This is a genomic window from Stanieria cyanosphaera PCC 7437 (assembly GCF_000317575.1).
Taxonomy (GTDB): Bacteria; Cyanobacteriota; Cyanobacteriia; order Cyanobacteriales; family Xenococcaceae; genus Stanieria; species Stanieria cyanosphaera.
In genome coordinates this window covers 230,687-288,357 of the sequence record NC_019765.1, presented here as the reverse complement: position 1 = coordinate 288,357, position 57,671 = coordinate 230,687, and the positions used below count along the sequence as shown (strand labels likewise).

At 40.2% G+C, this 57,671-nt stretch carries 51 protein-coding genes and 9 pseudogenes (2 of these 60 running past the window's edge); 27 read left to right on the top strand and 33 right to left on the bottom strand.

Going from position 1 to position 57,671, the window contains the following annotated elements:
- The 12 genes from STA7437_RS23485 to STA7437_RS23430 form a co-directional block, all read right to left on the bottom strand.
- On the bottom strand, positions 1-57 hold the start of the coding sequence (locus tag STA7437_RS23485) for a methyltransferase family protein (RefSeq protein ID WP_015212115.1). Its footprint begins 594 nt before the window's first position; only the first 57 of its 651 coding nucleotides appear in the window; the start codon lies at positions 55-57; the stop codon falls past the left edge of the window.
- Positions 54-293 carry a DUF2933 domain-containing protein gene (locus STA7437_RS23480; RefSeq protein WP_015212114.1) on the bottom strand — a complete coding sequence of 80 codons (240 nt, stop codon included), beginning with the start codon at positions 291-293 and terminating at the stop codon, positions 54-56. The genes STA7437_RS23485 and STA7437_RS23480 overlap by 4 nt, the downstream gene beginning before the upstream one ends.
- Before the next feature lie 16 nt (positions 294-309).
- A complete protein-coding gene (locus STA7437_RS23475; RefSeq protein WP_015212113.1) occupies positions 310-1,776 on the bottom strand; it encodes a multicopper oxidase family protein in 1,467 nt (488 codons plus the stop codon).
- Between the two features lie 103 nt (positions 1,777-1,879).
- Complete coding sequence (locus tag STA7437_RS23470; RefSeq protein WP_015212112.1) at positions 1,880-2,365, bottom strand: universal stress protein; 486 nt, start codon at positions 2,363-2,365, stop codon at positions 1,880-1,882.
- A gap of 9 nt (positions 2,366-2,374) precedes the next feature.
- Positions 2,375-2,689: a DUF5676 family membrane protein gene (locus STA7437_RS25705; protein ID WP_071882435.1), complete on the bottom strand. Its 315-nt coding sequence runs from the start codon at positions 2,687-2,689 to the stop codon at positions 2,375-2,377.
- 88 nt (positions 2,690-2,777) lie between these two features.
- Positions 2,778-5,159: a heavy metal translocating P-type ATPase gene (locus STA7437_RS23465; protein WP_015212111.1), complete on the bottom strand. Its 2,382-nt coding sequence runs from the start codon at positions 5,157-5,159 to the stop codon at positions 2,778-2,780.
- 126 nt (positions 5,160-5,285) lie between these two features.
- A complete protein-coding gene (locus STA7437_RS23460; RefSeq protein WP_015212110.1) occupies positions 5,286-5,516 on the bottom strand; it encodes a heavy-metal-associated domain-containing protein in 231 nt (76 codons plus the stop codon).
- Positions 5,517-5,599: 83 nt separating this feature from the next.
- Positions 5,600-5,980: a hypothetical protein gene (locus STA7437_RS23455; RefSeq protein ID WP_015212109.1), complete on the bottom strand. Its 381-nt coding sequence runs from the start codon at positions 5,978-5,980 to the stop codon at positions 5,600-5,602.
- 324 nt (positions 5,981-6,304) lie between these two features.
- The gene (locus tag STA7437_RS23450) at positions 6,305-6,898 is read right to left on the bottom strand and encodes a hypothetical protein (RefSeq protein ID WP_015212108.1); all 594 of its coding nucleotides are present in this window, start codon (positions 6,896-6,898) and stop codon (positions 6,305-6,307) included.
- An 871-nt stretch (positions 6,899-7,769) separates the two neighbouring features.
- Positions 7,770-9,437, bottom strand: coding sequence for an iron uptake porin (locus STA7437_RS23440; RefSeq protein WP_015212107.1), 1,668 nt, complete (start codon positions 9,435-9,437; stop codon positions 7,770-7,772).
- Positions 9,438-9,795: 358 nt separating this feature from the next.
- Positions 9,796-10,137: a hypothetical protein gene (locus tag STA7437_RS23435; protein WP_015212106.1), complete on the bottom strand. Its 342-nt coding sequence runs from the start codon at positions 10,135-10,137 to the stop codon at positions 9,796-9,798.
- Positions 10,138-10,172: 35 nt separating this feature from the next.
- Positions 10,173-10,739 (bottom strand): DUF2808 domain-containing protein, encoded by a 567-nt coding sequence (locus STA7437_RS23430; protein WP_015212105.1) that lies wholly within the window; start codon positions 10,737-10,739, stop codon positions 10,173-10,175.
- Between the two features lie 429 nt (positions 10,740-11,168).
- Here STA7437_RS23430 and STA7437_RS23425 point away from each other — a divergent pair, with 429 nt between their 5' ends.
- The 11 genes and pseudogenes from STA7437_RS23425 to STA7437_RS23375 all read left to right on the top strand — a co-directional run bounded on the left by STA7437_RS23425 (position 11,169) and on the right by STA7437_RS23375 (position 22,896).
- Complete coding sequence (locus STA7437_RS23425; protein ID WP_015212104.1) at positions 11,169-11,519, top strand: hypothetical protein; 351 nt, start codon at positions 11,169-11,171, stop codon at positions 11,517-11,519.
- 166 nt (positions 11,520-11,685) lie between these two features.
- Positions 11,686-13,602, top strand: coding sequence for a copper resistance system multicopper oxidase (locus STA7437_RS23420; protein ID WP_015212103.1), 1,917 nt, complete (start codon positions 11,686-11,688; stop codon positions 13,600-13,602).
- Positions 13,603-14,574, top strand: coding sequence for a copper resistance protein B (locus tag STA7437_RS23415; RefSeq protein WP_015212102.1), 972 nt, complete (start codon positions 13,603-13,605; stop codon positions 14,572-14,574). It begins immediately after the preceding gene.
- Between the two features lie 116 nt (positions 14,575-14,690).
- Entirely contained in the window at positions 14,691-15,131 is a 441-nt protein-coding gene (locus tag STA7437_RS23410) for a hypothetical protein (protein WP_015212101.1), read from the top strand.
- Between the two features lie 38 nt (positions 15,132-15,169).
- Positions 15,170-15,457, top strand: a complete 288-nt coding sequence (locus STA7437_RS27235) for a hypothetical protein (protein WP_015212100.1) — start codon at positions 15,170-15,172, stop codon at positions 15,455-15,457.
- 295 nt (positions 15,458-15,752) lie between these two features.
- Entirely contained in the window at positions 15,753-17,198 is a 1,446-nt protein-coding gene (locus tag STA7437_RS23400) for a helix-turn-helix domain-containing protein (protein ID WP_015212099.1), read from the top strand.
- A gap of 692 nt (positions 17,199-17,890) precedes the next feature.
- Positions 17,891-21,475: a plasmid replication protein, CyRepA1 family gene (locus STA7437_RS23395; RefSeq protein ID WP_015212098.1), complete on the top strand. Its 3,585-nt coding sequence runs from the start codon at positions 17,891-17,893 to the stop codon at positions 21,473-21,475.
- 58 nt (positions 21,476-21,533) lie between these two features.
- Positions 21,534-21,851, top strand: a pseudogene (locus STA7437_RS23390) (AAA family ATPase); the annotation flags it as partial.
- Positions 21,852-21,894: 43 nt separating this feature from the next.
- Positions 21,895-22,284: pseudogene (locus tag STA7437_RS25995) on the top strand (IS1 family transposase); the annotation flags it as partial.
- A 42-nt stretch (positions 22,285-22,326) separates the two neighbouring features.
- Positions 22,327-22,585: pseudogene (locus tag STA7437_RS27825) on the top strand (type II toxin-antitoxin system RelE/ParE family toxin).
- A gap of 11 nt (positions 22,586-22,596) precedes the next feature.
- Positions 22,597-22,896 carry a HigA family addiction module antitoxin gene (locus tag STA7437_RS23375; RefSeq protein ID WP_015212096.1) on the top strand — a complete coding sequence of 100 codons (300 nt, stop codon included), beginning with the start codon at positions 22,597-22,599 and terminating at the stop codon, positions 22,894-22,896.
- 405 nt (positions 22,897-23,301) lie between these two features.
- Here STA7437_RS23375 and STA7437_RS23370 read toward each other — a convergent pair whose 3' ends face one another.
- From STA7437_RS23370 to STA7437_RS23360, 4 genes are all read right to left on the bottom strand, one after another.
- A complete protein-coding gene (locus tag STA7437_RS23370) occupies positions 23,302-24,429 on the bottom strand; it encodes an ISAs1 family transposase (protein WP_015212095.1) in 1,128 nt (375 codons plus the stop codon).
- A 41-nt stretch (positions 24,430-24,470) separates the two neighbouring features.
- A complete protein-coding gene (locus STA7437_RS23365) occupies positions 24,471-24,905 on the bottom strand; it encodes a pYEATS domain-containing protein (RefSeq protein ID WP_015212094.1) in 435 nt (144 codons plus the stop codon).
- 138 nt (positions 24,906-25,043) lie between these two features.
- Positions 25,044-25,253, bottom strand: coding sequence for a thermonuclease family protein (locus STA7437_RS26340; RefSeq protein ID WP_245562183.1), 210 nt, complete (start codon positions 25,251-25,253; stop codon positions 25,044-25,046).
- Positions 25,202-25,615 carry a thermonuclease family protein gene (locus tag STA7437_RS23360; protein ID WP_051036143.1) on the bottom strand — a complete coding sequence of 138 codons (414 nt, stop codon included), beginning with the start codon at positions 25,613-25,615 and terminating at the stop codon, positions 25,202-25,204. The genes STA7437_RS26340 and STA7437_RS23360 overlap by 52 nt, the downstream gene beginning before the upstream one ends.
- A gap of 164 nt (positions 25,616-25,779) precedes the next feature.
- Between STA7437_RS23360 and STA7437_RS27225 the strand changes: the two genes are divergently transcribed.
- The 5 genes from STA7437_RS27225 to STA7437_RS27820 all read left to right on the top strand — a co-directional run bounded on the left by STA7437_RS27225 (position 25,780) and on the right by STA7437_RS27820 (position 28,530).
- Complete coding sequence (locus STA7437_RS27225; protein ID WP_245562181.1) at positions 25,780-26,064, top strand: phage tail protein; 285 nt, start codon at positions 25,780-25,782, stop codon at positions 26,062-26,064.
- Between the two features lie 203 nt (positions 26,065-26,267).
- On the top strand, positions 26,268-27,050 hold the full coding sequence (locus tag STA7437_RS23350) for a tyrosine-type recombinase/integrase (protein WP_245562179.1): 783 nt from the start codon (positions 26,268-26,270) through the stop codon (positions 27,048-27,050).
- 93 nt (positions 27,051-27,143) lie between these two features.
- Positions 27,144-27,500, top strand: a complete 357-nt coding sequence (locus STA7437_RS23345; RefSeq protein ID WP_015212091.1) for a DUF6883 domain-containing protein — start codon at positions 27,144-27,146, stop codon at positions 27,498-27,500.
- A 19-nt stretch (positions 27,501-27,519) separates the two neighbouring features.
- A complete protein-coding gene (locus STA7437_RS23340; protein WP_015212090.1) occupies positions 27,520-27,768 on the top strand; it encodes a DUF4926 domain-containing protein in 249 nt (82 codons plus the stop codon).
- A 381-nt stretch (positions 27,769-28,149) separates the two neighbouring features.
- Complete coding sequence (locus STA7437_RS27820) at positions 28,150-28,530, top strand: hypothetical protein (protein ID WP_015212089.1); 381 nt, start codon at positions 28,150-28,152, stop codon at positions 28,528-28,530.
- 7 nt (positions 28,531-28,537) lie between these two features.
- Here the strand turns inward: STA7437_RS27820 and STA7437_RS23335 are convergent.
- The 4 genes and pseudogenes from STA7437_RS23335 to STA7437_RS25200 form a co-directional block, all read right to left on the bottom strand.
- A pseudogene (locus tag STA7437_RS23335) lies at positions 28,538-29,095 on the bottom strand (transposase); the annotation flags it as partial.
- Positions 29,096-29,243: 148 nt separating this feature from the next.
- Positions 29,244-29,672: a hypothetical protein gene (locus STA7437_RS23330; RefSeq protein ID WP_015212088.1), complete on the bottom strand. Its 429-nt coding sequence runs from the start codon at positions 29,670-29,672 to the stop codon at positions 29,244-29,246.
- On the bottom strand, positions 29,609-29,743 hold the full coding sequence (locus STA7437_RS27530) for a hypothetical protein (RefSeq protein ID WP_281169282.1): 135 nt from the start codon (positions 29,741-29,743) through the stop codon (positions 29,609-29,611). The genes STA7437_RS23330 and STA7437_RS27530 overlap by 64 nt, the downstream gene beginning before the upstream one ends.
- Before the next feature lie 28 nt (positions 29,744-29,771).
- Entirely contained in the window at positions 29,772-30,188 is a 417-nt protein-coding gene (locus STA7437_RS25200; RefSeq protein WP_015212087.1) for a hypothetical protein, read from the bottom strand.
- A gap of 414 nt (positions 30,189-30,602) precedes the next feature.
- Here STA7437_RS25200 and STA7437_RS23320 point away from each other — a divergent pair, with 414 nt between their 5' ends.
- The 4 genes from STA7437_RS23320 to STA7437_RS23305 are packed head-to-tail and all read left to right on the top strand — an operon-like array spanning position 30,603 to position 33,318.
- Positions 30,603-31,256: a ParA family protein gene (locus tag STA7437_RS23320; protein WP_015212086.1), complete on the top strand. Its 654-nt coding sequence runs from the start codon at positions 30,603-30,605 to the stop codon at positions 31,254-31,256.
- Between the two features lie 51 nt (positions 31,257-31,307).
- The gene (locus STA7437_RS23315; protein WP_015212085.1) at positions 31,308-32,480 is read left to right on the top strand and encodes a ParB/RepB/Spo0J family partition protein; all 1,173 of its coding nucleotides are present in this window, start codon (positions 31,308-31,310) and stop codon (positions 32,478-32,480) included.
- Between the two features lie 6 nt (positions 32,481-32,486).
- Positions 32,487-32,948, top strand: a complete 462-nt coding sequence (locus STA7437_RS23310) for a DUF6714 family protein (protein ID WP_015212084.1) — start codon at positions 32,487-32,489, stop codon at positions 32,946-32,948.
- Positions 32,949-32,973: 25 nt separating this feature from the next.
- Positions 32,974-33,318 (top strand): DOPA 4,5-dioxygenase family protein, encoded by a 345-nt coding sequence (locus STA7437_RS23305; protein ID WP_015212083.1) that lies wholly within the window; start codon positions 32,974-32,976, stop codon positions 33,316-33,318.
- An 11-nt stretch (positions 33,319-33,329) separates the two neighbouring features.
- On the opposite strand, the pseudogene STA7437_RS25695 reads toward STA7437_RS23305, so the two are convergent.
- Positions 33,330-33,558: pseudogene (locus STA7437_RS25695) on the bottom strand (short-chain dehydrogenase); the annotation flags it as partial.
- Between the two features lie 209 nt (positions 33,559-33,767).
- Here STA7437_RS25695 and STA7437_RS23300 point away from each other — a divergent pair.
- On the top strand, positions 33,768-33,992 hold the full coding sequence (locus STA7437_RS23300; protein WP_051036141.1) for a DUF1816 domain-containing protein: 225 nt from the start codon (positions 33,768-33,770) through the stop codon (positions 33,990-33,992).
- 186 nt (positions 33,993-34,178) lie between these two features.
- Here STA7437_RS23300 and pgr5 read toward each other — a convergent pair whose 3' ends face one another.
- On the bottom strand, positions 34,179-34,376 hold the full coding sequence (gene pgr5, locus STA7437_RS23295; RefSeq protein WP_015212082.1) for a cyclic electron transport protein PGR5: 198 nt from the start codon (positions 34,374-34,376) through the stop codon (positions 34,179-34,181).
- A 57-nt stretch (positions 34,377-34,433) separates the two neighbouring features.
- A complete protein-coding gene (psb34, locus tag STA7437_RS26330; protein ID WP_015212081.1) occupies positions 34,434-34,604 on the bottom strand; it encodes a photosystem II assembly protein Psb34 in 171 nt (56 codons plus the stop codon).
- A 130-nt stretch (positions 34,605-34,734) separates the two neighbouring features.
- Here psb34 and STA7437_RS23285 point away from each other — a divergent pair, with 130 nt between their 5' ends.
- From STA7437_RS23285 to STA7437_RS23270, 3 genes and pseudogenes are all read left to right on the top strand, one after another.
- Positions 34,735-35,079, top strand: coding sequence for a 4a-hydroxytetrahydrobiopterin dehydratase (locus STA7437_RS23285; protein ID WP_015212080.1), 345 nt, complete (start codon positions 34,735-34,737; stop codon positions 35,077-35,079).
- Between the two features lie 309 nt (positions 35,080-35,388).
- Positions 35,389-36,092: pseudogene (locus STA7437_RS25990) on the top strand (transposase).
- Positions 36,093-36,111: 19 nt separating this feature from the next.
- Complete coding sequence (locus STA7437_RS23270; RefSeq protein ID WP_051036140.1) at positions 36,112-36,453, top strand: WD40 repeat domain-containing protein; 342 nt, start codon at positions 36,112-36,114, stop codon at positions 36,451-36,453.
- 50 nt (positions 36,454-36,503) lie between these two features.
- On the opposite strand, the gene STA7437_RS23265 is transcribed toward STA7437_RS23270, so the two are convergent.
- Positions 36,504-36,998 (bottom strand): GNAT family N-acetyltransferase, encoded by a 495-nt coding sequence (locus STA7437_RS23265; protein WP_015212078.1) that lies wholly within the window; start codon positions 36,996-36,998, stop codon positions 36,504-36,506.
- Positions 36,985-37,272, bottom strand: coding sequence for a type II toxin-antitoxin system TacA family antitoxin (locus STA7437_RS23260; protein ID WP_015212077.1), 288 nt, complete (start codon positions 37,270-37,272; stop codon positions 36,985-36,987). The genes STA7437_RS23265 and STA7437_RS23260 overlap by 14 nt, the downstream gene beginning before the upstream one ends.
- Positions 37,273-37,474: 202 nt before the next feature.
- Between STA7437_RS23260 and STA7437_RS23255 the strand changes: the two genes are divergently transcribed.
- Together STA7437_RS23255 and STA7437_RS25985 are read left to right on the top strand one after the other, a co-directional pair.
- On the top strand, positions 37,475-42,688 hold the full coding sequence (locus tag STA7437_RS23255; RefSeq protein ID WP_015212076.1) for an nSTAND1 domain-containing NTPase: 5,214 nt from the start codon (positions 37,475-37,477) through the stop codon (positions 42,686-42,688).
- Positions 42,689-43,027: 339 nt separating this feature from the next.
- Positions 43,028-43,731: pseudogene (locus tag STA7437_RS25985) on the top strand (transposase).
- Positions 43,732-43,767: 36 nt separating this feature from the next.
- On the opposite strand, the gene STA7437_RS23240 reads toward STA7437_RS25985, so the two are convergent.
- The 7 genes and pseudogenes from STA7437_RS23240 to STA7437_RS27815 all read right to left on the bottom strand — a co-directional run bounded on the left by STA7437_RS23240 (position 43,768) and on the right by STA7437_RS27815 (position 55,577).
- Positions 43,768-43,983, bottom strand: a complete 216-nt coding sequence (locus STA7437_RS23240; protein ID WP_051036139.1) for a hypothetical protein — start codon at positions 43,981-43,983, stop codon at positions 43,768-43,770.
- An 86-nt stretch (positions 43,984-44,069) separates the two neighbouring features.
- A complete protein-coding gene (locus tag STA7437_RS23235) occupies positions 44,070-44,552 on the bottom strand; it encodes a hypothetical protein (protein WP_322785868.1) in 483 nt (160 codons plus the stop codon).
- Between the two features lie 68 nt (positions 44,553-44,620).
- The gene (locus STA7437_RS23230) at positions 44,621-46,690 is read right to left on the bottom strand and encodes a WYL domain-containing protein (RefSeq protein ID WP_015212072.1); all 2,070 of its coding nucleotides are present in this window, start codon (positions 46,688-46,690) and stop codon (positions 44,621-44,623) included.
- A gap of 5 nt (positions 46,691-46,695) precedes the next feature.
- Positions 46,696-47,427, bottom strand: a complete 732-nt coding sequence (locus tag STA7437_RS23225) for a pentapeptide repeat-containing protein (RefSeq protein ID WP_015212071.1) — start codon at positions 47,425-47,427, stop codon at positions 46,696-46,698.
- A 15-nt stretch (positions 47,428-47,442) separates the two neighbouring features.
- Positions 47,443-47,910 carry a hypothetical protein gene (locus tag STA7437_RS23220; protein ID WP_041620457.1) on the bottom strand — a complete coding sequence of 156 codons (468 nt, stop codon included), beginning with the start codon at positions 47,908-47,910 and terminating at the stop codon, positions 47,443-47,445.
- A gap of 19 nt (positions 47,911-47,929) precedes the next feature.
- A pseudogene (locus tag STA7437_RS25980) lies at positions 47,930-48,777 on the bottom strand (IS630 family transposase).
- A gap of 269 nt (positions 48,778-49,046) precedes the next feature.
- On the bottom strand, positions 49,047-55,577 hold the full coding sequence (locus STA7437_RS27815; protein ID WP_407696436.1) for a PKD domain-containing protein: 6,531 nt from the start codon (positions 55,575-55,577) through the stop codon (positions 49,047-49,049).
- 609 nt (positions 55,578-56,186) lie between these two features.
- Here STA7437_RS27815 and STA7437_RS27810 point away from each other — a divergent pair.
- Entirely contained in the window at positions 56,187-56,642 is a 456-nt protein-coding gene (locus tag STA7437_RS27810) for a pentapeptide repeat-containing protein (RefSeq protein WP_407696435.1), read from the top strand.
- A gap of 219 nt (positions 56,643-56,861) precedes the next feature.
- Here the strand turns inward: STA7437_RS27810 and STA7437_RS27805 are convergent.
- Positions 56,862-57,671: pseudogene (locus STA7437_RS27805) on the bottom strand (DNA/RNA non-specific endonuclease); its annotated part runs 333 nt beyond the window's last position; the annotation flags it as partial.

Here is a 57,671-nt window from a genome sequence, read left to right as displayed (position 1 = left end):
AACTAAAGAGTTAATAATTACTAAAAACCAAAGTCCGTAGGCAGGGGGATGGTTCATCGTTGACCTCCTTCAGAATCGTTGTTAGGACTGCCGTGACTACCATGACCGCCATGACCGCCGTGCATGAATAAATGCATAAAAGGACAAGCTAGTAGCAGCAACCAAGGCAAGACGGGAATTATATGCGCCCAATGTTCGGTTACGAGAAAAAACGCAGCAATCCCTAGGAAAACTAATAAAGCGATGCCAGAGGGCGATCGCCACCGCCAAGCAGTTCGAGAATGATGAGTCATAAATATTTCCTCTTAATTAAGTAATTTCCATAATGCCCATCATGCCCAAGTCCTCGTGATCGAAAATATGGCAGTGATAGACGGTTTTTCCTGTAAAATCGGCAAAACGGGTGCGGATGCGAACAGTTTCCCCAGGAGAAACGACAACCGTATCCTTCCAAGCCCGATAGGGCGAGGCTCTGCCGTTACGCGAGATTATCTGAAAATTATTGACGTGAATGTGTAAGGGATGATCCATCACTCCTATATTGTTAAATTCCCAATCTTCAACTGAGTTCAAACGTACCTGAGTATCGATGCGATTGGGGCTGAAGGTTTGACCGTTAATGAGAAAAACCATACCCATCCCAGGAGTCATACCGTGATTAATCTCAAAGCGTCTTACTGTATCGGGTTCTGGCAGTGCTTCTACAGGAATGAGCTTCTGGGGTAAGGGAAGTGAAGCAATTGAATCACTATAGGTAAAAGTAGCTAAGGTTTCAGGATTTCTCTGGGTAAAACTGCCACCTCTCATGCCCCTACCCATCATGCCCCTACCCATCATACCCATCCCCCCACGATCGTAAGGCAGATTTAATAAACGGTATAGTCCAGGTTCTCTCTCCCCTCGCACCAAAACCTCAGCTCTTTCTCCAGGAGATAGCAGTAGTTCTCTAACTTCTACTGGTTCTGAGAGAGAACCTCCGTCCGTAGCAATTAAATAAAGAGGATGGTTTTCGAGTTCCAGTCGGTAAAAGCGAGATGTTGACGCATTAACCAAACGCAAGCGTAACAAACCACCAGTAGCAATGGAGAAAGTGGGTTTGATTTGACCGTTGACGGTTACCAAACTTCCTTCTCTTCCAGTCATCCGTGCCATAGGGGAAGGCTGAACAATCTGTCCGTTTCTGTCTAGCTCGAAATCCTTGAGAAATAAAAATTCTTCTTTCGCTGCTTTAATTTCGGTAATTTCATCCAATTCTCCTCTAACGATAAATAATCCTGCCAAACCTCCAAAAATCTGTTCGGCTACCAAACCGTGCAGGTGGGGATGATACCAAAACGTTCCCGCTGGATGATTAGAAGGTATGGTAAATTCGTAGGTTAAAGCTTCCCCAGGAGGAATTTCTAAAAAAACATTATCGCCATTACCAGTGGGGGTGACGTGCAAGCCATGATAGTGCAGGTTGGTAGGTTGAGTCAGGTTATTGGTAAAGCGAAGACGCAGCGTATCTCCTGGTTTAGCTTCCAAGCGAGGTCCTGAAATCTGTCCGTTGTAGGCTAAGAGATCGGCCCGAATGCCTCCTAGATTTACAGGACGGTAACTGGCTTCGAGGTCGAAATCTAAAAGTCCGTCGGTGCTAGAATAAACCTGTGACTTGGCTATTTGCCGATCGCTTGAAATTTGTGTTCTTCCCGACTGTTGTGGGGAGAGTAAGACCGCTCCTGCACTAGCAGCACTGAGAATGAAAAATTGTCGGCGGTTCAATTTAAGTTTATCCATAAAAATTAGCCCTAAAATTTAGCGAGCGCCAGGGGTTACAATGCTGAAGTGGGTAAGTCCTGTTCTAATATTCCCGATTTTAGAAAGACCAATGATTACTAATTTAACCAAAACGGGGAACGACCAGTACTGCACAGGATGCATGGTGGAGTACATATTTGCTGACGCTACCAAGTACGAGTTCTTCCAATTTCGACAAATGCCCCCGTCGCCCGATAACGATTAAATCAGCACCCCAACTTCGGGCAACTTCACAAATAGTCAGACCGGGGCTGCCAGAAACCTGACAACATTCCGTATTGACCCCTGCGACTTCTGCTTCATCTTCATAAGACTGAACCATTTGCAGGCATTTTTGAGTAAACCTTTCCCACAATTGTTGACCGTGTTCTTCTGCTCGATCGAATGTTTCAGAAGAGTAGTAAGTTCTGAGATACCCCGTCACATCAGGGCATCCATTTTCTTCAGGAGACAGTACGTGCAGTATCTTAAGTTGTGCGCCTGTTAATTTAGCCAGTTCGAGAGCTTTGCTAAAAACATGTTTGTTAACTTTTGAAGTGTCTACTGCTGCAATAATTTTGTCAAACATAAAAGCCTCCTAAACCCTTGATGAAATCTGGTTGTAGAGCCGAGCGATGAGAGCAGCATAGAGTCCCGTACCCAGAGACCAAGCCAGCAGTCCCACAATGAAGCTGCCGAAGCTGACAGAACGGGCAATGTTGCTCAGATCGGCATGGAGAATGTAACCGAAAAACCCTATTGTCGCCTGTGGCGCAAGTACAATAAAGACAACGCAAATGGTGTAGGCTACGGCTGACATGACAGCGGTGGCAATAAAGAGCGATCGCATCCGAAGCCTGGTGGTGGAGCGATTGATGTGATGAGTTCCTGGGTGATGTGTATGAGATGTCATATAAACCTCTGTTTTTGAAAGAAAAATGATTTTGTTGAGCGCGATCGCTCTTTAGCTAAAAATTTTTCCCGAACTATAGAATCAAAATTTAACGGGTGGATAACTTCAAGCCTTTGAGCAGTGAAGAGTTGACAATGACAGAAAGCGAACTGAGTGCCATTGCTGCTGCTGCGATAATTGGGTTGAGGAAGCCCAGTGCAGCGATCGGAATCCCAATGGTGTTATAAATAAATGCCCAGAATAAATTCTGCTTAATCTTTTGCATGGTGGCGCGGGAAAGACGAATGGCAGCAACCACATCCCGCACATCATTCTTGACCAGAATAATTCCACCTGTTTCTTTTGCTACATCGGCACCAGAGCCGATCGCGATCCCGATATCAGCGGTTGCTAGTGCCGGGGCATCATTGACCCCATCTCCTACCATGGCGACCACTTCGCGTCGATTTTGCAGATCCCTGACCACCTGCGCTTTATCACCTGGCAGAACTTCAGCAATTACCCGCTCGATGCCGATTTGACGGGCGATCGCCTCGGCGGTTCGCTGGTTATCTCCAGTCAGCAGCACCACTTTGACTTTTTCCCGTCGCAGTGCTGCCACCGCTTCTTGGGCTTCAGGCTTGAGGGTATCTGCCACCGCGATCGCTCCCAAAACTTTCTGATTGCAGCCGATCGACATCGCTGTTTTGCCATCGGATTCTAATCCGCTCAGTAGTTCTTCAATCTCTGAAGTAATCGAGTAGCCTCGTTCTCTAAACAGACGGCGGTTGCCCAACAGAACGCGATCGCCATTAATCGTCCCCTCGATCCCATGACCGGGAATCGCTGCAAAATCGCGAACGGGCGGAAGATCGATGTGTTCGTGTTTCGCTTCCCGCACGATCGCCTCTCCGAGAGGATGTTCCGACCCCGCCTCAACCGCAGCTGCTATCCGTAAAACTTCATCTTCTGGATATCGCTCTAGAGCGATAATATCGGTAACGCTCGGTTCTCCCCGCGTCAGAGTTCCCGTTTTATCAAAGATAACCGTTGTTAGTTTTTCGGCACGTTCGAGAACCTCGCCACCGCGAATCAAGATGCCCGTTTCAGCTCCCTTGCCAACTCCCACCATTAAGGCAGCTGGAGTAGCAATGCCCAACGCACAGGGACAGGAAATAATCAGCACTGCGATAAACGACAGGAGAGCCTGGGGAAAATTGCCAGCGAGCAACCAGCCGATCAAAGCCAATACGGCGATCGCTACTACTGCTGGAACGAAATAGCCCGTCACTCGATCTGCCAGTCGCTGTACCTGAGCCGTGCTGGCTTGAGCTTCTTCAACGATTTTGATAATTTGCGCCAGCGCGGTTTCCGAGCCGACACGAGTTGCTTCAAAGCGGAATAGCCCAGTGCGGTTTAGCGTTCCTCCGATTACTGTCGAACCCGATGTTTTTTCTACCGGAATAGATTCCCCAGTCAACATCGACTCATCAACCGATGACGTACCTTCGATAACAATTCCGTCTGTAGGAATTTTTTCCCCTGGACGCACCACCACTGTTTCTCCCACCATCACATACTCGGCAGGTACTTCCATCTCTTCCCCATCTCGAATTACTCTAGCAGTGGCAGGCTTTAAATCTAGTAACTTACGCACGGCAGCAGATGAATTTTTCTTGATAATTTCCTCCATGTATTTACCGAGAAGCACAAACGCGATGATGACGGCAGATACTTCAAAATACACATCACGCTCTTCCACGCGCACGGGTAAGGCATCGGGGAAAAAAATTACGGCAACACTATAGAAATAAGCAACTGATGTTCCCAGGGCAATCAGGAAATCCATATTGATATAACGGCTTCGCAACGCCTTCCACGCACCCACGTAGAATGACCATCCCCCGATGAACTGTACGGGAGTCGTTAACAGAAATAGCCACACACCCCAGGTAAACCAGGGCAGGAAAGGAATCGGAACCCAGGTAACAAGCGTTACCCCTGCTGCTAATCCAATAAAAGCAGCAGCTCGCAGCACTGCCAGCATGAGTACCCCAGCCATCGCTACCGTAACGCGGGTACGCATGGTTTTTAACTCTCGTTCTGGATCGAGAAAAGTATTCAGACAACTTTGGCTACAAAAGTAATAGGTGCGTCCACCTCGGTCGGTCTTGAGTGCGGTGGCTTTAGGAATTACCATGCCACAAATCGGATCTTTTGCCATCTGGTTGGGAGCCGTTGCGACAGCAGTTCCACCATCATTCTGATGATGGTGAGATATCGAGCCGTGTTCGCGGTGTCTGTGGCGACTGGAATTTGCCGTATTGGATTGATGGTGGGTGCGATCGCCTCTTGATTCAAAGGCGTGCTGGCAGTGTGGACTGCAAAAGTAATAAGTTTTTCCTCCCCGTTCTGACTTGAGTGATGTTGCTTTGGGCACCATCATGCCACAGATCGGGTCTTGCGCCAGAGCGTTTTTCTCGGTCGTCATCTGTTAACTCCCATAAAGAAAAAAATGAATAGCAAACTGTAAATTATTAACTATTTTTTGACTCTAAACTATCTAGATTGTCTACAAAGTAGTTTTGTCGGAGATCATGGGTTACGATAGCTCGCTTTAGGGCAAAGTTGACGTTAATGGTTGTGATTTATATCCCACTTTAGCTAGAGCTTGCTGAATTCTCTCTAAATTCACGCGCTCCGAGTTGTGCTGGATAGTGACTTGTTTGGTTGCCATATCGACCTCGCATTTACTGACCCCAGGCAGACTTTGAACTGCTCGTTCAATAGTCTCGGCACAAAATTCACACATCATATTTTCCAATTGCAGCCGACTTGTTTCACTCATAATTGACTCTCACTAATAGAAATGCCAGGATAGATACTTGAGATTAATGCGGTAAAAATTACTGTTGTTGACTCCTTTATTCCCTACCTGGGGTGGTGGTTGGGATTCCCAGACATCCCAGAATCATCTTCTGTTGTCGAGCTATTCCACTCCATCATTTTGTCCATCTGTCCCATCATCTGCTCCATGTGTTCCATCATTTGTTGATGGTGCTGTTGTAGTTCTTCTGGGGTCATCTGAGCCATCATTTGATTCATTTGACCCATTCTCTCTTGCATTTGACCCATCATTCGTTGTTGCTGTTGTCGCATTTGCTCTGGAGTCATGGGCATTTCTGAGGTCGTATCAGCAGGCGTTGTTGGTATTTTCGGTGTTGTTTGCGCCCAAGATGGATTTGTATTTAGCATTAGCAATGCCATGACAGCTAACGCAGCACTATTAAAGGTTTTACCGATTAGGTTCATTTACATTTCCCTTAAGATTATGATAAACTCTCTAGTCGATTAGAGAGTTTAGTCGCTGAAATAAAAATTAAAAAAACTCCGATTAACTCTCTGGTCGAATATCTACTATTCACATTTCCAGAAAAAAATGACATCAGAATGAAACGCTCTAGAGAGCTTAACAAATCGTCAAAGGTTATTGCTTGCTTAAGGATTCAATCCTGCTTCGATCTCGACGATTAACTCGATCGCCTCTCCAACCACTCCAAAAGGGAAAACCTTTTTCATCCTTCAGTTTCAAGGTTGTATTCCCTTTCTTCCAAATGGTTGCTTGGAGTTGAGAACTTATTGATTTCCTCTCCAACCATGCCAAACGGGAAAGCCACTTTCATCCCTTAGCATCAAGGTTGCATCTCCTTTCTTAACTTCGGCTGCCATCATAACGGATTGCCCATTAAAGTTGACTTTTGAGCCTTTCACTTCGATCCTGTCCTTGGGCTCGATACTGATATCTTGGTTTTGAAGATACCAGGCTGGACCTAAGTGAACGTCAACTGTCTCATCGTCCGTTTTCAACCGCAGATTCATGCCACCAGACATCCCTCCCATCGGGGTAAAAGTATCTACGCTAACCACTTCTCCGCTAATGGTTTCAACGCTATTGGTGTCGTACATTCTGCCGTACTGAGAGCCGTGTCCCCAACCACCACTTCCATGCCTGCCAGAACCCATCATTGAACCCTGTTGCGCCATTTCTGGTTGGCACTGTCGATTGGTCTGAGATTGATTGGGTGTCATCTCGCAAGGAGTGACTCCAGAACCTGGAGCTAATTCCTCAGATGGTTTTTGTGCCCATAAGGGGCTAGGATTCAATATTAGTAGAGCCGCACCAGCCACAACCGCAGTTTTAAGAGTTTTACTGACTAGTATTATGCTCATTTTTGTTTCTCCTACTACTTTGTCAGTCTTGTGAGATTAAGCTCTGGTTTCTAGTTAAATTAGAAAAATACGCTTTTTATCTCTGCCAACTGTATTGTTTCTAATTCCAAATTAAAGAGAAAATTTGAAGAAGTTGTGAGCAAATTAGAAAAATAGCTATAAATACGAATTTTTAAGATATATACTCCACATAATTTATTTTTTCTATTATTTATTCTATTTATCTACCTTAATTACATTAGTCATGTTGATGCTCGACTCTTTATTTAACTAGAGAGCTTACTTCATCCCCTAAAAATCGGAAACCTGGAAAAGTTTTTTATTGACTTTAAAATAAAGAGGGTTAAATTCAACGCTCTTTCCTTAAAAATCTCACCCAAATATGAAATCAGGATGACAAAAAGGGATTGCTTAACAAATAGTAATCAGTACCGATAATTAACTTTCTCTTTATGTACTATTTAAACCAGTTATTTTCCCTTAATATTCCAGACTTGCTTAATGAACCTGACGACTACTGACTCTCGGTTAGTTATCATTTCCCTTCCATAGGCTTTGGCAACATAACACCCTTCATCCGTTCGGGAGTACGAGCCCAGAACACGATCGCCTAACATGACTATCTTTTCGTTACCCTTATGAACTATCTTTATCTCCTGATTAGCAGTCATCCCCCTCCTTAACTCCTACCAAAAAGTGCTAATGCTCTCTCAGCAGCGATAAACCTATGAATAAATCTGTACCCGATAGAATCGGCATCCGATGCTTCGCCTTTTAGCCTACAAAATTAAGAAGATATAAAGGATTTTTGCTTTACCTCTGGAAATCCTCTATATCTTCTCAAGAATTTTCGCTTCGTTCTCAAAAGGTATTAGAAACTAAAATTAGTACGGATTGCTCCGACCCAGATTGAATCGTTATTCTCGTTATGATTGGGATTGAGGATTACATAAGCTCCTGGAGTAATCAGAATGTTTTCCGAAAGAGGAAATTTATATTGAGCTTCGATGATATAAGATGTATCTAGATCTGCCGTACCTCCATCAACATCAGTTGCTTTGGGAGGCATTCCGCCCGCAACGGTAAAAATAGCACCCTCTTTACCTAAATCTAGTAAAGATAAACTGGCTACCCAGTTCCAAAGATCGGCATTATCACCATCCCTAAAATCGTCTTTGGCTTCGGCATTAATATAACCACCCCACGCTGCAAGGTTAAGCTTAGAATTAATTTCCCAGCTTCCTTGGACACCAGCCCGTATAGCAGAAGTGGGAATTTCACCAAAGGGTTGTCTGGCAATAGAACTACCAGTGCTACCAGAGAGGTTAACGTCATCACCAGGATAATAGGAATAACCTCCAGCCAAACCGAGAGAAAGTGATTCGATTGGTTTCCAATTTAGCTGACCGATAGCCGTATAGTCTCCGTTGAATAGTCCATTGGTTTCACTTGGCTCTTCAGCATCTCCAGTAAGATATGCTAAATCTAAACCCAAAGAATCGGTGAATTTGACATTAGCACCAATAGCCTGCTGAGCTCCCGTTCTGAAAATAAAGGGATTGTAATTAAAAAAACGATTAAGAGATCCTGTATCTGTGCTTTCTAGATAAGGGTTATGGATATCGCCGAAATCGTTTAAATCAGTACCATTTGCTCCCAACCATATTCTGATATTATCTCCTAATGGAAAACGATAGGACAAATCGTTAATTTCTATACTGTTTTCACTACTGTCATCAAAAGCCAAACGAGCCATATCAGTTCCCGTAGCATCGGCAAAGCTATTAAAATTTCCCGCCTGTAACCGAACTCTTAGACGATCTTCGCCCATAAAGCTAGTATCAAAATTTAATCGCGTTCGATAGCTTAGAGTAAACTCATCCTCAAGAGCAACATCGCTATCTGCCTGTAGTTCGCTGCCAAAAGCACCACCAGCATTAAAAATAACCGTTCCATTTAGTTTGGTAGTCGTCGAAAACTGGTTATCTTCTAAAACCGCAGTACGGCTTTCTATCTCGTCAACTCGCCCCCCTAAAGTTGCTAGTTCGGCTTCAAACTCTTGAGCCAGTCTTTGCATACTTTCCAAATCTTCTTGAGATACTGACTCGTTGCTAGCAATTAATCGCTCTATTTGATTTAAACAAGAATTTAGTCCCGCAGCAAATTCATATCGGGTCAATGGTTGACTGCCACGATAGGTCTGGTTGGGAAAACCTGCGATACAACCATAGCGATCTACCAAAGAACGTAAAGCTTCATAAGCCCAGTCTGTAGGAGATACATCCCGTAACTGATTGACGTTAGTTACCTGAGACATCGATTCTGTATTCGACGTTTCTAGATTGCTATATTGTCTTATATTTTCTATGAGAGTCTCAGAATTATTACCTGGTTGAGCTTGTGCTGGATTTCTCTGTTCTGAAGTTGATATCGAAGCATTAGGCTGGATCTGTGCTGATGCCGAGTTTTGCCCGAACAAAAAAGCGGTTGCAAAAATCGCAGATATCGATCTTAAATTAGACCAAGATAGTTGTACCATTATTTCCTCACACTGAATCACACCAAAAAACTCAGTTCTCAATTTAACTTTTAAAATGAGAATTACACCGAGGTTTCTTTACTTCAAAATCTCACAACAAAATGAAATTAGAATGACATTTGGAATAGTATTGCCAAAAAACATAAAAAAACTCAGTGAAATTCCCCAAGCTTTTTAAATCTTTAGCTAGTAGAAAATCACTGAAGTTTATTTATTAATGTGTGAGGATATTAAGACTTAAGAATTAACATCCCCCTCTAGTCTGACAGGTAAATATGAAATCACGATGACACGTAAATGGTTTAGGTTAGATACACAGGTCGGACTCAGACACGGTCGAATCGAGCTAATTGTGTCATCAGTTTTCATCCAATGTCTGCATGAGTCTATTGACACTATTAATGTACCCGCGATCGTCTATGGTTTCTGGTGCTAACCTTCTTTTGGAGATCGCTTTTTCAACCAAATCTTCAGCTTTGACTTTTCCTGTATTGACTGCCGTGATAAATTTAGCGTATCCTGGAATTCCTGAATTGGTAAAATCACCCTGATAAGCTCTATAAACCAGATCGAAAGGTGTAATTTCTACAATGCTATCAGTCGATCCCAGATTGTTCTGGGAGATCTCTTTAGCTAATGTAGGGGTAGCCATTAGAGATAGAGTCAAAGCTGACAAGCTCATTAAAAGTGTAGTTTTCATTTTTTATTTTTCCTTTTTTTCTTTATTTTTGTAAATTAGTCGTTGTTAATATTGATGCGTCTAGAACCTAAGTACAGTCCACGACTATTTTCACCTTCGGGATAAGCAGTAACGCCAAACTGATACCCTCCCGCAGATGAGGGATTACGTTTTGGTTTTACCCTTACCGTTACCGTATTTCCTGGCTCAATTGGCTGGTCAAATACGACTATTGCCTCACCAGGCTGCTGCTCGATATCACCGCCCACAGCAGCGAGAGAAACATCAGAACCGCCAGCTAAACTATCACCGAAAAAAGCAGAGCTTTTATCATCTTTAAACGTAACTGTATCGCCTCCACTTCTTTGCTGGATTACTACTGAACCTAAAGCTTCTTGAGCATCTTCAGGTACTTCAATAGTGAATTGGTAAGTTGCGATCGGGCTGTTTCTACTTCTAGAGGTAGTAGCTGCTCTAGTCAGACGTGGACCTTTGCTAAAAGCAACCTCTCCATTAGGTAACTCGACTGCTGAAACTGGATTAGTAGATAAAGATATAGGTAAGATAGCCCCAGCAATTAAAGCAATGCTAGCCAGGGAAAACTTTATAAGTGATTTGGTCATTATAAACCTCACGATTATTGAATAAAATATTTTGCCAAGACTACAAAATAAAGAGAGCCAGATTTACTGGTATCGTCGAACTCTGAAAAACGCTAAAGTTTGCGATCGGCAGTTTTAACTTTTTTTGTCTGTAGCCTATATATCCAATATTCGGATATAAAAATGACATTTGAATGACATTGTTAAGCTTTGATTAAAACTATATCTTTCGGACGATATAAAGTTTTTTTTCCGAATCGACAATAGCTAACTAATATTTTTAAAAACCTGTCGAAAGATATAGACAAAAAAATACCATCAAAGCTATCAAAACCTTTTCCAAACAGATAAATAAAATCTAAAGTAAATCTAATTTCATGCTGATTTCATTTTTATCATCAATAATTGGAAAGTATGAAAACTTCTTAGCTTTTTTATAAAGATAGACATATGCACGTTAATTCAAAGGTAAGACTAATAGCAATGGCAATGTTTACGGCTGTAGCTGTAGGGATTGGTAATGGAATAGCTTCAGCAGAATCAACCAACCAAAATAATGATGAATCCCAAATGAACCATGAACAAATGATGAATTCTGATGAAAAATCAAAGCCTATGCAGGAATGTGACAACAACTCCAATGCAGAGATGAATCACGAACAGATGAGTGCAGAAGAACACCAAATGTCGATGCAACAGTGCGACGATAACTCTAATACAGAGATGAATCACGAACAGATGATGAATTCTGGAGAGGATGAGATGCCAATGCCAAACAATTCGCCAATGCCAGCTAAATAGATAGCTTCTAAAAGCTTATCCTGTCTATTTGTCTATTATGTTCTGTTCTATCTATAGACAAATAAATAGCCAAATCAGCAAAGCTATGCTCAAGTTATTAGTTTAATTTCAAAATTTTCTCAAACGCTTCACTCGATCGCTTTATCTTTATCGAGTTATAACTTTAATGAACAATAAATCTAGTACATTCAATAGACGAAACTTTATCCGTTTCACTGCTGGAATGAGCGTAGCACTGGGACTCGATAGCCTTCTCCCCGCATATGTCAAACCAGTCGTTGCTGCAAACAAGTCAAAAACTAAATTTGAATATTCCGATCCCATTGACTTAAAAATTCAAAAAACCAAACTCCCAATTGCAGGAAAAAGTGCCTCTTCTTTGACAGTTAACGGCTCGATACCCGGACCTTTGGTACGTCTTAAGGAAGGTCAGACAGCAACGATTCAGGTTACAAATCAGTTAGAGGAAGATACATCAATTCACTGGCATGGCATTATTCTTCCTCCCAATATGGATGGAGTACCTGGTGTAAGTTTTGCAGGGATTAAACCAGGAGAAACTTTTACCTATCAATTCCCCGTCACCCAAAGTGGCACTTATTGGTATCACAGTCACAGTGGAATGCAAGAACAACTGGGGCATTTTGGTCCGATTATTGTTGACCCAAATGAACCCGAACCTTTTGAGTATAACCGAGATTATGTCGTCATGCTTTCCGATTGGACTTTTGAAAATCCCCACCATATTCTTGCCAATCTCAAAAAAATGCCTGCTTACTACAATTATCAACGAAGAACCATCGCTAATTTATCCGAAGATTGGGCATGGAAGGGGATGCGAATGGATCCTACCGATATCGCCGATGTTACTGGAGCAACCTACACCTATTTAATGAACGGTTTGGCACCAGATTCCAACTGGACTGGACTCTTTCAACCTGGTAATAAAGTACGACTTCGCTTTATTAACGCTGCTGCAATGACTTTCTTCGATGTTCGCATTCCTGGACTCAAAATGACTGTCGTGCAAGCAGACGGTCAAAATGTACAACCAGTAGCTGTCGATGAATTCCGTATTGGTGTTGCCGAAACTTATGATGTGATTGTAGAGCCTCAACAAGAGCAAGCTTATACTATTTTTGCAGAAACGATGGATCGCAGTGGCTATGCTCGTGGCACATTAGCAATTCGTGAGGGACTAAGCGCGTCTCTACCCGAACGTCGCGAACGTCCATTGCGGAGTATGGCAGATATGGGAATGGATCACGGATCATCAGGTATGAATCACGATATGTCAAGCATGAATGGTAGTTCTACTATGAATCACGATATGTCAAGCATGAATGGTAATTCCAACATGAATCACGATATGTCAAGCATGAATGGTAATTCCAACATGAATCACGATATGTCAAGCATGAATGGTAATTCCAACATGAATCACGATATGTCGAGCATGAATGGTAATTCCAACATGAACCACGATATGTCGAGCATGAATGGTAGTTCTACTATGAATCCCGATATGTCAGGTAAGGATACAGGAGTTCCTCACGGTTCTGACGATCATGGTTTAGGAAATGCAGCAGTGCCAATGATGGTAAAAAGTCGGTTAAATGAACCTGGTGTTGGTTTAGAAAATACGGGAACTCGCGTCTTAGTTTATACTGATTTGCGAAGTTTAAAGCCAGGTTCTGACCAAAGAAAACCAGAACGAGAACTAGAATTACATCTTACTGGCAACATGGAAAGGTATATGTGGTCATTTGATGGTAAGAAATATTCAGAAAACAAAGAAATCACATTTTACAATGGAGAACGACTGCGCTTAATCTTTGTCAACGACACCATGATGGAACATCCAATTCATCTACACGGAATGTGGATGGAATTAGATAATGGCGCAGGAGAATATAAACCCCGCAAACATACAATCAATGTCAAACCTGCTGAAAGGCTACCTGTAGAAGTTAACGTCGATGCGCCAGGTAAATGGGCATTTCACTGTCATTTGCTCTACCACATGGAGATCGGGATGTTTCGTACCGTAGCTGTTGTCGATCGCCCTCTGGAGGCAAGCTAGGTGAAAAATAACAGTACAGATTACCGTTCCACTCTTACTGGATTACTAGGTATAATCAGCGTTTTGGCTTATGCTCCAGCAATACAAGCAGGGGAATTGCCACAGCTTAAAACAGAAGTCAGCATCGAAACATTTAACTTGGAAGTAGATAATTCTGACACGCCACCAGAAAATAAACTGCCAAAATTAACCGAAAGCTTTTTAATCAACGAATCCATCGAACCTGCTGTTAAAATTGTCAACTATGAACAATGGCAGTTATCACAGCGCCATAATCAAACTTCTGAGAGCATTGACGAAGAAAAATGGCCCGAACCTGTAGAAGATAGTCAAATATTTTGGCTGCTATTGGTCGATCAACTGGAGTTTCGTGGCAATGATGGGGAAGATACCTTCAATTGGGATGCTCTAAGCTGGATTGGAGGTGACTATCAAAGACTTTGGATTAAAACGGAAGGAGATGTTGGTTTAGAAAGCGGTGATGGAGAAGCCGAGCTACAACTCCTTTATGGTAAATTAATCGCTCCTTACTGGGATTTTCAAGCTGGAATAAAATACGACCAGGTATATAGTTCTGATGGTGGACCAGGAAGGGCTTCTGGAGTTATTGGTATTCAAGGTTTAGCTCCCTATCTCTTTGAAGTGGATGGTTCTCTTTTTGTCAGTCAAGATGGGGATGTTTCCGCAAGATTCAGTGCTGAATACCAGTTACTTCTCTCTCAACGATTAATTTTACAACCCGAATTTGAAACCAATATTGCTATTCAAAAAGTAGAAGAATTTGGTGTTGGTTCGGGACTCAACGATCTTGAGCTAGGATTACGATTGCGCTACGAAATCAGTCGTAAATTTGCCCCCTATGTTGGTATTAACTGGACGCGCAAATTTGGCGACACTGCGGAGCTAGCAGAAGAAGAAGGTGAGAGTACGGATAACTTTTCTTTTGTCGGTGGTTTGAGGCTCTTGTTCTGAACTGTTTTCATCGTTGCTTTAGACTTTCCATCCTGACTGTATAATCTTCCCATGTCATCCTAATTTCATTTTTTTTTGTCAACTTGGTAAATGCAATCCTCAGACAAAGGTAAATTATGACTCAACGTATTTTGACAACAATCAATACTTCTCTTATTAGTTTTGTGAGTATAGCAGGACTGAGCTTACAAACAAAACCTTTACTAGCTCATAGTGGTCATTCAGATAAAGTAGAAAGTCAAGAGCGACCGCAAACAATAAATAACCAGCAATCACCTTCTCATAATTCATCCATGAACCATGATATGTCAGAAATGGATCATGATACACCACAGATGTCTTCAGATCGAGAAAGTTTGGTTGACTCTCCAAAAACTACTGAAGAACAACCTACTATTACTGAAAACGAAACAATAGCTCCAGTTCCCAACCCCCAGATTACAACATCACAATCTATACCTACCAGTCCGCTACCTATTATGGGGGAATCTCTCTTTGCTTTGCTGGTAGCGAGTCCTTTTCTACTGTTTGCTCTTAAAAGATGGTTTCATAAATAAACTATAAATTAGCAATTGCGTACTAAAAATAACCAATCATGGCAATTAACAAAGCCCGCTTGCGCCACATTCATTTTTGGTTTGCGCCAATCATGTTTTTTCCCATACTATTAACATCTATTACTGGCTCTCTGTTTCAAGTGGCAGTTATTACGGGGAAAGGAGAGCAATTTCTCTGGCTATTAGATTTCCATCGAGGAAAATTTGGGCGGATTAACTTGGAATTTATCTATCCTCTTCTTAATGCTTTTGGGGTTCTAATGCTAGTTGTTACGGGGATAATCATGTGGCTCCAGATTAGACAAAAAGTACGCAGAAGGCATTGACGTTTTCCACGTTAATTTTTGATATCAGCTTAAAAAATTTCATTCTGATTTAATATTTGTCTGCCAACTTAGCCAATGTAAATCTGCCGAAAAACTGCGATTGCAACCAATTATTGATTGGTTTTGTTAAGCCAATCTGCAAAAAAAACAAAAAAGTAAATATAGATTTTATTTCTGCGTTATGCTCATTCTGGCATTCTCGCTTTTTTTTGTGGCTTATTCTGACAAATGCTAGCTAAGACAAACAAGTAATTAGCTCCAGCTAAACTTTAACTCTCCTATATTCGGCGTAACAATGGGACATTCTGACGCTAAAATTAGCAACAAAAGAGGCAAAAACAAGAAATACTCTCATGAGTCCAGTATCAAGAGTCAATCCAATTCTCAGATCTATAAAAAAGAAACAAGATCGCCTACAGAAGCACAACTGTGTCAGAATAGATTCTACGAAGAATGTCCTAGTAGTGCAATAACTGACACGGTTTACACAGCAGGAGTCACGGGAATGGACTTTTGGGCATTAAGATATAACAGCTTGAACGGAGGAAAAGATTTTTCCTCTGGTCGAGTCGAGTTACAAATTCGAGACAGATTTGACCTGACTGACTTTGCCGAAGTAGCTTATCAAACCAAAGAAGTAATTGCCCATCAATTTGGCGAACAAACCCTTAAATTACATTATGCCTTAGCTGCCATTGCTTTCCGCAAACCAGAAGCCTGGAAGGAAGAAATAAAAATATCAGCTTCTAAGCTACTGTCTGACTTTGGTGAAGATAAAAAAAAGAGACGATACATTCCTAAAGCAGAACGGAAAATAAACAATAAACCTACCCGTTATTTTTCTAAAGAAGAAAGATTGAGACAAATTGCCCATCATGTATATTTGCTTAAGCGACTAGAGGTTTGGGTCAAAGAATGGCGAATACGTAGCAAAGGAGTATTTGCCATTGAAAGGTCTAATTTGTGGGAAATCTACAGTGTCACCGACATTATTAGAGATAATACTAATAGTAAATCTCCTTTAATTGATATCGAAATCACCTATCGTCCTGGTTTATGGTTTGAAAAATTCGCTGGTCATGAATATCTACGAGAATTTGGATATTTAACTAGCGAAGCACTAAAGCTCGATCCTTACCAGGAAAAAATGGCTTTGAGATTGGCTTATTTTGCTCTTTTTGCTTTACAATCCAATAGTTACAGAGATTATTATCAAATAGAGACTCTTTTAAAACATATTGGTTATGAAAATGAAATAGAAATAGCTAAAGTTGAGCGTAACATTGCTTTAAATTTAAAGCGTAGCTTTGACCGAGGATTTAAAATCTTGGCGAATTTTGAGCATCCCTACAGTTTTGTCTACGACTTAAATGTTCCTCAATGGGTTCTTCCAGATAGCAAAATCAATAAGCCAAAATGTTGGTTTGATATCTGGCTCAAGTGCAATGGTACTCTACAACAACCAGAAATAACTCTCGAACGCCCGACAAAATCTATATCTGTCTATTCTCAAGAAAATAAAAAACAAAAATTAGCTGAAGAAGCAGCTACTGATGAAAATTCTTTAGCTTTTGGTAAACAAATTAGACAAGCTCGTAAAGCCAGTGGAGAAAGTTTGAGAAGTATGGCTAAAGAGCTTCATATTTCACCTTCTCGTCTATCTCAAATTGAAAACGGTTGCTATCCCCATCCAGTTGACACCGAACTAAAAATAAAACTCTTAACTTATTTAGGCATATAAACATAACCAACCAGATAAACAATATATTCACATAGCTCAAAAGCCCTTCAATCAAGGGTTTTTTTGTTGTGAAAAGATTTTTTTAGTGTTTAGGAACGTTTTTTAGCTCCTAAACAGTCATAAAATTTAACAAAGCCCAAACATTATATCTGGCAGTATTTCTAGCTCCTAAACACTTCGGGGTTATTCGGAATCGTTTTGGGGTTATTCGGAATCGTTTTGGGGTTATTCGGAATCGTTTTGGGGTTATTCGGAATCGTTTTATTTTAAAAAGTCTTACTTAGCAAGCATTCCAGCCACTAGACACCAAAATTAGTGTTTAGGAGAATCTCCTAAACACTCCTAAACACTTGCATTTTTACGATCTGGCAAAATAATAGTTGCAATATTTATCTGACAAACAACTATGACCTAAAAATAATTCCGTTCGGTTTGTTTCAATAAATGAAAAAAGAGCCTAGACCCATAAGTAGGCATCTAAGCTCCCTTTCCTTTCTTTGAATAATTAAAGAAACAATATTTAACTGACACTTAGTATTGTATCTTTTCTTGTTCGGAATTGTATTGGCGATCTCGTTCGAGATCCATTTTGTGTTGCGCCAAAATAACTGGCGTAAAGAAAGCTATGGGAATTTAAATGCTTGCTGTGTCCTGGTTTTAAGGCTTCTAAATAAATAATGGAGTCTGCATCAATGACACAAAAATCGTCAAAACAATTTGCTGCCTTAGATAAATCAAATGAAAAACAACCACCAAACCAATTAACATCTGCCGAATATCAAGAACTCTGCCAAGGAAGCGGAATTCATTCCGATCTAATCGAGTTAAACTTCTTCCACCTGGAAGGTCAGGCAGCATTAAATCGTCTGTTTATTTCCGAAAAACTAAAACGAACTAATTCTGGTGCAATCAGCTATAGCATCCTCAAACGGTATCGCCATATTGAAGCTGGAGGTTGGTGGGTATCGGGAGTCGATGTCCTCAACAATTACAATGACGATCCCTGGGGACAATTCAAACCACTGCAACCGAGACTATCGGCAGATAAAGGCAAAATAATTAAATATGAAGCTCCTCCTAAACACCCAACAGGAATAATTGCCCTGAGAGTTTCTCGACTTCTCTGGTATAAAGTAGCAAAACTTAACAAAATCAAGCTATTTCTCTCTCCTTTAGCCCTTAGACTGAGAGATAAAAATCAACCACTATCTTTCTGGGAATGGGTCGTAAATAATTCAGAAGTTCCTTTAATTATTACTGAAGGAGCTAAAAAAGCAGCTTCATTACTCAGTTTGGGTTATGCAGCGATCGCTCTCCCAGGCATTTTCAATGGTTACCGCCAACCCAAAGACGAATTTGGCAGGTATACAGGGCTGGCTCAACTGATTCCCCAACTTCAAGTCTTTGCTACACCAGGACGTAAAATTTATTTTGCCTTTGACAAAGATACTAAAGCCAGTACAATTGCCAATGTTAATAAGGCGATCGCCAAAACAGGAAAACTTTTTACTAAAGCTGGAGTCAATGTTAAAGTAATCCGTTGGCAAGAGCCTCCCAAAGGAGTCGATGATTTAATCGTTCAACATGGTGCAGAAGCATTTCATCGAGCCTATGATAAGGCATTATCTTTAGAAACTTGGCTGGTACAATCTTCAGTACAACTAACTTATCAAGCTAATATTCGGGTTAATAGAAGATATTTGGGGTCTTTAGTTAAGGCAGGAGGCAGACGGGGAGATCTTTTATTAGAGCAATCTTCTAGTCCCCTTGTCCCCCAGTCCCCCAATTACCTAAACCCTATCCCAATTCCCGAAACTGCTAAACTAATCTGCCTCAAATCCCCCAAAGGCACGGGCAAAACCCATTTACTCGAACAAATAGTAGACCGAGCCACTAGAGAGGGTAAATGGGTGTTATTACTTACCCACCGCATTCAACTGGGAGAAGCTTTATGTCAGAGAGTGGGACTGCCCTATCTGACGGAAATCAGAACCGTCGAATACGGAACAGTACTAGGGATAGGACTCTGTATTGACTCTCTTCATCCCAACTCAGGAGCAAGGTTTAATGCCGATAATTGGCAGGACGGGGTGATAATTATCGATGAAGCCGAACAAGTTATTTGGCATATGCTTAACTCTGCTACCTGTGCTTCAGAGAGAGTAGAAATTTTAGCGCAATTTAAAACCCTAATTCAAAACAATTTTTCAGGTGAGGGTAAAGTATATCTTGCCGATGCCGATTTATCCGATGTTGCTATCGACTATATCCGTTCTCTAGCAGGTTTCCATGTCGAACCATTTGTCATCGTCAATGATTGGCAACCACCCATACAGCAACGTTGGACAGTCTATAACTATGAAGATAAAAATCCCGCGCGTTTGGTTCGAGATTTAGTCAATCATATTAAAGCAGGTGGCAAGCCATTTATCAGTTGTTCGGCACAAAAATTAAAATCTAAATGGGGTACGCAAAATTTAGAATCTTATTTACAACTAGAATTCCCAGATAAAAAAATCCTTCGTATAGATTCGGAAACAGTAGCAGAGCCTTCCCATCCAGCTTATGGCTGTATTGCCCACCTCAATGAAATATTACCCCGATACGATATCGCGATCGCCTCCCCTTCAATTGAAACGGGAGTCAGTATCGAATGCCAAAGAACGGATAATTGTTATTCAAAAGTTCCCATAGCCTTTCAATTATTACTTGAGGGAATAATCACGAACTTAGGAAAAACCCAAAATATTCCTCACTTCGATTCCGTCTGGGCGATCGCTCAAGGAGTACAGACTGCCGATTCTATTCGTCAAGCGTTAGCTCGTATTCGTGCTTCGGTCCCTCGTTATCTTTGGGCTGCCTATAGGGGTTTCCATAAATCTATGGTAGGCAATGGGGCTATCGTTAAAAAAGCTCTAATTGCCAGCACTAAAACTCAAGCCAGTACCAATATTCGCTTGCTCCAGGCTGCTGATGCGTCCCTGAGCGACCTCGATCTCAATACCAACTTTCAACCAGAATCCCTCAACACCTGGGCAAAAAGAGGCTGTTATATCAACCTCTCCATGCAAAATTATCGTAATTCTATTGTAGAGGGTTTGATTGCTGAAGGACATTTAGTGACCTCTCCCCCCGAACTTAATCAAAAAGAGTCCAATCCCACTACTGAAATAGAAACACAATTAAAACAAGTAGCCCAAACAAAATATCAAAATGAATGTATCGAAATAGCTAACGCACCCATACCGACTGATGACCAATATCAGAAATTCAAAGACAAACGAGCCAAAACTAAACAAGAAAGATGGAGCGAGCGCAAGGGTCATTTAGTCAGACGATATGGCAGCGATATAGCTATTACCCCCGAATTAGTAGCTAAAGATGATGAAGGTTGGTATTCTCAATTACTCTTCCATTATTATCTCACCGTCGGCAGGTCCTATTTAATCGAACGAGACTCAAAACAGTTGAAAGCGATCGCTATTAATACCAAAAATCGCTTATGGCTGCCAGATTTTAATCGCTCTTTACTCTCTACTTCCCTAAGATTATTAGAAACATTAGTAATTGGATTACTCAAACCAGGAGTTCAACAACACAGACATCTCACGGACTTGAAGTTCCCTCAAGTCCCGTGTCCTCGTGATTGCACAAGCTGCTTAAAAAGCAGCGTGCCTCACGTTCAATACCGTGGTAGCGACCCCAATCTTCAGTTGATTGCCGAACTAGCCTTGTCTAATCAAAGAGAACTTAAAACTTTCTTAGGTTTGACCATAGTTGAATCAGATACTCCGATTAAAATAGTCCAAAAGCTGCTCGGTCTTTTAGGACTCAAGCTAACCTGTATCGGTCGTCTGGGTTCGAGAGAACAGCGAGAGAGGGTTTATATGTTGAAGCTTCCCGATGATGGAAGAGAAGAAATCTTTGCTAGTTGGTTACAAAGAGACAGTGCCTTCACTCAAGTCGAATCTACTACCAATATGTCTGAGGACGCGATGTTCGATGAAGCCTCATCGGAACGCATTCCCTTGCTCGGTCGGCGTTCCTCCATTTCAGCGGTCCGTCCCGTGTCCACTATAGGGAAAGATAATAATTTATCTCAAAGAATGGACATAACAAGAGAACCCGAACATCTTATTCAACCTGGAACGATAGTTAAATGGTTCAAAACTAAAGGAACATGGATCGTACAAGCCACTACTGGCATAGTGGCAAAAATTAAAGATACTTACGGCAAAGAGGTATTGGTAAACTGTCAAGAATTAAAACCTTGTTGAATAGAGGTAGACAAAATTACCAAATCTCTGCAACTAAATGTTCTAAAATCCAAAATAGATGGACTTATTCGAGCAAAATTATCAACAAAAAGTCAAATCTGAAGCACCTCTAGCAGATCGAATGCGACCCCGAACTCTAGATGAATTTGTGGGGCAAGACCATATCGTCGGTGAGGGACGCTTACTCCGTCGTGCCATTGTCGCCGACCAGTTATCTTCACTAATTTTCTTTGGTCCTCCAGGAACGGGAAAAACTACTCTAGCTCGCATCATCGCTCAAACCACCCGCGCTCATTTTATAGCTATTAACGCCGTTCTAGCTGGAGTTAAGGATATTCGAGAAGCAATTTCTATAGCTACGGATAAAGGGAAGTATGGCGTTGCTGAATGAGTAATGATGTTTTTGGCATAATGAAGAGATGAAATGTCCCAGATGCAACTCACAAAGAGTAACTAAAAACGGTCTTCGTCGTCGAAAACAATGCTACAAATGCCGAGATTGTGGAAGACAGTTTGTTGAATCGCCAATAGAGCGGAGCTATCCACCTGAAGTTAGACAACTATGTCTCAAAATGTATCTAAATGGAATGGGTTTAAGAGGTATTGAGAGAGTCATAGAAATTCACCACACCACAGTCATGAATTGGATTAAAGAAGAGGGAATTAAATTACCCGATGCTCCAGATGGAGAAGAAATTCCTGAGATAACCGAGATAGATGAGTTACAAACATTTATCGGGAACAAAAAGAATAAGGTGTGGGTTTGGACAGTAGTAAATCATTGGAAACCTGGAATACTATTATGGACAGTAGGCGATCGCCTAAATCCTTACTCATTCAGCAACGCCGATATTTTTAATGGAGATGATACAAAGTATGCGCGGAAAGTTTGCCCTCAAAATCTATGGAAAATAGCGAGACGAAAGCTCGACCAATTAGATGAGTGCAGCTAGCTTAAATGATTTGCGTTCTCCACCTAAGAATCGATTAGAGGCTTTAAAAGGCAGCCGAGAAGGACAACACAGTATTCGCATTAACGACCAGTACAGAATTTGTTTTATCTGGTCAGACGATGGTATTAAAGATGTTGAAATTGTAGATTATCATTGAGAAGTAAGCTTATGGTTAATATCCCAACTAATAGACCCCCTACCAGTCCTGGTGAGATGTTGAAAGAAGAATTCTTAGAACCAATGGGATTGACCCAGCAACAACTCGCTGATGGAATTGGAGTAAGCTATCAAAGGATTAACGAACTGATTAATGGTAAGAGGGGAATTACAACCAGTACTGCTTTGAGATTAGCCAAATATTTTAATACATCTCCTGATTTCTGGTTAAATATGCAAAGGGCGAACGAGCTATATCGGGTCATGCAAAAAGAAGGAGGGGAGATTGAAAAGATTCAACCAATCGTTTAGTTTTATGACAATGAACTACCCTAACTTCAAGCGTCAGCTAAGTTAGGGTTTCTAGCTTCATCGAATGCTGCATTGCCTTGGTCTTTCGTCCTCGATCTTGACTTACACTTCCTCTGCTATCTGTCAATTTCAATGAGCTTTTTATTTTCTTGTTCGAGTTTATAACTTAAGAAATTGACGAACATTACGTTAAATTATCATCTAAACTCAGGGCAAACGCATCTAAATCAGAAGCAAACAGCAGTTACAATGAATTCGGAAAAACAACTTACCTGGTAAGTTGAGCGAACCCTTGAGCGAACGCCAATTAAAAGAGCTCAAAAGCATAAAAGAGCGTATTTGTCCGCAAAAACAGCAGCCCAAATTGGACTACTAACAGTCAGTTAAAAAAATACAGATGAAAGGTTAAATGCCTAAAACTTTGGCAAGATAATCATTGTCCCAAGCCGCTTTGAGCCTTTTATTAGCTACGCCAATTTTGGCAGTTTTCTCTTGAGAAAGAAGATTGAGAGCCATCTGCCGTAATCGAGCTAAATTCTCAGGCGCATGGTCAGAGTGAATCGGAGAATCATCTTCGGCAAAAGCAACATCCAAAATCCAATGCAAACTATTCTCAATTCCCCAATGACTACGGACAGCATGAGCTAACAAACGGGCATCACTAGCAAAACTATTGAGATAGTAACGCTTCGAGGTGGTTGTTTCCTGCCCAATCTTACGCACCGACTCCACTAACCCGATACTTTGAAGCCCTGCCCACTTGTCATTATCAAGGAAAAATTCTCCCGTCGCCATCGTCCAATAACGTCGAATTTCAGTGCGCCCATGACCCTTCTCGATAGTGCGATGAAAACTGTGTGGGATTCCTTGCCAATCTTGAGCTTGACCCAAGGCAAATAGTTGCTGCACTTCTTCATGGAGGTGCTTGTGATTGCCTTTGAGAGCCAGACAATAATCAGCACCTGAATCCTGAATTAGTTGGGCAATCTCGGTTTGAGTCCCCATGGCATCAATCGTCACTAAACAGCCTGTCAATTCCAGCAGTTTGATTAATTCAGGGATAGCGGTAATTTCATTAGAACGTTGGTCTACTTTGCACTGTCGGAGAACTAATCTTTGCTCACTTGCCCAAGCATTAACCAGATGAATCGCCTTCTTGCCAATTCCCTTTGACCCAGAGTGTTTCAAAGTTTTGCCATCAATGCTGACCACTTCTGCTGACATTAATTGTGCGATTGAACTTACCCAATCCCGAAAGCACTGTTGAAATTCTGACGGGTCAATTCGAGCAAAAACTCGTGCAAACGTGTCATGGGAAGGTATGCCATTGGGTAACTCCAGAAACTGCTGTAACCATTCTTGTTTGGATTGACCGTAAGTCTCCATGGCAACCCAATTATCCGCACCACAAATCATGGCACAGATGGCAATGGTGACAATATCGATGAGTAGGTGTTCTTTGGTGCGGTCGATTCTGGGGTCAGTCAACTTCGAGAAATGGTCAATGAGCGTAATTTTTGGTCTGAGCTTCATTCTCGCTTGTCAGGTTGCTTTTTTACTCTCGACTTAATTTATCATTTTTGCTCGTCCCTAAATTTAGATGCGTTTGCCCTGATGTTAAATTCACCCCAGCCATTTGAACTAAGAGCAAAATTATTAGTTGGCGAGTTACAAACTCTTTGAAAACGATTAGAAAAAGTAGGATGTAATGTATACTCAACACAATCAATTTTGGAAATAGTACTCGAATCTTCATCGATATAAACTGTCCAATCCCAGCGTCCTCCGCCTACTCGTTGAGAATTATTACTAACCCTAATATTAGATGAACTTGCATAAGGGGGATTTGAAGTAGGTTCTGGAGTAGGTTTGAATAAATCTAACAACATTTGTAACCAAAAAGGAGCGGTTCCCGCCGTAAGAAGAGCAATAATGACAGGTACAAAAATCTTTTCTAAGATACTCTCTTTCTTTCCGTCACTGCCTGTGTTTCTTCTATTGTTTGCCATTCGACCATTCTTGATAAAACATCACCATAATTTATCATTTCTGCAAGTTGGTGTAATGTTTTTGAAATTGTAATTAAAACTTATCTATTTACAGATATTTCCAGTTATTAATAAATCAATTTCATCAGTGTAATCGCCCTACTTCAACGCCTTTCTAAATTCCCAAGGTGGTTGATGATTACCTGAATAAACTCCTACCTTATCTTGTTTGGCATTATCGAGAGCCAGATCGAATTCATACTGATTGGGACAGTTACCCGAATATTGTTTGTAGTGCCAAGCCATTCCAGCAGAAATCATTTCTGTGTTGAGGTGTATTTCCCGTTCTGGATTGGATTTGAGAGGCATAAACAACTCGCCAACAGTACGCCCGTATTTATCTTCCCTGCACGAACTAGATAAACTGTACCGTCGCCTTGAGCGATGAGACTTCGCAAGTAATTACGAGCTTCAATTCCTAATGGTTGGTTTTTTTCTGGGGCATCAATCCCACACAGTCTAATTTTCAGTTCTCGATTGTTACCAATCAAACGCAGGGTGTCACCGTCATAAATGCTACCTGATTTGACTTGCCAAACTGTGGTATCTGTAGGAGTTTGAGGGAGATTAAAAGAGAATTGAGGCAAAAAAGAGATTTTCCTGGCTAGATAAGGATAAGTAACCAAGAGTAAGCCAATCAATAGAGCGATTTGGTTGAGAAATTTTTTCACGGATGGATGAATTTAAGTCAATTCCTCTACCCTGGCTCATGTAATTAAATATAGGTGCGATTTAAATCGTTTATGGGAAGTGAGACAATACAATAATTAAAAAGGAAGCCTCCCGACTGACAATCATGAAGCTTCCCCAAGTAAAACTTAAGTTAAGTATACCAATGACAAGTAGTAACGGAAACAATAGTGATCGCGACGACCAGGAGCGAACCTCTCGCCTTGACAGAATTGAGGCAATTATAGAATCTAATTCTCGTGCCAGGATAGCCATGATGGAACAACGAGCTACAGATCGGCTCGAACACGAAGAAAGGATGAGGTTCTTAGAAGAGAATCAAAGGCAAATCATCCAGACTCAAAGAGGGATAGCCAATTTATTATCATCATTAGACGAAGACAGACCGACGATACGCGCGAAAATTAACGGCGATCGAGAACAAAGTTGATAGTCTGATCGAACGCGATCGATAAATAATTTACTCATGGGTAGGTAGATAGCTTTTTATATACCTATCCAACTCAACAAAATCCACAGGTTTGTTGAACTATGAACAATAATGTTTTAACCCGTGCGGAAACCGACCGAGAGATTGTCTACATCTGGCTTGGAGATAAAAGCAGGACGACTCAAGTAAGCTACAGCAGTATCGTGACTGGGTTTTTTTCCTTTATCAATAAACCTCTAGCTTCCGTGGCGATTGAAGATTTACAGTTGTGGCATAGGCGGTTACAGTTAACCGATCAACCGTCTACGGTATCGAATAAACTCAGGGCGATTAAGTCTCTGTTTAGTTTCTGCGTCAAGGTTAATTATTTATCCATTAATGTTGGCAGCTACATCAAATGTCCCAAGGTTAAGGAAAAGTTAGCCGAACGAATCTTATCCGAGTCGGATTGTTTGAAATTAATCTCCGCGACTAAAAGCGATCGCGATCGGGCTTTGTTGTGTTTGATGTATGGTTGTGGTTTGAGAGTATCGGAGGTGTGCAGCTTAACTTGGAGTGACCTGCAATCATGTCGAGAAGGGGGTAAATGCACGGTGTTTGGTAAAGGAGATAAAACCCGCGTGGTGCTGATTCCCTCATCTGTCTGGGAACTGTTGATGAAGCTGAGGACAAGACGGGCGAACTCGATTCGCCCGCTTGATATGTCCGTGCCGAGACTTATCGATGCTGTCTTTGTCTCTCGTACTGGTAGACCGTTAGAGAGGACGATGGTATTCAGGATTGTTAAGGATTGTGCCAAACGCTCTGGTGTATCGGAAAAAGCATCCTGTCACTGGTTGAGACATTCTCATGCTTCCCATGCGATTGAATCGGGTTGTAATTTGAGATTGTTACAGCAATCTCTCGGTCATAGTAAGTTGGAGACGACAGAACGTTATCTGCATATTAATCCCGACCAGGGTTCTAGTCAGTTTATTAATATTTGATGGCTGTTACTTCTAGATACCTTCATGTGCAGCCATCGGAGTGTACGAGTAAGTTTATTGATTTGGAATAGTGGGGGGTGAGCAAAAAATCCGATGGCAGAATCTAATTCAACCAAGCTTATACCCAATGCAGAAAATGCAGTTGTCGAGCTTCGTAAATTACGAGATTATTGTCTCAATCCAGAACATAGTACGGGCAAACATAAAGCACGACTTTTTCAATCTATGTTGGGGATGACGGCGGAGAATGCACTCCTGTTACGTCAAATCCTGCTTGAAGTTGTCAAAACCCATGAAGCTAGGTTGGGGCGAAGAGACTCCTTCGGACAGCGTTATACTTTAGATTTTACGTTGTCATGGCAAAATAAAAGTGCAGTCATTCGTAGTGGCTGGATTATTGAGACTGATTCATCAATTCCCCGATTGACCAGTTGCTATCCTCTTACTTGAAGAAGGAGGTAAACCTCTCATGATAACCAATAATATTAAACTCCTCGATGTAGTGGCATTAACAGTTGACCTTCCTGAAGAAAATCTCTGGCGGGGTCAAGTGGGAACAGTAGTGGAAATTTTGGCTGATGGTACGGCAATGGAAGTTGAGTTTAGCGATAAACAAGGACGCACCTATGAATCTTTGGGTTTGCGTCCCGAACAGTTTATGGTGTTGCGCTTCGAGCCAGCTAATCCTAATTCTCAGCCTGAGATGGTCGCGATCTAATTCCCTGGCGGTTACTTCTAGATAGAAAGCACGTGCAGCCGTGGGAGTTAATTCGTAAGTTGATTGAGTTGGATTAGGGTCTGGCGACCAGCTTTCGCTGTTGCCTTCGGCACCGCTCTACTGACCACCCCGAATATCTAAAGTCACCTCTACATTAATACTGCGATCGCTCTGCCCTAAAATCTTAACCCGTCTTACTTTCCCACGATAAGGGATACTGTTGGCGAAAGTAATCAGTAGGTGTTTTAAGCGCAATACACAATGGATTAATTGGTACAAAGTTCCTAAAAAATCTAGTAAACAAATTATCTCCCCTTTCCAAGTAATACAAGGTAGGAGATAAGTGTTAAACTTTATCCATGCAATACATGGATAAATGCCATGAAACGTAGACGAGATATCCAGGGAAAATTCACCCTAAAAAATCAGGATTATCGGCAAGTTCGCTCTATACGACTAACCGACAGCACATGGAAAGAATTGGGAATTGCTTCAGAATGTCTGGGTATAACTAGGGCTGACTTATTAGAAAATCTAGTGCAACACAATAGGTCAATTCTTGGAGATTTAGGGAAAATTGAACCGCTAAATCTCGAAAAATTTAGCTTAAAAACCGAGAAATCTCTCAATAGAGATGAATTGTATTCTTTAGCCACCAAAGTTTTACAAGAATTGAGATTAGGTAAGCAAGCATCATCTTACAAGCTGGTAGAGAAAAGCTTGAAACGATTGATTGAACTGATCTTATTTTCCTCCAAGTAATACATGGTAGGTGTTTGGCTAACCAGTTAGGAGCAGCCACCGCCAAACTATTGAGGGCTGCCCGCATTGTCTCCCCCAAAGTTTCTAGCCGATTGAGGGGGCGTATTGCAGCTAAAATATGTGTTGAATCGGTGCGTTGTCGCTTATGCCCTTTTATTAATTCTTGTTCTCTTAATTTTTCTAAGATTCTGTTTAACAATAGTTCTTCAGAACCTCCTTCAATCAAGCGTTTACGAAATTCGCTCAAAGCAGAAAAATCAAACCCAGAGTCTTCTAAAGGCAAAGACAGTGCATATTTCCAATCAATTCTTCCTCTCACTGCGTCCGCTGCTTGACGATTTGATAGATTTTCCATGTATTGCATTACACAGATTAAAGCTAACCGCCAAGGTGACTGAGCGGGCTGACCTTTCACTGAAAATAGATCGGCAAAGTCCTCATCAATATAAATACTGCCCAAGGTATCTCGAATCTGTAAGTAAATATTACCTTTAGGGAAAGCAGCACGGGCGACTCTTAAGGTTTGTTCTGGAACTGGCGGAATCGGTTGTGGATGTAAAGACACTGGTTCAATTTGTCTCCAAATTACTATTTTCAGGATATCGATTCAACCATGTATTACTTGGAAATTAATTCTACTTACCTCGTCCATGTAATAGTTGAGAACTTGTCTACCGTTTTATAGAGTCTTTGTACTAATTATCCGCTTTAGATTACGTTTGAATCTTTTCCTGATTACTTTCGCCAACAGTATCATCTACAGTTAAATCCTTCTCTCCTGTCGGATCGCCATTCTTGTTATACTGGGTTTCCGTCGTCGGGATATCTAACTGGAAAGCGATCGCGATAAAGAATTTTTTCAAAGAACCCTTGTAAGTAGCAATGGCACTGTTAAACTCTCCTGACAATTCCTGATGGAGAGCGAGGGCAAAGTCACCCTTACCCGTTCCCGCTTCACCCAATACCAGGACTGAATTACCAGCACAAACCGCATCACAAACCTTAGAGAAATGTTCTGTATCTTTAATAGATTTGGAGAGAGTAAAAGGAGTAGCTGGAGTATTTTCTTCTTCTAGTTCTAACTCCCCCGACTGCTGCGATACTGACTCAAAATCTTGTCGGCTAGTTGTCCTGGTGTCCACTTTGGGTTGACTGCTTCCCTCACTGCTTGAACTTTCTGCTTCAAATCTTCTGGTAGATCTTCCTCAGTCATCCGATCCGCGATCTCGCGCAGCGAGGCACTACGTGATCGCTCTAATGGCTAAATCGGGAGTTGCTAGTTCACGGGCTTTTAGTTCTGATGCTTTGCGGAGTATGGTTTCAAGGTCGAGATTATCGACGGGATTTTCTGGTTCGACATAGATATTTTCAGGCGATTGTTCGATAGCAGTGGTTTCAGATTTCACCATCGCTCCTGAATTATCTTCAGAATTTCTGTTAGAAAAACCCTCCATTTTTCCATTTTCCTTGATATAAGAATCTAGTTCGTCCATCAAATTAACTTGCTCGTTTGTTAGGTAAGCTCTACCATTAGAATCTTTATTTGCTTTGATACCGAGGAAGTTTAGACGATTATAATAAGCCTCTTTTTTAATACCATATTTGGTTTGCAGGTCTTCTGGTCGAGTCTGGTTTTCTGTGGCGGAATTCTGGTTCATGGGTTCAAAAAAAAATTTTTCCTATGTCCATATTATGGAAACTTAGAATAAATTTTGATCGAGACTTCCACTGGAATTCCGTGAAGAGTTTGTAAAGATACCAGAATTAAAACAGACAAAGTTTGTGCTTCCTTTCGCCTTTCAAATCATTACTTTGAGAAAGTATCCATAGAAATCAAAATTTTCCAACAAAGACGAGATGTTTCTGTAGTTTGAAATCAATTTTGTAGCAATGGTCTTAATTTCTTTCCCAAGCAAATCGTGTGATTTTTAGTTCGAGTTTTTCAACTTTAAATATTAATTTGGCAACATCGACAGAGCGATTGTCTTAATTTTCTGATCACATCATTAATTTTTCTGCCCTTTCAATCAAGGTAGGATTACCTTAGATGAGGTAAAATAACCCACTTCCAGATGAGCCATATCATCGCATTAGCCAATCAAAAAGGAGGAACTGGCAAAACTACTACTGCCGTTCATCTTGCTTATTATTTAGCAGTACAAAAGAAACAAACTACTCTGCTTATTGATGCCGATTCTCAAAACTCTTCCTCTCAATGGTTGTACAATCTGACTCCATCAATTCCCACACAGGTAATTAGCGACAAAGAGCAACTTTTTGAAGAAATTCCTCAGCTAGCTCAAAAATACGAATATATAGTTGTTGATGGGCCAGCAGGACGATTAGAAGATGAAACTAAAGCTATACTGGCTCGTGTCGATTTGGTCATTGTACCGATTCAGCCTAAAGTTCTCGACCTCAGTTCAACTCTCAAAGCCGTATTATTAATCAATCAAGCTCAAGAGATGCGACAGGGTTCGCCCCTCGGAGCTATTTTTATCAATCGAGCTAAATCGGGAACTCGCCTCAAAGAGGAAGCTACTCGTTTTTTAAAAACCGTTCCTGGAGTCTTAGCACTCAAGACAGTTATTCATGACCGAGAAGTTATTAGTGATGCGCCTGGACAAAATGCAACCATTTGGACGATGACAGGCAAACCAGCTATCACGGCAAGAGCCGAATACGCCCAACTTTTCGAGGAAATTTTTGGACTACTTAATACTTAACTAATAGAATTTATCTTTCTGTATCCATTAATCCTTACTCCTATTTTTGTTATGCCTTCCAAACGTAAATCACTTGATGAAAGCGCAAGAGAGTTTTTTCAAAGTTCCGTGACCTCTCCCAAAGAAGCCGTAAATTCTGCTGCTGAATTCGTGAAGATTGAATCGATCCATCTTCCTGAGCAGCAACCACGCCGTTACTTCGATCCTGAAAAACTACAATCTCTAGTTCAATCGATCTCTTCTCATGGAATTTTGGAACCCTTATTAGTGCGACCTCTAGGAGATAATCAATATGAATTAGTTGCAGGAGAAAGACGCTATCGAGCAGCCCAAATCGCCTCTTTAACCGAAGTTCCAGTAGTTATTCGGCAATTAAGTGAAACTGAAGCTTTACAGTTAGCTCTGATTGAAAACCTGCAAAGAGAAGATTTAAATCCTGTAGAAGAAACTGAAGGGATTTTACAACTGCTGGCTCTGAAATTAGCTATAGAAACGACAGAGATTATATCCCTGCTTTATCAAATGCAAAATGTAACTGCTGGAAAAATTACTGATAACGTTATCAGTAACTCGGAAATTGAGTCAGTGAATCAAATTTTTACTGACTTGGGCAAGATGAACAGGGAATCTTTCACTGCTAACCGCTTACCTTTACTCAGATTACCCGAAGACGTTCTCTCTGCGCTTAGAAGTGGACGAATCGAATACACTAAAGCTAAAGTGATCGCGTCTGTTAAAGATGAAGAACTAAGAAAACAATTACTCGAAGATGCGATTACTAACTCCCTCTCCTTGAGTCAGATCAAAGAGAAAATCAAAGCACTCAAACCAACTAAGGAGAAAGAAGAACTAAAAACTCGTGTCGATACGACTTATAAGAAACTGAAAACATCTAAACAACTCTGGCAAGACCCCAAGAAGAGGAAGAAACTCGAATCTCTATTGGCACAGTTGGAGCAGTTAATTGAATCCGAATCCAATCTGGAGGTCAACAAAGCCAATTTAGAGCCAATTTTTGAAGCAGCAGATAGCGAACCCGAATCAAATCAGGAAACAGAAGAACCTGGAATAACAGATGATGAACTAGGAGCATTGTTGAAAGTCAGTAATCTAATCATTCGCGATTATCGGGTTAAAGGGAAAAAACCCCCTGCTGCCTTGGCGAAGAAATTACAGGAGTGGGAAGTGAATGGCGATCGTTGGGTGAGAAACAAACCAGTTTAAGAAGCCATGAACAATAAAAAAGTAAGCGAGCGGGCTTATGCTGTCTTTCATACTGACTCGCTTAAAATCCCACCGATGACTCTTCGTGCTGGCAATGCTGTAGATAGCTACAAACTACCACCACCCTATGATGAGCAGCTAGACAAACCTACCGATGATTATTTACAAAAGTTTGCCTATTTTGCTCTTCCCTATCTCGATGCTTTATCCTGGCGTTACTATTTACCTTTCCTGATTGATTATACTCTCCGTCATGCTATGGCTGAAGCTCCCCCTCAATCTTGTCTTACCGTCGAGGGAACATTGTCATCATTACGTCCTCCCGATCCAGAACCGCCTAGATTATCCGTACTTACAATAGAACAAAAGTCAGTCATTGTTGATTTTCTTGAGTTTTTAGCTTTTGACGAACGCTCTAATTATCAGAACTATGCTATGCAAGTTCTAGAAGAATATTGGTTAAACTAAATCCTAAAAAGAGATTAAAAGAGAAATGGAATTTCAAGATATTAGTTTAATCAAGGGTTATCACGCTCACATTTACTTTGACGAAGCAACAGTCGAGCTTGCCAAAGCTTTGTGTGAAGAAGCTGGTAAATTATTTGGGGTCACTGTCGGTCGGATGCACCATAGAGCGATCGGTCCACATCCGAGTTGGAGTTGTCAGCTTGCTTTCGGTCGTAATGAATATGTAGATTTACTATCCTGGCTGGCTTTAAATAGAAAGGGTCTGACGATTTTGATTCATCCCCTGACTGGAAACGATCTTAAAGACCATACCGATTATGCCTCGTGGATGGGAGAGCCACAGGCTTTAAAACTTGAGGTGCTTAAGTAAAAAAGTAAGCAGTCTGTAATCGAAACAGCAATCGATTGGCGATCGAGTCTTGTTCCTAAGTTGGCAACCGACTCATCGGAGGTAATATCTACATCCGTTTCTACCGATATGCCTAAATTCTTTAATTCCTCTGAAGCTGAGCGACAGACAGCAATAACATTATCGCCTCTGTCTTTAAGTTGACGACAATATTCGATCGCCAATGCCTCGATTTACTCCTGTTACTAAATAAGTACCCATGTTGTTTTTCGTGACGTTGTTAATAGTAGTTCTTAGTTAAATATCATTTTGCCAGTAACTAGCAGAATTAATTCAAACATCTTCGCTCCTACCAATCATCTCGCTCTTGTCAGTGTCTTTTTAAAATCACTCTATAATCAAAGCATAAAAGCTTTCCCCAAAATTACTCGCTTATCTTTATCTTGGTCGTACCATTCCTCTGAAAGACTATGAATCAACAAATACCAGAATTTGGTTGGTGGATAAAAATTTCGACAACTCAACCCATGTACATCTATTATTTTGGAGTCTTTGAGAGCTATTACGAGGCTGTAAGACACAGAAACGGTTATATCCAAGATTTAAGCCGAGAAGGAAGTTTGATAATTGATATTCAGATTAATAGATGTCAACCCAAGCAATTAACTGTTTGTGTAGAACCAATTAGTGCATAACTTGACTTGACCATCCGCCCCTGAAGATTTAGGGGCTATTTCCATTAAATATTATTGTCAATCTCAACGTGGGCGATTGCTTATTCTTCAGTTTCATCTTTAACTCAAACAGCAAAAAACCTCGGCACTGCTACCAAGGTTCATTAGGAGAAATCAATGTTGACGAAAGATGAAAAAAAAAATATTTTAAGCAAGTAAACCTAACTTTTTGCCATTGTCGCGAGCAGTTCTAATTAAGTTTTGTCTAGTTGTTCTTTCAATACCAAGGCGATTACAAACCGCCGTAATGACTTGAGAGTGTTTCGCTATCGCTTTACCGCGAAGCCGATCGAACTTAGTTTTACCCAAACGATTACGAACCAAAACTACCATTGGTGCAAACATGGTTATCTTCTAGACCTCACTTAAAAGTTGTTATAAAAATTGGCTTACTTCAAACGATTAGCTGATTGCAAAGGAAATTAAAACTAATGCTGTAACGAGGAAAGCAGCGATCGCTCCTTGTTTGAGATAGTTTTTTTGTTCCCATACTGTTGGATATTCTTGATAGGTCATTTTAGGTTCAACAGCGTAGTTGTTAAGAGTTCCGTTGTCTAATTGAGTGGTATACATATCGTTATTTCCTTATATTTTTTCTTTATGTAAACTAATGTAACAATATTATTTAGTTTTGTAAAGAATATCTTGACAAAGAGATTTTTATACTATCAATAAAGATAGTTAATCAAAAAGGAAAAGAATCATGACCGAATTACTAGAACAAAAATGCGTTCCCTGTACGGGAAGTTTGCCTCCAGCTACAGAAGAAGAAATTAAGAGATATAAAACTCAAATTCCCGACTGGAATGTGATTGAGACTGACGGGGAATTACATTTGCAAAGAGTTTATCAGTTACCTGATTTTCAAAGCGCATTAGCTTTTACTAACCTGGTAGGAGAAATTGCCGAGGCAGAAGGACATCATCCTGCGTTACTTACGGAATGGGGGAAAGTTACCGTTACCTGGTGGACTCACGCCATTGGAGGACTTCATCATAATGATTTTATTATGGCAGCCAAAACCGATCTTTTATTCAAAGAACTTTAAAGCTACACGCCAACCGTAGACTTTCCGTCCTACTGCTTAACCCCCAACACTACCAAAATTTCTCTCACTGCTACTTTCTCCGCCTCTAATTTCTCCACTCTTGCCAATAACCGTTTGGGAATATAACGAGATTTTTTAATGACGCGATCGCTTCTACTCTGACCACTGGCGATCGCTATTCAGATTCACTCAGCATTCTGCCAGCCTTGAATAGTTGCGACAAAAATGTTGACCAGTGGATGATTAATATCAAGTACGGATAATTAATTAAAATAGAATGGCATCCATTTGTGTAAAGTAAAAGTAACAGTGCCAAAAAAACTCTCTCTCGCCCAGCATTTAAGTCCAAAAGAGCTACGGGATAAGTATCGTAATGCTAGAAATGTAATCGAAAAAAGCCATTATCAAATAATTTGGTTGCTATCGACGAGCAAAACTCCGAAACAAGTAGCAGAGATGACCGGATATAGTCAAACTTGGATTTACCAGCTAATCAATCGATATAATCGCCAAGGAGAAAAAGGATTAGGGGATTTGAGAGCTTCAAATAGAGGGAAAGAGCCGTTGCTAAACGATATACAGCAAGGCCAATTACATCAAGTATTAACTAATCCTGCTTCAGATGGAGGTCTATGGAATGGTCGAAAAGTTGCTGAATGGATGAGTGAAATCACATGTTTAATCGAGTTTTAGCAGATTTTGCTCGTGAATTCCAACTCAGTCGCAATAAGAGAGTATTACTAGTATTAGACCAAGCAGGTTGGCATATTTCTCATCAATTGAAATTACCAGAAGGATTAGACCTTTTTTATCTACCCGCTCATTCTCCTGAGCTACAGCCAGCAGAGCGTTTATGGCCTTTGACAAATGAAGTCGTCGCTAATCATACTCCGCGATCGCTATCTGAGCTTGAAGAGTTACTAGTGCTTCGATGTCAAAAATTATTAAAGCAACATGATTTGGTCAAAGGATTGACTTGCTATCATTGGTGGCCGATGACCAGAGCCGTTTAATTCAACTGTTCATCCGAACTTGATATTACTCGCTACTCTTAATGGTCATACTAGGTCGGTTCATAACGTAGTGTTTAGTCCAGATGGACAAATTTTTGCTTCTTCTAGTTACGATAGAACAGTAAGACTCTGGAATAGAGAAGGAGAATTACTCGCTACTCTTAATGGTCATACTGATTTTGTCGAGAACGTAGTATTCAGCCCCGACGGTCAAACTATTGCTTCTATTAGTGGTGATAAAACAGTCAAACTTTGGAGTTTAGATTTAGATGATGTACTCACACGAGGTTGTGACTGGGCGCAAGACTACTTAAGCAATAACCCCAACGTTAGCGAAAGCGATCGCCATATCTGCGATTAAAAACCAATGATTAGAATTACAGTAATTGTCAAAAAAAGCGATCGCCAATATTAGAGAATTTCTCTAATTGTTGCTAGTGGCAAAAACATTTTCAAAGGATTGTCTTCAAGACTAATGAAATCATACCGATGGTAATATTCTTTTGCTGCTTCATCTTTGGCATCGACAAACAAGCCGATAACTCCCGCATTATCGGCAATGATTAAGGCTCGTTTCATGGCTTCTACCATCAAAATCTCGCCAATTCCTTGACGTTGAGAAGTTTTAGCCACTGCCAATCGGGCTAATTTTACTCCTGCAATTGTAGAAGGATATTTCTTACTCCACTTATTCGGTAATTCTTGGGCGCGAATTTCACAAAGAGCTAAAGTAAAAAAACCAATTATTGTCTGAGGTTGCTCTGAATCTATTAAAACAAAAGTACGAGCGATTCCTTTTGTATTGTGTTGTCTGGCTGTTTGCTGGAGATAACGATTGAGAGGTTCACTACCGCAATCAAAATTATCGCGATCGTGAGAAACATCGAGCAATTCAATGAGTTTCATGAAAAAATGCTCTATGTTTGGCAGCAGCAGCTTTCAATTTTTCATTAGGGGTTGGGGGATTTTCTAAGAGCGAAAATACCTTCTCTGCATCTTTTTGAGATAGCGCGATCGCTCTGTCTGCTTCTAAAATTTGCTGGGCTTCTTTCAGGGCTGCTCCCACAATAAACTGATTTAAGGTTGCACCAGATAAAATAGCAGCTTGTTCTAGAGTTTCCTTGATTTGTTGAGGAATCCTCGCCGTTACGCGAGCATCGTTTTTAGTGCTACTAGACATGACAATCGAGGATGAAATTACAATCTTATTATAAGCAAGTTTGGTGACAAAATGTCACCACAGTAAATTCTAGCAATTTGCGAACCCGATCAATCATAATCTTTTATTTAATTTTATTTAGGTTTGATTTATCTTGATTTTTCGCCGTTATATCATTTGGTTGGAGTCCGAAACCGCGATTACTTCAATTATCTAAACTATAATGTCTCTTATTACAGCAGCATCTTCTAAACTCTGGATCGTTTTAATCGGCGTTACTCAATATCAAGATGAGAATATTGAAGACTTAAAGTTTTGTGCTAATGACTGTCGGGGTTTGATGGAAGCTTTAAAGATTGCTACCCAAAGCTTTCACGGGACAGAAATTATCGCTCATTATGATGGTGCGTCTCATTCTCCCGAATTAGCTTCGATTATTACCAGTATTCAAAAGTTTGGCGATGCCCAAGCTGAAGACACGGTGTTATTCTATTTTTCAGGACATGGTTTTCTAGATCGCGATAACAACCCCATCTTATGCGTTGCCGATACCGAGTTGGCAGATTTGGCAGGTACGGGATTAAAGTTAGAGACGGTTTTAGATGTATTAACAGAGTGCCAAGCCAAGCATCAAGTTGTCTGGTTGGATGCCTGTCAGCAAAAGCTCAATATTCAGAGTAATAGTAATCCTAACGCTCAATTATTGGATGCTTTAAAAGAACAAGCCGAACAAAGTCAGAATTTCTCGGCTATATTATCGTGCGATCGCCACGAATGTTCTTGGGAAATCCCTGAATTAGGTCATGGTTTATTTACCTACTATCTAATTCAAGGTTTGCGGGGCAAGGCAGCAGATCCAGAGGGCATAATTGAAGTTAAGGAGTTATTTAAGTATGTACGCGATCGCCTGAAGCAATATCTCGATAACTGGAATAGTCCCCAACACCTAGAAACTACCAGGGTGAAGTCCGATAAGGGAATAGTTATTAATCCAACTCCACCCAAACGTTCTCAAACTCCCCAACAGATTTTCCGAGGTTCGGCGGATATTGTTTTAGGCAGGGCGGTTAATCATACTGAAAGGGAAGCTTTAGTTATTAAAACCCTGGCGTTTTCGGAATCTACAGTAAATCTTTGTCAGATCCTTCAAGGCAAAGGTGGTTTTAGGGTAGATTATTGTTTTCCCGAAGCCAAACAGGAAGAAGAATTAGAAACCGCGATCGCATCTTGTTTGCAGTCGGATCGAAGTAAAACCGTCTTGCTTTATTTGGCAGGGAAGATTGTCGAGACGGATAAAAATGTCTATCAATTATGGCTGAATGACTCGGCTTATATTACTTTTAACTGGCTAAAATCTCAGCTAGATAAATCTTCCATCAATTCCAAGATTGTAATTATTGATGGTTATGGGGCAAACAACCTCGATAATTGCTTAAATATCCTCCAGCCTAATGCCCAAAGCAATCAGAGTATTATTGCTGCTACTATCGAAACAGGAAACCAAGGGAAATTCATCGCTCAACTGCTAGCCATCTTACAAACCGCAGCCGACTTTGATCGTGAATTTTGGGTGGCGGAATTAATTACCCAATTACAAAAAGCCCGTCAATTAAATCCAGAAATAGTTTTAAAATCTTGGCTTTCGGGGGCGACGGAAGTATTAGATATCCTCTTACCCCAAGTCGAGCGATCGCCTGTTACTTTTGATGCTAATTATTGTCCCTATAAGGGTTTGTTGGCATTTACCAAGCAAGATAGTAATTTCTTCTACGGTAGAGAAGCCTTAACTCAAAAAATTGTCAGTCAGTTAAAAAACACCTCTTTCTTAGCAATCTTAGGTGCTTCGGGGAGTGGTAAATCTTCCGTGGTGCAAGCAGGAGTCTTACCCCAACTAGAAACCAAAGGACTATATTGCAATCGCACCAACCAATTACAACTTTGTCAAACTTGGGTAATGCTCCCTGGGGATAATCCCATTTCTGCTTTGGCTAAAAGTATTGCACCCAATGATTCAGAGGTTTTAGAAGGAGTAATTCATGCAGGGGTAGAAGCTTTTATTTCTTGGTTACAGCAACAGTCCAAGCCAATATCCGTATTACTTATCGATCAATTTGAAGAACTATTTAATTTAACCCCAGACAGCGATCGCCATACATTTCTCGATTTCATTTTAAGCCTCAGCGATCGCGCCTCAGATTGTTTGAAAGTCATAATTACTCTACGGGATGACTTTACCCAAGAATGTGCGGAATTTCCCCAACTAGCCAAAAAAATCCAACAATCTTATATCTTAGTTCTGTCTTACTTCACCGAAGACCAATATCGCCAAATCATCACCCAACCCGCCCGTCAAGTCGGTTTAACAGTAGAAGAGGCATTAGTAAATGTTCTGGTGGAAGAAGTTCAAACAGGAAGCCTACCTCTCTTACAATTTGCCTTAGAAGAATTATGGTGCAAACGCACCCCAGGTAGTTTAACCCTCCAAGACTACCAACAACATATCGGCGGAATTGCCAAAATCCTAGAGAAAAAAGCCGATTTAACTTATCAAAGCCTAACCAAAGCTCAACAAGAATGCGCTCAATGGATTTTCTTATCCTTAGTTCAATTAGGAGAGGGAAAAGAAGATACCCGTCGCCCCATGCTGCGCTCGCAATTGTTGGTTTCTAAGTACGATAAAGACCAAGCTAGTCGCCAATTATTTCAATCGACTCTCCAGGCTTTAATCGAGGCGAGGTTGATTGTGGTTAGCTTGGAAGAAAATAACATTGCTGTCGATGCGAGTAACTCGCAAGATTGCTCCCAAAATTTGGAGGAAACAACCCAAAAATTACTTATTTCAAGCAATTATGACGTTAACGTAGAAGTTATTCACGAAATCCTGATTCGTAACTGGCAAACTTTAAGGTGGTGGCTGGATAAAAATCGCGATCGCTTGCGATTGATGCGAGAACTTCAACAGAAAACAGACGAATGGGAACAAACACACAGTAGCCAAAAAGATGGTTTTTTGTTGCCCGAAGCTGCTTTAGCTAAATACGAAGAATTTTATATTAATAACCCCGATGAACTTCCAACACGAGTGCATCAATTTATGGGGTTATCGATTGAGAAACGCGATCGCCTCAAGAAAGCAGAGATAATACGTCTAGAAAGAGAAATAAAACTTCGTAAAACTGCCCAAAGACGGGCTAAATTTTTAGCGATCGCTTTTATAGTAGCTATAGGTTTGACTGGAGTTGCTATTTGGAAAGGACATCAATCTAACATTAACGAAATCAATGCTTTAATTAATACTTCTGAAGCACAATTAGCATTAAACCAAAATTTTGAGTCTTTACTAACTAAGTTAAAAATAGGAAGAAAAATTCAAAACAACAGATTCGGTGTAGATAATCAAACAAAAATTAAATTAATAGGAGGATTGCACAATGTTCTTTATCAAATTAGAGAATTCAATCGAATACAAGGACATACCGATCTGATTAGAAGTGTAGCCTTTAGTCCCGATGGCAAAATAATCGCTTCTGCTAGTCTAGATAATACAGTTAAACTTTGGAACAGAGAAGGAAAATTACTTCATACTTTAAATGGTCATACTAGCGACGTTAGAAGTGTAGCCTTTAGTCCCGATAATAAAACCATTGCTTCTGCAAGTCGAGATGGAACAGTTAAACTATGGAATGCTGACGGAGAGTTACTTCACACTTTAATTGGTCATACAGATTGGGTTCAGAGAGTAGCATTTAGTCCCGATGGTAAAATGATTGCTTCTACAAGTTTTGACGGCACAATTAGACTATGGAATCTTCAAGGAAATTTGCTTCATACATTAACTGGTCATCAAATCTCTGTCAAAGCCGACTCTATTAAAAGCATCACTTTCAGTCCTGATATTCAGACTATTGCTTCAGGAGGTACAGATGGCACAATTAAACTCTGGAATCTTCAAGGTAAATTAATTCGTAGCTTCAAAGCCCACGGTCGTTCGGTTGAGAAAGTGTTATTTAGTTCTGATGGTCAAACAATCATTTCTGCTGGTTGGGAAGGTACAGTAGATCAATATAATACAGTTACAAATGAAGATAACGCAGTCAAAGTTTGGAATCTTGAAGGAAAGTTACTGAAAAGCCTAACTAAAGATGTAGGTAACATTTATGTTTATGGAGTCGCCTTTAGTTCTGATACTAAAATGATTGCTTCTGCTACTGACTACCACACCATTCAAATTCGCAATTTTGAAGGAAATTTGCTTTATAGCTTTGCTGGCGATACATCTTCTTCCTCTGTAAGCGCAATGGCATTTAGCCCTGATAACAAAACTTTCGTAGTTGCTAGCGAGAATGGCACGCTTAGGTTTTGGAATTTAGACAAACCTTTAATAAATACAGTGGAGTGCGGTAGTAGATATTATGTAGACGAGATAACATTCAATGCTGATGGTAAAGTTATACTTCCTTTTACCATTAGTGATGGAATAATTAAACTTTGTAGTCCCGAAGGAAAGGTATTACACACTTTAAAAGGACATACAGATGTCATAACTGAAATAGCATTCAGTCGCGATCGCCAAATTTTGGCTTCTGCTAGTTGGGATAAAACAGTGAGGCTGTGGAGTATTGACGGTAAATTACTTCATACTTTAACTGGACACACAAAAGGCGTTACTGGAGTAGCATTTAGCCCTGATGGTCAAACTATCGCTTCTGCTAGTTGGGATAATACAATTAAACTGTGGAGTATTGACGGTAAATTACTTCACACATTAACTGGACACACAGAAAGCGTTACCAAAGTATTATTCAGTCCTGATGGTCAAACTATTGCTTCTGTAACTGGTAAAAAAATCAAATTCTGGAATAAAGACGGTAAATTACTCCATACATTTCAGGGTAAGACAGTAGTTTTTAGTCCCGATAGCCAAATTATTGCTGTTGGTAATTATAAAGAAATAAAGCTTTGGAATAAAGATGGCAAATTACTTCATACTCTAAACGGTCATCGAACAATTGAAAACATAGTCTTTAGTCCCGATAGCCAAATTATTGCTGTTGGTAATTATAAAGAAATAAAACTTTGGAATAAAGATGGCAAATTACTTCATACCCTAAATGGTCACTCATCAACTGTCAATCAGATAATATTTAGTCCTGATAATCAAATTATCGCTTCTGCTAGTCAGGATAATACAATTAAACTATGGAGTATTGATGGTGAATTACTTCACACACTTTTAGGACATTCTGTTTCTGTCAATCAAATAGTATTTAGTCCAGATGGTAAAACTTTGATTTCTGGTAGTTACGATCGCACAGCAAAATTTTGGAGTTTAGATTTAGATGACTTACTTACACGGGGTTGTGATTGGGCGCGAGATTACTTAACCAATAACCCCAATGTTAGCGAAAACGATCACCATATCTGCGATGGAATTTAATAAATTAGTCCTTACGTTTTAACAATATCTAATCAACAACATCTCTCTAAATCCATATCTAATCTAGACTTTACCACTATTTATTACTTCGTTTAAAAAGGTTTTTATTAAAATTTACCCAGGTTTATTTAAAGATAATTTACCTTGATTTGGTAGTCACATTAGTATTCTTTGAGTTGCAAAAGTTCTCTCAGTTTAATGTTTTTCACAACAAAACCGTAGGACTTTTACTCATTAGAATCACCTACTATGATTAAACCGATTCAAACGGTAATAATATCAAGTACGGATAATTAATTAAAATAGAATGGCATCCATTTGTGTAAAGTAAAAGTAACAGTGCCAAAAAAACTCTCTCTCGCCCAGCATTTAAGTCCAAAAGAGCTACGGGATAAGTATCGTAATGCTAGAAATGTAATCGAAAAAAGCCATTATCAAATAATTTGGTTGCTATCGACGAGCAAAACTCCGAAACAAGTAGCAGAGATGACCGGATATAGTCAAACTTGGATTTACCAGCTAATCAATCGATATAATCGCCAAGGAGAAAAAGGATTAGGGGATTTGAGAGCTTCAAATAGAGGGAAAGAGCCGTTGCTAAACGATATACAGCAAGGCCAATTACATCAAGTATTAACTAATCCTGCTTCAGATGGAGGTCTATGGAATGGTCGAAAAGTTGCTGAATGGATGAGTGAAATCACATGTTTAATCGAGTTTTAGCAGATTTTGCTCGTGAATTCCAACTCAGTCGCAATAAGAGAGTATTACTAGTATTAGACCAAGCAGGTTGGCATATTTCTCATCAATTGAAATTACCAGAAGGATTAGACCTTTTTTATCTACCCGCTCATTCTCCTGAGCTACAGCCAGCAGAGCGTTTATGGCCTTTGACAAATGAAGTCGTCGCTAATCATACTCCGCGATCGCTATCTGAGCTTGAAGAGTTACTAGTGCTTCGATGTCAAAAATTATTAAAGCAACATGATTTGGTCAAAGGATTGACTTGCTATCATTGGTGGCCGATGACCAGAGCCGTTTAATTCAACTGTTCATCCGAACTTGATATTAAAGGGTCATTAATTGATTGTAGAACCACTCTCTAAAGCAGCTTTCACCTTTCTGACGGTATTGACAGACACTCTTGTTTCCTTAGCAGTTTGACGCAGAGATAACCCTTTTTTTAAACAAAGCGCGATCGCTTTATTCTTGGGTTTGGCGAGAAAGTTTTTTGTAGATTCAGTTTCACCTTTGGGACGACCGATGTGAGTACCATTTCGTTTTGCCTTTAGCATTCCAGAGGTAATTTTAAATGAATGAATAGGGCATTTTGTTATATAAGTAGGCTAAAAAAAAATAACCTACCTATGATGATTAGAAATTAAGGATTACCTACTATTCCGAAAAATTTGGCTGCACCACCTAAGATGACTACAATTAAACCAATCAATATTCCACGATTGGTAAACTCTTGATTACCTACTCTTTTGTCTAGCTGCTCTACTTTGGTGTCTAAGGCTTTAATTTGACCAGATAATCTTTCATCCATAGCTTTGATGTCGCCTTTTACTGTTTCCAGGCTTACCTCAAGAGCGTTGACTTTTTTGAGTATTTCTTTTTGACCAGAGCGCATCTCCTCTAACATTGTTTTCTGGTCTGATTTAATTTCTTTGAGTATTTCTGCTAGATCGGTTTCTATCTGTATATTACTCATTGCTATACTGGGATTAGGTTTTTTACTTGAGGAAGTTTCACGGGTATCCAGTCGGGAGGCTTCCTTTTTAATTTGATTATCCCATTCTATTAATTCTCTCGATGCAGGGATACTAGCTTTAAAAAAGTAATTCTGACTAGGTACTGACATACTATACGCGATTTCCATATATCGAATGCGATCCCGTTTTTTAATTTAATACAATGGGATTAAATATTTTAATAATTATTGGAGATCGCCTCACCACAATTCTTAATTTGTCGGACTAATTCTGGGGGAGCGACTACTTTGACATCACCATCAAAACCTAAAATCCAGCGTTTTAGATAGACATCTTCTAAAGACCATTGAGGCAATTTTAAGTGCAATCGATTGGGAAAATTAGGATCGTCAGAAGATTTTAAAGTAAAAATCTGACCAAAACTTATCTTATAAAAACTTTCTCTTTCTTTAGGAGGAGACATTTTCATATTAGAAGCAGGATATCTTTTCGTTCCCTCAGCAATAAAACGAAAAATCTCATCTTTAAACCATAATTTAACCGTGGTTTTTATGTCTGAATCTTGCTGTTTATCTGTATTTAAAAACTTTTGTTGCTGTTCGACAGTTTTACCAATAAATAGACTAGGAGTGGCACGATAAAGTTCAATTAAATTATGGAGTGATTTTAATTGTTGTGATTGGCTGCGAGCTTCAAAAACTCCTTCTAAAGTCAAACGATCTAAACGTTCAAATTTTAATAATCCTGCGTTTTTTTCCTTTGGTGCGTATTCAAAACCCAAATACCAAGCAATATCGTGAAAAACTAATTGAATCGGATATGCCTCGAAACTTCCTCGTACATTATCGGCAAAAAAAGCACTGCCTTGAATAGAATTTAATTTAAGTAATTTACCTGTCGCGATCGCATCTTCTAAAATTTCTAGATTTTTATACAGCAGGGGTAAGTTACTCAATTTAATTAGTTTATTCGTATCGACAATACTCGTATCTTTCATTGCCCGAACGGGATAAGATTTTTCCGAATTTTCGTATAATTTACTAGCATCAATTTTATTTTTGAGCTTTTGATAAATATCTAAATAAACGGGATCTTCTATATGTTTCAGGTTGGGAATAATTAATCGGTCGAATATAGTTTTTAGCTCGTAGTTAGAAAAAACTGCATTGCCAGCAAAATAACCTTTTTTCATTTGTCCCTCGGGTAAAATCTGATAGGGTTTTAAAACTATTTCAATATCTTTACGAATGATACTCTGGCATTTTCCGTGAACTAATCCTCTTGCTTTTAATTGGGAAACTAAAGTTGGCAAACTACCGGATTCGGGATTAAAAAGTAGGGGATTATGCAGAATAAAACGAATTGTTTCGATTAATCTTGTGAAAGGTTCGCGGTCTGAATAAGCGTGAGTAATTAAAGCGGGTGCATCCAAAGAAGTTAACTCTAATTCTTTGCAGGTATAGTTAAGGGTTAAAATTTCATTAGTTTCTAACCAGAATAAATCTCGCTCTAACGCAACTCGGTCGCTATATATTTCCCCAGAAATTTTACTCATTAAAGCACTAATTTCTGCCACAGAAGAAGTAAAAATAGGAACTTTACCTAAAATATTTTCTAATACTTGAGGAGCGGATTGTTGTAAATTTCCTACTCCTGGATAGCGCAGAATTAGAGCGATTAAATGCATTAAGCGGTCGAAATCTAATAAACGCGAATATTGATGCAGTTCGTAATTTTTGACACGGTTTTTAGAGTTAATTCGCCTTCTGGTTAAATTATCAATCTGGGCTGGTATTGTTTCAAGAATTAATTTATTTTGATGATATTTAATTTCATTGATAGCTACAAAACCTTCTGCTGTTATGGGGGGAAACTTTTGTAAATTAGTATTAAAAGTTTTGATAATTTCATTCGGCACTCTACGCTCGCGCTGTTTATTCCACTGTTGACACTTGGCTACGGGAATTTTGAGCCACCAACCCAACCACTCGGCATTGACATCTTGTAGTTGCATTAAAAAAGACATTCGCCAAGCTCGTTTGGCGTTGGTAGCATCATAAATAACTGGTATGCCATCAGCTATAGCTGCTCGAATTTGTACGCTCGCTCGTTGATTGATTAATTGCCAGTCTCCTTGGGTATTTTCATCTCCATAAACTTGGAAGCGAATCAGATCTGATGAGACGATTACAGCATTCGGAATCAGTTTAGATAAGTGTTTGGCAACGGTAGATTTGCCACTACCGGGTATGCCAATTAAACAATGACACAGTACAGGTTCACTCATCGATTTTATGATTTATGATTCCAAAATGCAGTTTCAGTAAGGGTTACTCCGTAAGGAAGTCTCATCGAATTAGTAGTAGCGCGTTTGAAATTGGCTTTTTTCGGCTCGGTACCTTCTAGATCGGCAAAAATTAAATTACAATTACAAAAACTAGCTTTGGTTAAATTAGCAGCATTTAAATTTGCCCAGCTTAAATTCGCCTCGTCTAGATTTGCTTGAGTTAAATTACTAGCTTCTAAATTAGCATGATCTAAATTGCAGCCTTTTAATTGAGCTTGAGTCAGATTAGTGCCGACTAAATAACTGTGATTGAGATTGGCTCCCTTCAACTTGGCTTGAGTAAGATTAGCACCATTAAGACAGGCATAATCAAAACAAGCTCGCTCTAAAATAGCACGACTCAAAGAAACTCCTTCTAAATTAGCCCCGTTAAATTGAGCAGCCTTAAGATTAGCATCAGCCAAAACAGAATGACTGAGATTAATGCCTTGTAAATTAACCCCTTCGAGATTAACGCCGGTAAGATTGACTTTAATCATCACATTTGGTATATCTCTGACTTGACGTAAATCTGCATAACGAACATCAATTCCAGCAAGACAGCAACGTAAGTCGACATCTTCTAAGATGCAATATCGAAAATCTCTGCGACCATTTTTATGTTGCTCTTCAAATTCGCTACGCCTGAGTCTATCTTTGAATAACAGTTTATAGTGATGCAATCCAATAATCGGCATTAATTTTCTCCTTTTTTATCTAGCCCAACGAGACGAGAGCGTGTCGATTAAATTGTTAGCCGTCTCTGGCAAAGTATCGAGATATTGATGTAAACGTTGAAAATAAACAGCAGATTCGTAAACGCGGAATAAATCGCGCTCGATCTTGCTAATTTGAGCTTGTTCTTGAATATAGCGACGGAAATAAAGCAAATCACGAGATAGTTTCAGAATCATGGTAGATTCATCCATTGAATACAATTCCAACCCGCCATTACTATCGAGGTAATGTTCTGGTTTAGTATTCCCCCAATAGTGACGGGTTAACTCAAGTAGAGAATGAATATTAGTACCGAGTCGAGAGACTTGACTCTGTAGTTTTTGTGTAAGTAGCTTTAACCCCTCATCACCTGCGATCGCTACGGGTTGTCTCCAGGCTTGACGAAGATTTGCCGAAGACAATTGACCGCAATTAGCAGAACGTAAGTACTGAGATATAGTCATTTCAAATAAGAAAGAGACACTAAGTTGTACAATAATCGCGAATAATATCATCCAAAGATGTAGCTGAAGATGCATACATTCTTTTTCGTTTCAAAGCACTAAAATCGTGTTCAATATCGTTCAAATCAGGAGAATATTTGGGCAGAAATATTATTTGATGCACCGTCTCTTCTACTAGTTGTCTGATGGCACTTTTCCGATGAATTGGTGCATTATCCATAATTAACACTGATGGTCTGGTTAACGATGGCAATAAATATTTACTCAACCACCCTTCAAACCCTTCCGCATTGAGACTGCCTGTAAAAATCATCGGTACGATTAAATCTTTTTCCCCTTTTCTTCTAGCTGCTAACAAATTCTCCCGAACCCCTTTTTTACCTTGTCTTTCTCCGTAAATTTTTTGTCCTCTTACTGACCAGGCATAAATACAAGTTTGAATTGGTTCAAATCCTGACTCATCGATAAAAACCAGACTTTTACTACCGTAGACTCGGATTAGTTCTCTTAGTCTTCGATAATATTTGATTCTTTCTGGTCGGCTTCTTTCTCGATAACGTAGTTGTTTTTTTTTCTGGTAATCTTCATTTGACGCAGAGCATATAGTATAGCTGAAGGTTGAACTTCAAATTTGATTGCTCGATCTATTAATCGCTGCTGCGGATTCTCTCTAACATCTTGTTTTAATGCTTCCCAGTTCAATTTTCGTCTGCGACGTTTAACTTTAGTCGCTTCGAGATTTTTCCGATTTAACCAGCGGTAGATTGATGCTCTCGACACTTGAAAAATTTGGGACGCTTTGGTCACACCTCCTCCCCTTTCCACATAGTCAATTACCTTTTTTCTTAAATCTAGACTGTAAGGCATTAGTATAAGTTGGCTAAAATCCTATTTCAATTTACGTTATATTTGTCTCATCCTTAATTAAAATGACTATAAATGCTGGGCGAGAGAGAGTTTTTTTGGCACTGTTACTTTTACTTTACACAAATGGATGCCATTCTATTTTAATTAATTATCCGTACTTGATATAACTTCCCAGTTGTTAGAGAGAGCGATTTCATTTATTTCATTCATCATAATTTAGTCGCCAAAAATTCAAATTACTTTCTCAAAGCAGAAAATCAATTAACCAATTAATTAAATCGCAACTGAATTGAAGCATCATCAAAATCGAGATCGCCACCCAACCACAAGTCTTCTAAAGCAAATCGACCAGAACCAAATCGATTGACATGATTAATTCCATCGGGATTAGCCGAAACAGTTGAGAAGAAAGCCTGGGGTAAAGTATCATTTAAATTACCAGAATTGATCAGCAACCAATCTGAGAGCGTTCCACCAGCAATTAGATAAATACCCAAATACTTACCAGCCTCTAAACTAACCGTAGAACTCGTTCCTACTGCTGAATTAGGAGTAAATAAGGGGATAGCTCGCTCGCTTAAAGCAGTAGTAGCATAATCGGCATCTGTAGGTAATAAATTATTAATTCTTCCACTGCGCTCATCTAAAATTAACAGTCCAATTTCTGAATTCATTACAGCTTCTTTGCCAGTTAGAGTTACGATAGCATCGACAGTTTCCCCAATCGAACCGGGAATAACTATAGCAGCAGAAGTTACCGATAAAACCACATCATTAAAATCTTCGTCGCCACCACCAGTTAAATCTTCAATTGCCAATTGAAGTTCGCCATCACTAGGTGTATCGGTCTGAAAATGATTGAATTTATCTTGATTGAGAAGGTCGGCAAAAGCTGAGAAGAATACGGGTGCAGATTGAAAACCGTCGGCAATTAAATTACTACTACTGTCATCTTGAACCAGATAAAACATTACATATTGACCCGCAGTTAAAGTTAAATTCTTCTGCGTGCCGACTTTCTGCCCTGCTTCAAATAAAATCTGTTTATTACTACTAGTTAAAGCAGCTTCGACGTAACCAACATCTGATGGTAGTAAATCGTCAATTTGTCCTACAGAATTATCAAAAATCAGTACTCCCACTTCCGATTCATAAAAAGCGTCAGCACCAACAAGATTAAAACTCAATTCAACGGTAGAACCTTCTTCTCCACCGACTTGACTCAAACCTGCCATACCCCCAGTCAAAGCTAGATCGTACAAACCTTCAGGTAAAGAAGCAACTGGAGAATCAACTGTTACTTTTACCTCATTTGAAGTAATTCCACCTTCCCCATCACTAACAGTTGCGGTAACTGGATAGGTTCCTTCCGTCGTAAAAGTATGAATAACATCGACGTTTTTACTGCCAGCAGTAGAATTATTAACTGATTGTGTAATCGGTTGACTACCATCACCAAAATTCCAAGTAACATCTAAAGAGCGACTATCGACATCGTTAACTACCGCTTGATAATTGACAGGAGTATTAGTGGTTACAATAGTATCGCCAGAGAAACTTGTTAGAGTTGGTGAAAAGTTAGGTATGGATTGAGTGGAAACGGGAGTAGGGTTTGGTTTAATTAAATTAATTCCACCGTTAATCGTAATATTACCTCGTGTTGCAATCTCTCCGTAGAGATCGCTATTACCATTGAGAGTGAGATTTTTACCTGCCACTAACTCACCCCTGGTAGCAGCAGCACCATTAAAGATAATATTGCCACTACTAATTACTTTTAAATTACTGGAAGAATCAATATTAGTTGTCGCACCATTAAAATTAATACTACCGTTGGGATTAGCAGAAGCTAATAAAGAATTTCCGACAAAGCGTGCGCCACTATTGGTATTAATCGAACCAGAGGCAAAGGAGCTTAAGTTATTGGCGTTGATTTGCGCTAAATTGATATTGCCGTTATTAGTTTGCAGGATAACGTTAGTTAAATTGTGTCCCGACCCATTAAAGTTAATATCTCCTGAATCTACTTTAATGACATAGTTACTTAAATTGACTCCTGAAGGAATGTTTAATCCGCCATTAATTACTCTGACTACAGTGGGAACATTTGTCGAACCCGATGCGGGGAATTTTTGTAGCCAATCGGTACTATTATTGAGTGGATTTTGGGCGGTATTAAACGTTATAGTTGGTGTTCCTGCGGGAATAGTTTGGTTTAGTTTTTGAGTAACTAAACTGTTATATTCGGGAACGTTTACCGTCAAAGGTTCGATTACTTGTGGTGGAATGAGATTGGCATATTTATTTTTGTTATTACTAGAAGCGTTACTGGATAGATAACCAGGTGCTACTGTTACTGCTCGATCTACTAATATTAGTTTATTCCCAGAGCGGATGAGATTGCCTGCTGCATCTCGTTGTACTGGTAGAGTTAAATTGCCATTTAAATTAAATCCTAACCCAGCATAAATTTTGGTGTCGTCGTCACTTCGGGAAGGTTCGCCATCGAGATCGCTGTTGCCATTAATAGTCACTATTCCTTCTGCTTTGATGTTAAATACTTGTTCGACGAAAAGTTCAAAACTGTTACTGGTAATACCACCATCGTCATCTCTTGCTGTTACGGTAACGATATATTTGCCATCATCGTTATAACGATGAGTAACCGACGCTCCCGTTACTTCTGCGCTGCCGTCACCGAAGTTCCATGTGATAGTTAAAGGATCGTTTTCTACATCGGTGGCAGTAACGTTAAAGTTGAGAACTCGCCCTTTTTCTAATAGTTCTGAATGGGTAAGATTGACAATCTCAGGCCCAACGTTGTTTGCGAATACATTTAGTGTAGAGGATGTTGCTGCACCGTCATCATCTGTTACTGTCAGGGTTACGGTATAGTTGCCGTTATCTGCGAAGATATGAGTTACGCTTTCTCCTTCTAGCGTATCGCTTCCATCGCCAAAGTTCCAGGTATAAGTTAATTCATCCGTACCATTATCGATAGCGATCGCCTGATAAGAACCAATTTTTCCTTCATTGATATTTGTATTGCCAGTTAAGGAGGTAATGACGGGAGTGACGTTATTTACTACGACATCTAAGGTAGAAGAGGTGGATGCGCCGTCATCGTCAGTTACAGTAAGGGTTACGGTATAGTTGCCATTATCTGCGAAGATATGAGTTACGCTTTCACCCTCTACGGTGTCACTTCCATCACCGAAATCCCAAGTGTAAGTTAAAGTGTCGTTGCCAGGGTCAGAGGCGGTGCCGAAGGCAACAGCTTCGCTGGTCGCACTGTAACTACCAGCTTCTCCTTCATTAAGATTAGTATCACCTGTTAAGGAGGTAATTACGGGAGTTACGTTATTTACTACTACATCTAATGTCTGAGATGTCGATGCACCGTCATCATCGGTTACAGTTAAAGTAACTGTGTAGTTGCCATTATCTGCAAATACATGAGTGACATTACTTCCTTCAATTATATCTGTTCCATCGCCGAAGTCCCAACTGTAGGTTAGTTCATCTGAACCCCTATCAGTAGCGATCGCATTATACTCTCCAATCTCTCCTTCATTTATCTCGGTATCTCCAGTCAACGAAGTAATGACAGGAGTTACATTATTCACTACTACATCTAATGTCTGAGAAGTAGATGCACCGTCATCATCTGTGACAGTTAAAGTAACTGTATAGTTGCCGTTATCTGCAAATACATGAGTTACATTTTGTCCCTCTACAGTGTCACTTCCATCGCCAAAGTTCCAGGTATAGGTTAATGTATCATCTCCAAGGTCAGAAGCGATCGCTTGATAATTTCTTATTTCTCCTTCATTAATATTGGTATCACCAGTAATTGAAGTAATTGTTGGCATTACGTTATTTACTACTACATCTAATGTAGAGGATGTAGCTGCACCGTCATCGTCAGTTACGGTAAGGGTTACGGTATAGTTACCATTGTCTGTAAATACGTGAGTAACATTTTCTCCTTCTACTACATCTGTACCGTCTCCAAAATTCCAACTGTAAGTTAATTCATCCTCTCCATCATCAGACGCGATTGCACTGAAACTAGCTTCATCGCCTTCATTGATATTCGTATCTCCAGTTAAAGAGGTAATGGCAGGAATAACGTTATTTACTGTGACATCTAGTGAAGAAGATGTAGCTGCGCCGTCATCATCTATCACAGTTAAGGTTACGGTGTAGTTGCCATTATCTGTGAAGACATGAGTAACATTTTGTCCCTCTACAGTGTCGCTTCCATCTCCAAAGTTCCAAGTATAAATTAATGTATCGTTACCGTTATCAGAGGCGATCGCATTATATTCTGCAACCTCCCCTTCCAATATCTCGGTATCACCTGTTAACGATGTAATTACAGGTGTGACATTATTGACTACTACATTTATTGTCTGAGAAGTAGCTGCACCGTCATCATCTGTCACGGTTAAAGTAACTGTGTAGTTGCCATTATCTGCGAATATATGATTGACATCAACTCCCGTAACGAGATCGCTACCGTCGCCAAAGTCCCAACTGTAAGTTAATTCATCATTACCTGCATCAGTGGCATTAGCACTAAAGTTAGCGGTTTGTCCCTCCGAAATCTTGGTGTCTCCTGTGAGACTATCAATTACAGGAGCAGTATTATTAATGGTGACATCAATGCTAGAAGTAGTTTCTGCACCATCGCTATCGGTGACAGTAACAGTGGCAGTGTAGTTACCGTTATCGACATAGGTATGGGTTTGAGTATCTTGTCGGGGCGAACTCCCGTTGGTTTGTACAAATTCGCTGCCGTCGCCAAAGTCCCAGGTAACGGTAAGTTCGTCGTCTCCTGGATCGCTTAAGGTGGCTAAAAATTCAAGAGATTCTCCTTCATCAGCGGTTTTGGTGGTTTCTGTCTCGATAATGGGAGCGACGTTGTTGACGGTAATAGTAATAGTTTGAGTAGTAGCTGCGCCGTCATCATCTTCGACGGTGAGGGTTGCCTCGTAAACTCCATTATTAGCAAAGGTGTGAGTCACGGTTTCTCCCGTCACCACATCACTGCCATCCCCAAAGTTCCAGGTGTAAATTAATTCATCATCTCCTGGGTCAGTGGCGATCGCGCGATAGCTAACTGTTTCTCCTTCATCTACAGTGGTTTTGCCATCGATCTCGTCAATTGTAGGAGCAACGTTGTTAACGGTAATCTCTAGGGTTTGTGCGGTTGCGCCACCATCATCAGTAACCGTAAGAGTAACGGTATATGTACCATTCTGGGTGTATGTATGAGAAACTGATGATTGATTACTGTTGAGTGTTGAGTGATTACCGTCGCCGAAATCCCAGATATAAGTTAGGGTATCATCCCCTGGATCACTTGCTGTGGCAGAGAAGTTAGCAGTATCCCCTTCATCAAGATTAGTATCGCCAGTTAAAGATTCAATTGTGGGATTGACGTTATTAACTGTTACTTCTACAGTATCGTTAGAAACCGCACCATCTGAATCGGTAACTGTGAAAGTTGCAGTGTAAATACCATTCTGGGTGTAAGTGTGGGTTGGGGTAGTGGTGTCAGTAATTAAGTCGCTACCATCTCCCAAATCCCAGGTGTAGGTATGGGTATCGTTAACTCCTGCGTCGGTGAAGCTGCCTGTCAAGGCGATCGCTTTTCCTTCGTTGGTAGTCTTGTCTGCTCCTGCATCTACTATTGGTGGGGTATTATCTACCGTTACGGTAAAGGTTTGGGTCTCGCTGCCACCATAAGTATCGGTGACGGTAACTGTACCTGTATATGTTCCGTTATTCACGTAGGTGCGAACAACCGTTCGCCCGAACAGTGTTGTCTGGTCATCAAATTCCCATTTGTAGGTTAAGGGATCGTTTCCAGAGTCAGTAGCGATCGCTTCTAGCTCGATTTCCGTACCTTCGGTAATGTTGTCTGGGATTTGAATATCAGTAATTGTGGGAGCGACATTATCTACTGTTACGGTAACGGTGGCGGGGTTGGATAGTTGTCCGTCGTTATCAGAGACTAAATAGGTAAAGGTGTCAGTACCTGCAAAACCCGTACCTGGAATATAAGAGACTGTACCATCGGGACGAGCGATCGCCGTACCGCGATCGGGTTGGGTTTGAATTTGGACGGAGTTGAGCGCAATTGTACCGTCATCATCTCTGTCGTTATCCAGAATCGCGATCTCGATCTCTTGCCCTTGAATGGTGGTGGCGGTATCGTGATTAGCGAATGGTAGTAAAAGGTTTTGGTCGGAGAGAATTATGTCATCAATTACTACGCGAGAATCGGCATCTCCGAAACCAAGGAGGTCAAAGTATAAGGTTGCCTCCGTACCTGGTGCGAGGTGGGAGATATCGATGGTGATGGTACGGGAGTTATTAAGATCGATTATTTGTCCTGATGTGGCACCGCCGATTCTAACGTTGTTGCTGAAGTAAGTCGTGCCATCATTTTGGATGTTGAGTAAAGAATCGGTATTACTTAAGTTGGTATCAGTGGTTAGGGGTTCGTTTGTATTGGCATCTAAAAGAGCGACTTCAAAAGCATCTGGTGGTGCGAGTTCGCTTGCTCCGAGTTCCGTATCTACTAGGGTAAATTGTAGAGTCTTGGCATCCTCTGGAATGGTGAAGGTTTGAGTGAAGTTACTGAGGAAGGGTGAGTCTTCGGTGAGTACTGCTTGACCCTGTTCGATGTTGCTATCCCCGCGAGTATTCCAGGCAAAGGTGTCGGATGTTGTGTCGGTGATGCTGAAATCTCCGTTGGCGATCGCTCTTAAGGGATCGGAGGTTAACAACGCATCTAAACCTTTTTCTATGCCGTCTATTTTTTGTGATTCATCAGCGAGAATTGCTTTGAGTATTTCTACATCCAATTCAGAAGGAAGTTTGCGGACTTCTGGTGCGAGGTGAGTATTGAGTAAATCGTAGGGATGTGCTTGTTTGTCTAAATGTTCGCCATCGAGGACAGCTTCAAAGTCATCACCGATGAATTTAGTAGTGCCATTTTTGGTTTCTAAGTTGGCATCAAATCCCTGATAACCATCGATAAAGCCATACAGATGAGCAAGTTCATGGAGAACAGTAGTAAGTAGATCGTATTTACCATTCGCTTCTGATTCGGTTGTAGCAAGTAGGTAACTGTCTGTGTTTTGGGTAATGAATTCGGAATTATCTAAAGGAGTTTCATCAACGAACCAGCCTACACCATTGGCATCATGGTCGATGAGGATTGTTCCTGCGTTGGGTACACCATTTTCGTCGAAGCTTGTAATGGTTGTTTCGGCTAGTTGTCCTGATGGTAAGTCGGTGATTTGAAAGTTGATATCGAATGGAGTTGATAAGTTATAATTCCACAGACTATTTAATGTATCAGATACTTTAACAGATGAATTAGGAGCAAAAACATGAGTGACAAACCATTGCTCGAGGACGAAGATATCCTCAGACTTTATGCTGGTGGAGTAAGGGATTTTACTGGCTACGAATTGTCCATTAACCAAATTGTTAATACCAATTTGAGCGGAGTCAACTTCAGTGGACTGGATTTGTCCGAATCTTATCTCGAAGGGAGCAACTTGAGTGGGGCTAATCTCAGTGGAACTCTTTTCAACTCCGCTTGTTTGGATGGTGCCAACCTCAGTGGAGCTAATCTGACTGATGCTGGGCTTAGTATGGCTACTCTCTGGAATGCTAATTTGACTGGTGCTAATTTGACTGGTGCTTACTTGGGATCTGCTGAAATTGCTAGAAGCAATTTGACTAATGCTAGCTTCATTGGTGCTAACATCGAACATATTTTTCTTAAAGAAAATATCTATAGGAACACTATTTGGATTGATGGTAGTATCCGTAACGAATGAATTGGCATTATTTGAATCAGCTAGTAAAAATGCATCGACTGGTTTTGTATTGGGAGGAAGGACTGGAAATGTTTGATTTTTGATTGCAGTCCGAACATTCACAGGCAAATTTGATAAGAAATTGTAGGTTATACCGCGAGCTTTGTTCGTTGGATCAAGGTTTAACTCCTTTTCTAGCGATGCAATATTGGTCAACTCAATATTGCCATTTGTGTACCAAGGATCGAATGGTGCTTGACCAGGAGTGGGAAGTTCATTGGCTGCTATCAAAGCAAATGCTTTGGTATTACTAGGATTAATGTCTGCTAGTCCCAAACCCGGTCGTTCAAGAACAACGATAACTCGCCATAAATCTTCAGGAACTCTGATATCGTATGGGGAATCTGGTTGATCGGTAATATTAATACTAGGTTTGTCCGACTTTGTACCTACACTACCAGAATAAATATAAAGTTCCCTTCGATCATTTGTTCTGGTAACTAATTTTTTCTCAAAATGATTCTCTAAATTATTCCAAACTGGAGTATTAAGTTTATCGAACTGAGGCACAATGTTGGTTGTAAGATAGGTTGACCAAATATCTTTTAAAGATCTACTACGTTGTGATACAGAGACTAAATGTCCAGGTGCTAACTTATAAGGCTTGCCATCTTTTGGATTAATTTGGGGAAGATTTGTTTTTGGTGTCCCATCAGAGTATTCTCTTTCGTAGTCAGTAGGATGATCCACACCAACCCAACCTAGTGACGTAATCATTGGATCTCCAAAAAATTTATCAGGCTTAGGACGACTGGCATTTCCAGTCCAATTAGAATTTAATTGCCAAGCACTCCAATTGGGAATATTGTCATTTTTACTGTAAGAAACGCTAAACTGTGGTTTCTCCAATAAATAGTTATCAATATAAGGAGTTGTATCATCAGGCTGTCTTGCTTCCGTCGGATTTCCTAATAATAGATGTTGACTTTGGAAGAATACATTATCAAGGTAAACAGTTTCACTTCCAACTACTTCAAAATTAAGCGATAC

What these genes read in the sequence shown, in the direction of transcription:
- STA7437_RS23480 (WP_015212114.1), bottom strand. Translation starts at nt 293, where the DNA reads ATGACTCATCATTCTCGAACTGCTTGGCGGTGGCGATCGCCCTCTGGC.
- STA7437_RS23475 (WP_015212113.1), bottom strand. Translation starts at nt 1,776, where the DNA reads ATGGATAAACTTAAATTGAACCGCCGACAATTTTTCATTCTCAGTGCT.
- STA7437_RS23470 (WP_015212112.1), bottom strand. Translation starts at nt 2,365, where the DNA reads ATGTTTGACAAAATTATTGCAGCAGTAGACACTTCAAAAGTTAACAAA.
- STA7437_RS25705 (WP_071882435.1), bottom strand. Translation starts at nt 2,689, where the DNA reads ATGACATCTCATACACATCACCCAGGAACTCATCACATCAATCGCTCC.
- STA7437_RS23465 (WP_015212111.1), bottom strand. Translation starts at nt 5,159, where the DNA reads ATGACGACCGAGAAAAACGCTCTGGCGCAAGACCCGATCTGTGGCATG.
- STA7437_RS23460 (WP_015212110.1), bottom strand. Translation starts at nt 5,516, where the DNA reads ATGAGTGAAACAAGTCGGCTGCAATTGGAAAATATGATGTGTGAATTT.
- STA7437_RS23455 (WP_015212109.1), bottom strand. Translation starts at nt 5,980, where the DNA reads ATGAACCTAATCGGTAAAACCTTTAATAGTGCTGCGTTAGCTGTCATG.
- STA7437_RS23450 (WP_015212108.1), bottom strand. Translation starts at nt 6,898, where the DNA reads ATGAGCATAATACTAGTCAGTAAAACTCTTAAAACTGCGGTTGTGGCT.
- STA7437_RS23440 (WP_015212107.1), bottom strand. Translation starts at nt 9,437, where the DNA reads ATGGTACAACTATCTTGGTCTAATTTAAGATCGATATCTGCGATTTTT.
- STA7437_RS23435 (WP_015212106.1), bottom strand. Translation starts at nt 10,137, where the DNA reads ATGAAAACTACACTTTTAATGAGCTTGTCAGCTTTGACTCTATCTCTA.
- STA7437_RS23430 (WP_015212105.1), bottom strand. Translation starts at nt 10,739, where the DNA reads ATGACCAAATCACTTATAAAGTTTTCCCTGGCTAGCATTGCTTTAATT.
- STA7437_RS23425 (WP_015212104.1), top strand. Translation starts at nt 11,169, where the DNA reads ATGCACGTTAATTCAAAGGTAAGACTAATAGCAATGGCAATGTTTACG.
- STA7437_RS23420 (WP_015212103.1), top strand. Translation starts at nt 11,686, where the DNA reads ATGAACAATAAATCTAGTACATTCAATAGACGAAACTTTATCCGTTTC.
- STA7437_RS23410 (WP_015212101.1), top strand. Translation starts at nt 14,691, where the DNA reads ATGACTCAACGTATTTTGACAACAATCAATACTTCTCTTATTAGTTTT.
- STA7437_RS27235 (WP_015212100.1), top strand. Translation starts at nt 15,170, where the DNA reads ATGGCAATTAACAAAGCCCGCTTGCGCCACATTCATTTTTGGTTTGCG.
- STA7437_RS23400 (WP_015212099.1), top strand. Translation starts at nt 15,753, where the DNA reads ATGGGACATTCTGACGCTAAAATTAGCAACAAAAGAGGCAAAAACAAG.
- STA7437_RS23395 (WP_015212098.1), top strand. Translation starts at nt 17,891, where the DNA reads ATGACACAAAAATCGTCAAAACAATTTGCTGCCTTAGATAAATCAAAT.
- STA7437_RS23375 (WP_015212096.1), top strand. Translation starts at nt 22,597, where the DNA reads ATGGTTAATATCCCAACTAATAGACCCCCTACCAGTCCTGGTGAGATG.
- STA7437_RS23370 (WP_015212095.1), bottom strand. Translation starts at nt 24,429, where the DNA reads ATGAAGCTCAGACCAAAAATTACGCTCATTGACCATTTCTCGAAGTTG.
- STA7437_RS23365 (WP_015212094.1), bottom strand. Translation starts at nt 24,905, where the DNA reads ATGGCAAACAATAGAAGAAACACAGGCAGTGACGGAAAGAAAGAGAGT.
- STA7437_RS26340 (WP_245562183.1), bottom strand. Translation starts at nt 25,253, where the DNA reads ATGCCTCTCAAATCCAATCCAGAACGGGAAATACACCTCAACACAGAA.
- STA7437_RS27225 (WP_245562181.1), top strand. Translation starts at nt 25,780, where the DNA reads ATGACAAGTAGTAACGGAAACAATAGTGATCGCGACGACCAGGAGCGA.
- STA7437_RS23345 (WP_015212091.1), top strand. Translation starts at nt 27,144, where the DNA reads ATGGCAGAATCTAATTCAACCAAGCTTATACCCAATGCAGAAAATGCA.
- STA7437_RS23340 (WP_015212090.1), top strand. Translation starts at nt 27,520, where the DNA reads ATGATAACCAATAATATTAAACTCCTCGATGTAGTGGCATTAACAGTT.
- STA7437_RS27820 (WP_015212089.1), top strand. Translation starts at nt 28,150, where the DNA reads ATGAAACGTAGACGAGATATCCAGGGAAAATTCACCCTAAAAAATCAG.
- STA7437_RS27530 (WP_281169282.1), bottom strand. Translation starts at nt 29,743, where the DNA reads ATGACTGAGGAAGATCTACCAGAAGATTTGAAGCAGAAAGTTCAAGCA.
- STA7437_RS25200 (WP_015212087.1), bottom strand. Translation starts at nt 30,188, where the DNA reads ATGAACCAGAATTCCGCCACAGAAAACCAGACTCGACCAGAAGACCTG.
- STA7437_RS23320 (WP_015212086.1), top strand. Translation starts at nt 30,603, where the DNA reads ATGAGCCATATCATCGCATTAGCCAATCAAAAAGGAGGAACTGGCAAA.
- STA7437_RS23315 (WP_015212085.1), top strand. Translation starts at nt 31,308, where the DNA reads ATGCCTTCCAAACGTAAATCACTTGATGAAAGCGCAAGAGAGTTTTTT.
- STA7437_RS23310 (WP_015212084.1), top strand. Translation starts at nt 32,487, where the DNA reads ATGAACAATAAAAAAGTAAGCGAGCGGGCTTATGCTGTCTTTCATACT.
- STA7437_RS23305 (WP_015212083.1), top strand. Translation starts at nt 32,974, where the DNA reads ATGGAATTTCAAGATATTAGTTTAATCAAGGGTTATCACGCTCACATT.
- STA7437_RS23300 (WP_051036141.1), top strand. Translation starts at nt 33,768, where the DNA reads ATGAATCAACAAATACCAGAATTTGGTTGGTGGATAAAAATTTCGACA.
- pgr5 (WP_015212082.1), bottom strand. Translation starts at nt 34,376, where the DNA reads ATGTTTGCACCAATGGTAGTTTTGGTTCGTAATCGTTTGGGTAAAACT.
- psb34 (WP_015212081.1), bottom strand. Translation starts at nt 34,604, where the DNA reads ATGTATACCACTCAATTAGACAACGGAACTCTTAACAACTACGCTGTT.
- STA7437_RS23285 (WP_015212080.1), top strand. Translation starts at nt 34,735, where the DNA reads ATGACCGAATTACTAGAACAAAAATGCGTTCCCTGTACGGGAAGTTTG.
- STA7437_RS23265 (WP_015212078.1), bottom strand. Translation starts at nt 36,998, where the DNA reads ATGAAACTCATTGAATTGCTCGATGTTTCTCACGATCGCGATAATTTT.
- STA7437_RS23260 (WP_015212077.1), bottom strand. Translation starts at nt 37,272, where the DNA reads ATGTCTAGTAGCACTAAAAACGATGCTCGCGTAACGGCGAGGATTCCT.
- STA7437_RS23255 (WP_015212076.1), top strand. Translation starts at nt 37,475, where the DNA reads ATGTCTCTTATTACAGCAGCATCTTCTAAACTCTGGATCGTTTTAATC.
- STA7437_RS23240 (WP_051036139.1), bottom strand. Translation starts at nt 43,983, where the DNA reads ATGCTAAAGGCAAAACGAAATGGTACTCACATCGGTCGTCCCAAAGGT.
- STA7437_RS23235 (WP_322785868.1), bottom strand. Translation starts at nt 44,552, where the DNA reads ATGTCAGTACCTAGTCAGAATTACTTTTTTAAAGCTAGTATCCCTGCA.
- STA7437_RS23230 (WP_015212072.1), bottom strand. Translation starts at nt 46,690, where the DNA reads ATGAGTGAACCTGTACTGTGTCATTGTTTAATTGGCATACCCGGTAGT.
- STA7437_RS23225 (WP_015212071.1), bottom strand. Translation starts at nt 47,427, where the DNA reads ATGCCGATTATTGGATTGCATCACTATAAACTGTTATTCAAAGATAGA.
- STA7437_RS23220 (WP_041620457.1), bottom strand. Translation starts at nt 47,910, where the DNA reads ATGACTATATCTCAGTACTTACGTTCTGCTAATTGCGGTCAATTGTCT.
- STA7437_RS27810 (WP_407696435.1), top strand. Translation starts at nt 56,187, where the DNA reads ATGAGTGACAAACCATTGCTCGAGGACGAAGATATCCTCAGACTTTAT.